Raw genomic sequence first — 55,584 nt, forward strand, 5'->3', positions numbered from 1 at the left:
CCCAGCTGATCGGGGCGTTGTCTTCCTCGGCCGCCAGATCAATCTTTTCCTCCTGCGGGGCGGTGAGCTCCTCGCCGCGGCTATCCGCCTTGAGCAACTCGATCAACTCGCGCGTCGCGGAGTTCGGCTCCCCCTGATCCGGAATGTGATCGACGCTCTCGCGTTCCATATTCACCTTACTCCTTTACGCTCACATTGTTTTGCCAAGCATATTTCAGTAATTGGCAGGAAACATGTGTAACGCTAACGCAGCGTCCGGGCTTTTACGAATCCCCGCCTCGCCCGAGCAGCGCTTCGTCGTACAAATCGCCCGTTTTCACCCCGTGGGCGCGGGCGACGTCTTTCACCGCGTCCTTGAGCCGTTCCCCCTCGTCGACGCGCGCCAGCACCAGCCCGACGAGGTCCTCCGGTGCCGCCTGCGGCTGAGTGCCCCCTTCGACGACGACGGTGATCTCCCCCCGCAGACCCTCTGCGGCCCACTCGGCGAGTTCGCCGAGCTTACCGCGCCGGACCTCTTCGTACTCTTTGGTCAGCTCGCGGCACACCGCGGCCCGCCTGTCGGCGCCGAGCACCTCCGCCGCATCGCGCAGCGTCGCGCCGATGCGGTGCGGGGATTCGAAAAAGCACACCGCGCGCGACTGCCCGACGAGCGATTCCAGCCACGCCCGGCGCGGCCCCGCCTTGCGCGGGGCGAACCCGTCGAAGATGAAATGGCCGACGTTTAGCCCCGACAGCGCCAACGCCGTCGTCACCGCCGAGGGGCCGGGCAGGCACGTCACCGGCACCCCGGCGTCGTGGGCCGCGGTGACGAGGGCGTGACCCGGGTCGGAGACGAGCGGCATCCCGGCGTCGGAGACGACGAGCACGAGCCCCCGGCGCGCCTCGGCCACGAGCTCGGACACGCGCTTGTCCTCGTTGTGGTCGAAGTTGGAGACCACCCGGCCGCCGAGCTCGACGCCGAGCGCGGCCGCCAGGTTGCGGGTGCGCCGCGTGTCCTCGGCCGCGACGACGTCGGCGCGGCCGAGTGCGTCGCGCAGCCGCGGCGAGGCGTCGCCGATGTTGCCCAGGGGCGTCGCCGCGAGCACGATGCCCGTGGCGGGCAGCGATATTTCAGATGGGCTCATACACCCAGCATGACACACGAGCCGCAACCCGGCCGGGTGCGCCCAGTAAGATCCGATGGGTGCCTACCCTTCGCCGCTACCCCAACGTCGCCACCGTCCCCTGGGCGCGACGCGACACGCAGTGCTTTCTCGGCATCATCGTCGCCGCCCTCTTCACTCGTTTCCTCGGTCTGACGCTGCCTACGGCGGGCGGCACCCCCATCTTCGACGAAAAGCACTACGTGCCCCAGGCCTGGGAAGTGGTGCGCAGTTGGGTCAACCCCGTGATCGGCGGCATCGAGGCCAACCCCGCGTACGGCCTCGTGGTCCACCCGCCGCTGGGCAAGCAGCTCCTGGCCCTCGGCGAGGCGGTGTTCGGGTACACGCCGCTGGGCTGGCGGTTCATGGTGGCGCTGAGCGGCACGGCTGTCGTCGCCTTCCTCTTCCTGCTCACCCGGCGCCTGACGCAGTCGACCACCCTGGCCACCGTTGCGGGCGCCATCGCGATTTTCGACGGAGTCCTCCTCGTCTCCTCGAAGTTCGGAATGCTGGACATCTTCCAGGTGCTCTTCATCGTCGCCGCCTCGTGGACGCTGGTCGGCGACATGCGCGAGGTCACCCTGCGCTACCGCGAGGCTGCGAACGCCCGCCGTCTCGGCGAGAGCCTGTACGGGCCCCGCCTCGGCTTTCGCTGGTGGCGCTTCGCCACCGGCGTGCTGCTCGGCCTCGCGTTGTCGGTGAAGTGGTCGGGCCTGTACTACATCGCCTTCTTCGGCCTGCTCAGCGCCTTCTGGGACCTCTGGCTGCGCCACCGTTTCGGGGTTCGCGCCCCGCTTCGCGGCACGCTGCTTCGCGACGTCCCCTCGGCCCTCGCCTCCCTCGTCCTGCTCCCCGCTGCCTTATACATCTGGTCGTGGCGGGCGTGGTTCGCCTCGGAGACCTCCGTCTACCGCCACGCGGCGGTCGACGGCACCATCGCTGGCAGCGAGTGGCCGTGGCTGACGAACCTCCCCGACGCCGTTGCCTCCTGGCTGTACTACCACTTCTCCGTGCTGGAGTTCCACGCCTCGCTCACCACCTCCTCCGGCCACTCTCACCCGTGGGACTCCAAGCCGTGGGCCTGGCTGGTGGCGGCGCGGCCCATCCTTTACTACTCCGCGACGGACCTGGAGTGCGGGCCGTTGACCCCCTGCCGCGAGATGATCTTCCTCTTCGGCACCCCCGCGATCTGGTGGCTGACCGTCCCCGCCCTGCTGTGGGCGGCGTGGACGTGGCTGACGCGCGGCGACACCCGGGTGATCGTCCCCCTCGTCGCCTTCGCGGCGGGCTTTCTGCCCTGGCTTGCCGCCTACGACCGGCAGATGTACTTCTTCTACGCCGCCGCCCTTGTGCCCTTCACCATCGTGCTCATCACGCTGGCGTTGGGGCGGATCGCGCAGTTGGGCCGACCCGTAGCCTGGCGCTGGTTGCGGCGCCTCGCTGGCTACCCCGTTACCACCGGGCAAGCCGCCGTCATCGTCTACGTCGCGGTCGTGGTGGGGATGTTCTTCTACTTCGCCCCCATCTTGTATGGCATCCGCATCCCGGAAAGCTACTACCAGTCGCTGATGTGGCTGCCCAGCTGGACCTAGCGTGACGCCCACCGCCGGCCCGGCGCGGCGGGCCTACGCCGGGTCGGCGCCCAGCAGGCGCCATGCGCGGCGCACATCCGCGCCCCGGTCCGTCGCCCACGTGGCCACGAGCACGAGGAAGGAAAACAGCTGGATCACCAGCGGGCCGGCGGTGCCCCGCGCGGAATCAAGCAGCAGGTCGCGCACCGTAAAGCCGAGAGTGAAGGTGAACATCGTGCCCACGATGAGGAGGATGCCGGGGATCTGTGTGGGCTTCCAGGCGGCGAACGCGAGCGCGAGGGCAACGCCGAAGCGGACGGCCGCGACGTCGGGGGCCGCCCCGGCGGCGACGAGGTTGACCGCCCAGACGCCCCACACAATAGCGGCCACGACGAGCGCGACGCGGCACAGCGACAACAGCAGAAAACGGCGGCGGGAGAAGCGCCGCCACTCGCTTTCCACACCGGCGAGGATCGCCTCGGACAGGTCCGGCGGCGGGGCCATGCCGCCGCCGACCTCGGCAAAGCGCAGGTTCTTCGACAGCGCGACGAGCCGGTCCCAGTAGGCCCGGCACTCCTCGCATTGCGCGAGGTGGGCGTCGACAATCGCGTCGTCGAGACCCGTGCCTTCCCCGTCGAGCCGCGCGGACAGCGCCGCTTGGACGTCCTCGTGGCTAAGCACGGGTCAGCGCCCTATCGAGGCTGGCCCGGCCGGCGCCGAAGACCACGACGAGAAACAGCGCCGCGACGAGCACCATGGGGTACTCGATGCCCCCGTCTTCAAGGAAAAAGCCCTGGCTGAGGTGCACGAAGTACCCCGCGGCGAGCACGAGGAGCGCCAGGACGCTGGCGACGATCGTGGTCAGCAACCCGATGATGAGGAAGGCTCCCCCGATCAGCTCGACGGTGCCCGAGATGTACGCGGACAGCGTCGGCTGCGGCATGCCAGCCTCGCCGAGCCCGCGCGCGGTCTGCGCCATACCGACGTCGAACCAGGCGCGGTAGCCGCGGGCGACGAAGACTGCTCCGACGACGATGCGCACGAGGAAAAGCGCGAAATCGCGGACCGCGGGCCTGTTCATGGGTGTAAGACTACCCATGGAACCTGTTGGCGGAAACATCGGTCTAAGAAGGTATGAGCGATTCACTCGGCGATTCACTCGGCCCCGTGGTGGGCGACGACGGCCGCGCGCGGCCCCCGTGGGCGGCACGCGACCCCCTTTTAATGCACTACTACGACACGGAGTGGGGCATGCCCGTGCGCGACGAGCGCGGCATGTTCGAGCGCGTCTGTTTGGAGGGTTTCCAGGTCGGGCTGTCCTGGCGGCTCGTGCTGCAACGGCGCGAGGCGCTGCGCCGCGCCTTTTTCGATTTCGACCCCGACCAGGTCGCCCGCATGGACAGCATCGAGCATTTGCTTGACGACGCCACACTGATCCGCAACCGCCGCAAACTCGCCGCGGCCATCACAAACGCGCAGGCCACGCTTGCTTTACGGGAGGAGGGCACCCACCTGGGCGAGCTCGTGTGGTCCTTCCAGCCGGAGCAGACGCCGGCGCCGCGGACGATGGAGGAGGTGCCTACCCAGTCCCCGGAATCCCGCGCCCTGGCCGCGGAGCTCAAGCGCCGCGGCTTCACCATGGTCGGCCCGGTAACCATGTACGCGCTCATGGAGTCCGTGGGAGTGATCGACACGAACCTGCTGGCCACGTGGCGCCGGGGCGCCTCCGGAATCTGGCATGCTGGGTGAGGCTCACGTATTCCCCAAGGAGGTCTGCTTAGCTATGCACACCGGAGCCGCCATCGTCCAGACGCTGGAACGCCTCGGGGTCACACGCGCCTACCACGTTCCCGGCGAGAGCTTCCTCGCCGTTCTTGACGGCCTGTACGATTCCGACATCGAGACCATCACCTGCCGCCACGAGGCAGGCGCGACGTACGCCGCCGAGGCCCACGGCAAGGCAACCGGCCGGGCTGGGGTCGCGCTGGTGACCCGCGGGCCGGGCGCCGCCAACGCGAAAATCGGCGTCTACACCGCCTGGCAGGACGAAACCCCCCTTGTCCTGTTCATTGGCCTGATCCCCACGTCGGACCGCTACCGCGACTCCTTCCAGGAGTTCGACCCGGTCGGGTGGTTCGGCGGGATCACCAAGGGTGTGTTCGTCGTGGATGACCCTCAGCGCGCGAGCCGGATCGTGGCCAACGCGTTCCATCTCGCCGAGTCGGGCCGCCGCGGACCGGTCGTGGTGGGGCTGCCCGAAGACCTCATCGAGATGCCCTTCGAGGGCCAGCTTGCCCACCCCATTGCCCCGGCGCGCGGGGCCGTCTCCCCGGCAGACATCGCCACCGTTGAGGAGGCGCTGCGCGACGCCTCACGCCCCCTCCTTGTCGCGGGCGCGCAAGGGTGGACGCAACGGGCCTGCGATGCGGTGCGCGACTTCGCCGAGACGAACCAGATTCCGGTGCTCGGGGAATTCCGCGCGTCCGACCGCATTCACTTCGATTCCCCCGCCAACGCCGGCTGGCTTGGCACCGCTCGAAGCGACCACTCGGCGCACCTGTTGGACACAGCGGACGTCGTCGTCTGCCTCGGGGCGAAGCTCAGCGACAAGCCGACAGATAACTTCACCTTGCGTCAAGACCCGGGTGCCCGCACCATCGTGGTCAGCGCCGACTCCGAGCTCAAGGGCCACGTGAGCAGCGTGACCCACCATGTGCTCGCGGACCCGGCTGTCTTTGCCACCACCCTCGGGGACATCGACCTGACGGGTGCCCCGGACACAACGGAGTGGTACACCACCGCGCGCGCCCACCACCAGGAGTTTTCCACCCCGGCCCCCTTCGACGACCTCGAGGACGGGGCCGTCGATGTCAACCGCGTCATGCAGGCCATCACCCAGCGGCTGCCGGACAACGCCCTGTGTACCTTCGGTGCCGGGAGCCACTGCGCGTGGCCGCAGCGTTACTTCCCTACCCGCGCCTACCCCTCGATGCTGGCGACGCGGCTCGGGGCTATGGGCTACAGCGTGCCCGCTGCGTTGGCGGCGAAGCTCGCGCTCCCCGAACGCACCGTCGTTGCCTTCACGGGCGACGGGGAGCTCCTCATGAACGGCCAGGAGCTCGTGACGGCCGTGCGCTACAACGCCCCCATGCTCGTCATCCTCCTCGACAACTCCCAGTACGGCACCATCCGCGAGCACCAAGAGGACATGTACCCGGGGCGCGTATCGGGCACACAGCTGGATAACCCCGATTTCTCGGCGTGGGCGCGCTCTCTCGGCGCGTGGGCGGAAACGCTCGACACCGCCGCCGAGGTGGACGCCGTTGTGGGGCGCGCGTTCGACGCTCTTGCCCACGGTCACGTGGCCCTGGTGCATGTGGTGGTGGACCAAGAACACGCGTCGCCGAATTAGTCGTCTCCGTTAATCGTCCCCGTTAATCGCCCCCGTTAATCGTCATCGACGTCGGCGAAGGCCTCCTCCACCGAGTCGTACTCCTCCTCGGTCGCCTCCCAGACTTCCTTGACGGCGCTCAGGTTCACTGCCGCGATGATGAGCCCGACGATGATGTCGAACCAGGCCGTGGGCCACACGAACGTGGCGAGGCCGGCGGCGATGATGAGGACGTTGGCGAGGGCGTCGTTACGCGCTGCGAGCCACGCACCTGTCGCGAGAGCCGTACCGGAGCCGCGCACCTTGAGCAAGATCAGGGCGCAGACGACGTTGACCACGAGGGCGCCGGCAGCGACGAGTGTGAGCCCCTCTGGGGCGACCGGCACAGGGTCGAGGACCTTGCGCACGACGGTGACCAGCGCCGCAATCGCGGGGATGAGGATGAGAAGCGCCAGCACGCGCCCCATGACGCGGCGCCGCGGCGCGCTCATTGCCACGGCGAAGAAGACGAGCAGGTTGATCGCGGTGTCCTCGAGGAAGTCCGCCGAGTCGGCGAACAACGCGGCGGAGCCGAGCGCCACAGCCGCGAAGAACTCGACGAAGAAGTAGCCCAGGTTGAGCAGGGCGACGATGAGGACGGCGCGGCGCAGTTTTTCGGTGGTCACGATACGAAGTTACTCCCCTAGCCCGAAACTTATCCCGTGTCCGGACAATGCTGCTGGCCTTTACTAAGATTTTCCCCAACAAATTGAGATAGGCGTCAAGCTTGTGGATGTTACTTGTATGACACCAACAGTTTTAGCACTATTCGCATCTCCACCCACCACCCGACGATTACGAAACCACACCTCCGGAAATCTCACCTCGACACCTTAAATATCGATCCTGCGCGTTAGGTTTCCTACAATTGAGCTAAAAGTGCGTCCAAGACGAGTCGACCTGGCGTGCGACTGCGGCCCGCTTAACCTCAATATCGAGAGAAAGCCCCTGCAACATGATCGCGGATCCGATCCGAAACGCCTGAGTGGTCATCCGACTTTTATCTGAAATCATTGCTAGCGCCCCGGTTTTAAGGGCCCTCCGTTTGGGTGATGGCTCGCCCGAGCCTGCTTCCCAGCTCAGATGGACTCGACGCTAACCCTACGACACATCCTTGCGGACAGGTTACACCGCACAATCTAAAGCGCCGCTGGGTGAACCCTACCTCAACCGTGGGGCGGTTCAACATATTTTTGGAGGCCTAGTAGCCGAAATGACACTATGCGCGCGCCCAGCCGATTCGGAGTCAAAGGCGATATTGTACGCGCTATGAAACACGATCGAGCATAGCAAGCCGTATTTTCGCTCTAGAAAGCGCGAAATTAGTGCAAATACACCCATATGTATTGCCCCGAGTACCGATCCAATCCGAAAATGGGTCAGGCCGAACCCAATACTGCCTAGGAGTATCGAAGCAGCGCCGCGATCTTCCCTCCAGATGAGTTCCTCTGAAGCTGCAACCGAAATGGTCAGGAAAATCTGGGATCTAGATAGCAGATAGAAACGATACTCCGGAATTCGGCGAGCTAGAGTGCAAACACTAAGGCCATGCCATAGAAAACCTGCGCACGAAGAAAGCAAGATGTGTCCAACTCCCACTTTAAAAGATGGAAACCTTTGCGAGTTCTGCGTGACTATTCGTAGCAATGACGCACCGGCAATAATTCCGGTAGGGAAGTCGTGGTACCACCCTTCAGAGAGTTGGAGCTTTCCTGGCCACTTTCGGCGAGCAAAGAGAACAAGCTCCGGTCCTTTAAAGGTCCAAGCTAAATGGGTGATTTTTGATGGCGATATCACTTCTCTGCCCCCAAAAGAACCACATAAAGTGCGGCATCGTCTACACCGTTGTGGTCGGCGAGAATGGAGTTCACCTCGCAATCGATAAATCCTCCAAAAACTCGGGATTGAACGTTGACACTCGTTGACACGGTGAGCAGGTTCTGCGCAACATGACCGCACTCCATTAGACAAAAGCGCAGAGCTCGCTGAGAGTATTTGAAGCGGCTTCGCCAGAAACTCGCACTTATGATAACGAATGCCGATGCTTCGTTCGCTACCTCCGGTATTAAGAGAGCCTCGCCCAGAGAGTCGAGATCAACGTCGCTTCGAATATGCGCAAGTCCCTTTCTGTAGGGATCGAAGTGGTGCAGCTCTCCTGGTTCAAAAGTCTCGACTTTTCGAGACAGGAGATACAGATCAAGCGGGTAAAGAGCCCCGCCGGATGGTACGTTCCTCCGCGTCTGATCGCCATGACCAAATGAGTAAGCCCCATAAGAGTGATCGAGTATTTGGTGGATCGAAGACAGGGAGAGCTCACCTCCTCCGAATTGGGGGCAGGAACGCCGCGCTCGGAGCAAATCGTCTAGCCCACCCGGTAGTGGATCAGGTTCGCCTAGGTCAATGAAGGGCCTCGAGGAGTACCGTCTCGAGGCTCGCCCACTCATCTTTTGTAGTTCTGGCGATTGCAGCAGAGGAGGAATACCGGGAGTTTCCCAGGCGAGGCCGTCCCGCGTTAGCTTCGAGGCCTCAAAGTAGTCCTCACTGGGGTCGAACAGCTCTGGTACGCCGGTATTATAAACAATTTCCCGAAGGTTAGCGCTGTGACTTGCGTCGGCTGCAGATGACATGATCTTTCTCCTTAGGGAAACGGATGGGGAAACGGATTAAAATCGGCAAAGTCTAGGTCATCCGACTGTAGTCCGAGTTCGCGAGCGCGCGTGCGGAGTCGTGTACTGCCAAGATAACGGCGATGGAATCCAACGTCCAACATTTGGAGCTGGGGGCTGAAGGCCTTGAAAACTGCGCCGCCTGCCTCGCGTACATCTGGACTTGTAAGGTCCTTCGCGAAAACCTCAATCTCTTGAGAATTCAGGGCTGATACGATGGCAGCAATCTCTTCATTCGGCGAGGTACTAGTAAAATCACTCCCCGAAGAAACACTAGTTCGCTTATCCGACGAGATAAGAAACTTCACGCGGTCGCGCGATTCCGCATTCGCATAAAAACGGATGTGATCATCAAAATCTCTAATCTCGGCTATCATGTCACAAGTATTGGGGTCGATTGCGTTGCCGTCTCGCTGCTCAGCCTTAACCCAATTCCTTGTTTGCAAACACTCAATCGCGGCGTCTTGTGCTGCCTTGAGTATTGTTGGACCAGCTGATGCTCCCAAGGCCACAGGTGCATGATCAGTGAATGGGTTAATTGCGACCGCTAATACTGCTGGAATGTTTGAGATGCTCGAGAGATCAATCAAATAGACGTCAATACCCGATGGTTTTACGTAACGAGCCATGAATTGAGATAGATCCGCGCTTGATTCAATATCGAGAAGAGGCATGCTGAGACCAGAGTGCCACGTAATCATGAATGCGTCACGCTCAACTAGCTCATAAAGACCACCAAGAATCGCCTCTGCCGGAGTCGAGTGAAATGCTAACCCGCTGCTTGTTGCGTATCCTACCGCTGACTGCCCATAATGAGGATCGGTCGGGTATAAGTAGAGCATCTGAGACGGCACCCACACTGTATTCCCGTTGGCGAGGTTTTGGGCAGCTGACCAGTTCAATTCCAGATCGTTTGTCAATGGGCGATATTCAAAATTTGGATCCTCGAACTGTCTAGCGTGGAAAGGCGTCCACTGATCTGGGTGCACTCCTGGCGTCGAGTCTTTCCGCAACTCCGAGTAGCTGGTGCGCCGGAGACTTTCCCAGGGAACCCACGCCCCACTATACCGTTCTACGCACTCACCAATAGCAGCGAGATAAGTCGCGGTCTCCGAGATCGCTCCCCCACCATTGAATTTGTTGTTGGTAGAACCGATGAGAAACTCTCCGTCTGCCGTTTCAGCCCCGATGGAATAGCAGTATGAATCGTCGATATCATGCACTTTGTCGAACACACGGCTCACAATGCCCACTCGGTCAGAAACCAGAAGGCGAGCCCGATTTATCCCGTCTTCCAAAGTAGACCATCGTTCCCCTGACGGCAGCTGAGAGTAATTAATATTCGATGATTTAGGTTTAGTACTCATGTTATTCCTCGTGAAACCAAATTTGTGGATACCCAGTTCCAGACGCAGGCGAGCACTTTCGGCAGCGTGGAACGCGAAGCACTCGGTGGTTGGAAAGCTCAAACCCTTCCAGTCCATAAGATATTTCTGCGAACCCGCCCACGGGCGCCTGTCCCTGCGCTCCGTCGAGCGCGATGTGACTGACAATCGCATCGGTCAGCATTGAGATCATCATCGAGGTCACCGCTGGCTGGCTACCAAAACGGTCCTGACGCGGTTTGACCGATTTTCCTACTCGCTCAATACCAGCCAATACCGGCTCGCGTTGCACACTTCCCGCTCGGAGCCGAAGACACTCAAAGCAAGCGGATTGATTCGGGTAGAACCACGGACCGATCCTGAATTTTCCTCCACGGGCTGGTGTAAGCGGCGTCCAAACGCGGATATCGGAACTGAGGGCAAGATCGTTTGCTTCGTACAATACTGGGTCATGCTCATCCGCGGCAACGATCACCATTAGATCAGCCGAGACGTTCTTCGGTACTTTATGAACAATCGTTGGTTCCGCGATTGGGTAATGACGCAATTCGGCAGCCAAGCGGCTCACTGAAGAAGAGTGGTGTGGATCCACGACAAGAATATTGGCGTTTTCCAATCGTTTCGCAATGTCTTCGCACGGGACAAGCCGCCCGCTCCGGTTTGCTAGTGAGACAACTACATCCGGCCAAACGTTTTCACCACACGGTATTAGGATCTCAGTTTGCGCAAGGATATCGAACGCAGATCGGAGGCGGTCGATGTCTCCAGGCGAGTAATCACCATTGGCTTCCGGAACACTCAGTTCCTCGGTAGTTGATAGGACCTCGGCTATAAATGGCCATAGTTTCCCGTCGGAAAGGCTGTAGGTGCTGGCCGCTGCTACGATCACTACCCTTTCACCATCATACGAAACTCGCAGATCCGGATTAACCTGATAGGTTTTATTCTCAGTCATCGGCCCTCACTTACAGTTTTTCTGACATATTTCTTGAATTCAGTCAAAGCTTCATAGGTACCGACTGCGGTAACCGAGTCTGAGACTACTAGTTGTTGAGCGCCAATAACTCGGCTGCTAAGCGTCGGGTTCATCCCAGCATCTATCATTGCATCGAACAAATCTGAAGGTTTGGCCGGTTCGAGGCCAACACGGTAACCAAGTTCGGAACTCAAGATCTCGATAACGCGATCTGTCGGTACCGCGCCAAATACGGTACTTGCAGGGATGTCAGCCCCTGAAGCCGCAGCTGCAACGGCGCCCCGTAATGATTCTGCCGCCTGCTCGCGGCTCACCAAACTCATTACTTTTGCTGGTTCGATGAGAACCAATGAATGATACTTAACAACCTGCTTGATATCTTCTTTCCAATCTTCAACCTGCCGTGGAAGATTAAGGATTCGAGTTTCACCAAACTCGCAGATCTTTGACTGAACAGCGTCAATCCAAGAAAGGTATTCGGTAGCGCTTCCAGAAAGGTCTTCGTTGATAATTTCCGGGCGTATGAGTAATCTTGTGGACGCAGATGCTGCAATTTCGATTTTCTCAACCAGTTCCTCACGATTCAGCGTGACAGCATCGATAACGACAAGGGGCTCAATGACCTCAATATCGGCCAAAGTTTGGGCGATATGGATTCGTGAGCCGAGATAAGTAACCTTCATCTTCAACTCTCCTGAAATTCTACAAGAAAAAGATTTCCAAAATTCGACGAGTTTTCTATAGCGGGTCCAATCGCTTCTCCGGTATCTGTAAACAATGAAATATCTGCCCCTGGGAGTGCTCTGTCACAGAGCATTTGAAGTTCCTCACGTGTCAGCGAAACGTTGTACTGGTCTACAAGGAACTGCTTTCGCTGGTCAGAACTCACGTATCTCAGTAGTGGACCGGTTCTTAACAGGTCAACAATGACGATTCGGCCACCAGGATTGAGTCGCTTGCGCAATTCAGCGCACCGTCGCATAGGGTCGTCCCATAAGGCAACACTCAACGAAGAAACAATGACATCAGCGCGCGGCACAGAAGGTGGAATGTTTTCTACGCTAGCCCGTACGAATCGAACCCTACTTGACGTCAAGGACTCAGCCATATGTATACCCGCCTTGTCTGGATCAACGCCGATGTAGCACCTGAAACTTTCCAACATCTCAGAAATCAATCCCTCACCACATCCCACGTCTAAAACTAGAGGAGGCGTATCTGTCACGAAATTATTAATCTGGGCAGCAGCGAAAGCAGAGTAGCGTGGCTCGACGGCCGCGTCATGCCGCCGAGCTACAGCAACAAGCGCGGGATCGAAGTACCATCGCCGTGCCCTGTTTATGACCTCCCCATCTCGCAATTCCTCCATCTTGGAGCCATTTAGGCATGTCATTACTCCTCCGTAGTCTCTCCGGATCCGGCTTCCTTTGAGTCTTTCGAAAAAGTTGAATTGACTGTCGCGAGACTCCCTTTCGTCGTTTTCTTTTTCTCTCGATATGGACCGATAAACCACCACAGAACCACTATGAATACAGCAACGACAACCCAATAGATTAACCAAAACGCATCTTGCAATCCGGTGACTAGAATTCCCGCACAAAGCAAGATAACGCTGATCAGCGAAGCCATACACACACGCTTCCAGGTTGACATTGCTTTCTCATAGCCGTCTGTTTCAGGATCAGATCCCTTCGAATCCGATTCTTCCGATTCTCCAAAACGACGAGCGAATCGCTTGTCTAGGGTTCGAATGATTGTCGGCCCAACTGCAATGGAATATCCGATATATAGAGCGGATAAACCGTGAGCGAAATTCGCCGACTCACCGGTACTTAGGTCGACGTAGGTAAGAACTAGTAGTACAAAATCAACGACGGGAGTGGCAATTAACAGCCCGGCCCCGATCCGGGGGGCCCTCAATGCATACCGAGTGAAAAGTCCACCGAGAAGTAGGATCCAGAACAAAACTTCGGCTACCACGATAGCTACAAGAATCAAGCGGCGATCTCCAAACTGTAAGTAGTTTTGAATTTGGGAAATAAGTTAGGCTGCGGGACGCCTGGCTTTGGGAAACCCAGACATCCCGCAGATAAGCCTTGGTTTAGCCACCGCAGCAGCAGCAGCACGGCAGGGTAGTGCAAGTGCAGCGAGCGGCGGTAGGCTCGAATGCTTGGACCTCGGACACAATCTTGGAGGAGCCAGTCGAAATTTCGGCCGGCAACGCGTTGATCAAACTGGACATTTATTTCATCTCCTTTTCAGGTTGACGATAGGACGGGCCCCAAAAGTATTTTTGGGATGGCTCCATCTATACCATCACCTGAAGCCTATGTCACTGCCCGAGAGGTGTTATTCGCTTTCAAGAGATAAAATGTCATTTTTCTGTAATATTCCGTTCACTTTAAGCAGAGGGAGATTACTACCATCCGAGGACGTTTGCGCTCGGTCCGTTTGGTTCCGATGAGCACGCTTCACATGAATCGACGCAGTATCGAATTCAAGAGGCTGGGCGGCCGTCTAGCGGGTGACGCCACGGTTTCCCAGGGGGGCTGACACAAAGCACGCCAGTTAACCGTCCTGCGGCGTTCGAAACTTCTGAACGTTCGAAACCTCTCAGGACATCAAGCCGTTGCACCTCTTTACCGAAGCTAACCAGCCCCAGACCAAGGGTAAAGTGTTTCCCCGCAACCCGCGCTGGTTCTCGGATGGGGTTCGGCCCCCAATCCCAGTGAAAAAGAACAGCACTATATCTCCTCGGGTGTCTTCAACGGGACAACCACAATAACGGCCATTGCACCATCTACGTCGCAACTCCTCAACTGCGTTACGGAGAGATGCCTCTCGGCATCTCCCGCCAGCGCGTCTACAAGATTTTGGCCGAGTTCAACATCGGCGGAGCTGAGGCGATCGCCCCGAAATCACGTGCGCCTCACACCCGTCCGCACGCCGTTCTTGCAGATCTGCGCAAACACATCATTGACATGCGCATACAACTCACCAAGGCTGGCTTCGACGCCGGCCCCGACTCCATCGCCTTCCACCTGGAGCGACAGGGCCTGCGAGTGCCGTCAACGTCGACGATCCGCCGGATCATCACCAACGCCGGGCTGGTAGCCCCGCAGCGGCGGAAAAAGCTCCGCAGCAGCTACATCCGCTTCGAAGCCGCCATGGTTAACGAGTGCTGGCAAGCCGACATCACCCACCTGTTCCTTAGCGACGGCACCAGGGTAGAAGTCCTCGACTTTCTCGACGACCACTCCCGCTACCTGCTGGGTGTCACCGCAAAAGCAGCCTTTACCGGGGTAGCAGTCGCCGCAGAACTACAACGCCTCGTTGAAACCTACAGCCCACCCGCATCCACGCTCACAGACAACGGCCTCGTTTTCACAGCCCGCATGGCCGGGCGCAAAGGCGGGCGAAACACCTTCGAAAAGGTCTTGACAGACCACCGCATCCAACAGAAAACGGCCGCCCAGGCCATCCATAAACCCAAGGTAAAATCGAACGATTCCACCAAACGCTCAAAAGATGGATCAAGGCCCGACCACCAGCCGAAACAATTGACCAGCTGCAGAAACAACTCAACGAATTCGCCGACTACTATAACACCCAGCGCCCGCACCGCTGCCTCGGACGCCACACACCGAAACGGCCTACACCCACGGCCCGAATGCCGAACCAAAAGCCACCCCCGCAGACGAATGGCGCACACGAAACGACATCGTCGCACCCAACGGCGAAGTCAGTATCCGCTACGCCGGCCGCCTGTATCACCTTGGAATCGGCCGAGCCTGCGTCGGCGGAAAAATCCTCATGGCCATCACCGACAACCACATCACCCAAAGAAACCGGCGAAATCATCACCGAGCACTACATCGACACACCCCGCGACACGCCGACACCAGACACACATTTTGTCGCTTAACCCGCGACCCACCCCTGCAATAAGAAACAAAACCGGCGCCCCGAAAAAATAAGCCGGTGTGTCCATCATGTCGCGACGGAGGACAAAAGTGGAGCTAAGGGGAATCGAACCCCTGACCTTCGCATTGCGAACGCGACGCTCTACCAACTGAGCTATAGCCCCTCGCGCTTAGCGCATAGATGACCTTACTCCTGCCCCGCCAGAAGACTAAACCGGCTGCTCAGCGCGGCTAGCTGGCGCGGGCGGCGGAGCTTTCGGTGGTGTGCTCGTACGGCTCGCCGGCGTAGGCGGGCAGGTCCGCGAAGTCGGGGCTTTCGTCGTCACGCTCCACCATCACCGCCCCCGGGGGTCGGCGAAAGGGCGAGGCGGAGGCCGGGCTGTCCGCCGTGGCCACGCCCATCCTGGCGCGCCGCAGCTGGCGGACGCGGCGCGCGTGCAACGCGCGCTCCTCGCGCACCACGCGGCGCAGAGCCACCATGAACCACAGGGTCAGGGCAATCGCCACGGCTGGGAGCAGCCAGACCCACCCGCCGGCGACGACGGCGCCCACGACGGCGATGACGTCGGCGACGATCAGGCCGGCCAGGGTGCGCTGGCGCCTCTGGAAACGGTCAGCCTTGGTGGCCTGCTCGCGCTCGGGGTCCCACCCGCCGCGGCCGCGTCGGGTGCGGGCGAACTCGATGTCCTCGTCCGTGAGATCGGCCTCCTGCGAGATCGCCACCAACTCCCCGGCGGGTTCCGTCGCCCCTTCTCCCGATTCGGGCCTGCCAACGCCGGTGTCGGCCGCAACGGCGGCGTAACCGTAGTCCTCGGGCGAGATGTACGATTCCTCCACCTCGTAGGGGCCGATCTCGTCGTCCTCCTCCTGCAGCAGCGAGTAGGCGGTCGATCCGGCCTCCTCGTCCTGCACCGGGGCCGCTTCGGGGGCCACGTCGCGCTCCTGCGCGGACTCCTCCGCCTCGGCGGCGTCGGCGACCACCTCGCCCTCGAGGGGCTCGTCACGACGGGTGAAGAACCCGCGCACCGACAGGCCCTTCTCCTTCTCCGGGTCGTTATCCTCGACCTCGACGACCTCGTAGTCCTCGGTGTCCTCGCTAAAGCGGTGCACGTCCGCCCGGGTGAGCTTCGGGCGGCGGCGGCCGGGCACGGGTGCGGTGCCCCCGGAGTGGAGCACTCGAGTCTCGTCGTAGCCATCGCCCGAGCGGCGGATCGGTGTGTTATTGCCCATCACCATCGGGGCGAGGACGATCACCCACACGACGATGATCAAGACGACGATCAGGCTGAGGCTGCCCATGGGCTGGCCACCTTTCTGCGGACATTTGGCGGACGGAGCTAAAGATCACTTCTACGCTATCGGCCGTGGCCGCATCCCCCGTGCAGGCACGCCGCAGGGAGCACCCGAAAAACGCCCCTCAGGCGGGTCGCGCTCTGCCCGAGGCGATGAGCCACCGGGCCGCGCTTTCCGGGTAGTCCTCCTTGTTCAGAGCAACGAAGTGGTGGTCGCGCCACTGGCCGTCGATATGCAAATTGCGCCGCAGGTAGCCCTCCTCGCGGTAGCCGTTCGCGGCGAGGACCCGGCCGGAGGCAGGGTTCGACGGCAGGTACGTCGCGGTCACACGATGCATGCCGACGCGCCCGAAGGCGTGGTCGGTGCCAAGCGCGCAGGCGGCGGTGGCGACGCCGTGGCCCATGTGCGCGGAGTGCACCCAGTACCCGATCCAGCACTCGCTGACGGACCCGTGCTGGATGTTGCCCAGCGTCACCTGGCCGGCGAACGCGCCGTCGACGTCGATGGCGAAGGGGACGACGGTGCCGTCGGCAGCCGCCGCGCGGAGGTTCGCCCAGGTGCGCCGCCACGCGGCGGGGCTGTGGGCCTCGTCCCATGTGCCGGGCACGGACGGCTCGACGGGCTTGAGCCAGGCTTCGTCGATGCGCCTTGTCTCGGACCACGCGCGCCCGTCGCGGCCCCGCAGAGGGCGTAAGCTCACCCGCGGCCCGGCGGGGAGCGCGAGCGCGGGCGTCGATTCAGGCCAGCCAGGGTGATACGGGCTGGCCGCCGTTAAGAAACGCAACATCGCCGGGTCAGGACCGCTGCTGGAGGAAGACGACGTCAACGACGTCGCCCGGGCGGATGTCGGTGACCTCCTCGGGGATCTCGATCATCGCGTTGGCGTCGGCGAAACCCGCGAGCAGGTGCGCCGGGCCCCCGCCCGGGCCGCCGAGGCCTTGGACGAGGTAGTCGCCCGTCTCCGCGTCGCGCATGAGGCGGGCGCGGATGAAACCGCGCCGGCCCGGGATGGACTGGATGGGCCCAAGCGATCGGGCGTGGACGGCGCGGCGCGCGGGGGTGCGCTTGCCCAGGGACTGCCGAATGGCAGGCCGGACGATGGTCTCGAAGATCACCAGCGCACTCACCGGATTCGACGGGAGCAAAAACACGGGGACACGATCCTCCCCAACCAGCCCGAAGCCCTGCACCGAGCCGGGATGCATGGCCACTCGGGTGACGTCAATTTCCCCGAGGCCGCCAAGAACTTCTTGGACGGCGTCCGCGCCGCTGCCTCCGACCGCCCCGGCGATAACCAACAGCTCACTGCGTGCAACTTGGTTCGCGATCGTCTCTTTCAACCGCCTCGGCTCGGCGTTGATGATGCCCACCCGCTGTACGTCCGCCCCGGCCTCTCTGGCGGCGGCGGCGAGAGCGTAGGAGGTCACATCGTAGACCTGGCCCAAGCCGGGGTCGCGACCGATCTCGACAAGCTCGAGGCCGTAGGCCATGACCGCCACTCGGGGCCGCGGGTAGACGAGGACCTTGTCGCGCCCCGTCGCAGCCAGCAGCCCGATCTGCGCCGGCCCGAGCACCGCTCCGGCGCTGACGGCCACGTCGCCGGGCTGGATATCGGCGCCCTCTCGGCGCACGAAGTCCCCCGTGCTCACGGAGCGCAGCGCACTGACGCGCTTGCAGCCCCGGTCGCTCCACTCGAGGGGCAGGACGGCGTCGGCCAGCGTGGGAAGGGGCGCGCCCGTGGCCACGCGCACGGCCTGCCTGGGCTGCAAACGCAGCGGCTTCTGCGAACCTGCAGCGACCTCACCGACGACGGGAAGGGACGCGTCGACTGGGCCGGGGTCCTCCCGTGAACCGAGAGCGACACCCCCGCCGACGTCGACGGCGCGCACCGCGTAGCCGTCGACTGCGGCCTGCGAAAAGCCCGGCAGCGAACGCGTCGCGGCGACCTCCTCCGCGCACATGAGCCCGAGGGCGTCGGCGATGGTCACGCGGATGGGGTCGGGCGCCGCGGCGGCATCGATCACCATCGCGAGCTGGTCGTCAACGCTGCGCATAGATGTCCACTGCCCCTTTCCGCGGCACATTCCACATCAGTCCGAATCAGTTGGGCTTAATCTACCCTTGGTCGCCCACCACGTGGGGGTTCTCCGCCTCGAACTCGTCGATGATCTTCTTGATCGCGGTATACAGCGCCGGCCCGTACTTCTCGTTGCGCAGTCCAAAGTCGACGTTGGCGGGGATGTAGCCGCCCGGGTTGCCAAGGTCGTGACGCTTGCCCTCGTGGACGACGACGTGGACGGGGTGGCCCTCGTCGATCATGAGCGCGATGGCGTCCGTCAGCTGCAGCTCGCCGCCCGCACCCGGGGTGATGCGGCGCAGGGCGTCGAAGATGGCGCGGTCGAGCAGGTAGCGCCCCGCCGCCACGAGCGTGGAGGGCGCGTCCTCGGGCGCCGGCTTTTCCACCATGCCGCGCACGCGCTTGACCTCGAAGCCGTCGAAGCCGGACGCCTCGTGCTCTGTCAGGTCTTCGACATCGAAGACGCCGTAATTAAATACCTCGTCGCGCCGCACGTTAAAGGCGCACAGCACGGAGCCGCCGAGTTCGGCGCGCACCTGCGCCATCTTCTCCATCACGCCGGTGGGCAGCACGAGATCGTCCGGCAGCATGACGGCCACTGCGTCCTCGCCCTCACCCAGCGCGCTTTCCGCGCACCCGACCGCGTGCCCAAGGCCGAGGGGCCGCTCCTGCTCCACGGCGACGGCCTCGATGAGGTTCGCGGCGCGGGAGACCTTCTCCACCTCGGCGGTCTTCCCGCGCGCCTGAAGCGTCTCGCGCAGCTGCTCAAAGGAGCCAAAGTGCCGCATAATCTCCTGCTTCTCGGGGGCAGTGACCACCACCAGCTGCTGCGCACCCAGCTGCGCCGCCTCGCTCGCGATCAGCTCGATGCCCGGGGTGTCCACCACCGGCAGCAGCTCCTTGGGCACTGTCTTCGTCGCAGGCAAAAAGCGGGTCCCCATCCCGGCAGCGGGCACAACGACCGTTTTGACGCCCTGCACCGGGCTCGGATTGGAATTCTGCATAATGCTCGACCTTACCCGCCCCCGCCTCCCCATCCGCTCTTTGACTCCTGTGCGACAATGGTGGTCATGAGCACAAAGCAGACCGTGCGTGAGCAGCGCATTGCTTATCGACGTTCCCTCCGCGCCTCCCCCGACACTAAAACGCAGCTGGACGCAGCCCTCGCCCGCAACGCCGCCGCCTTCCTGCGCGAGCGCGGCGCAACGGGCAACGTCGCGGCCTACTTCCCCCTCCCCTCCGAGCCGGGCGGCGAGGCCCTCCTGCCGGCGCTCGCCGAGGTCTGCCGCGCCGTCTTCCTCCCCATCTCGCTGCCGGACGGGGTGCTCGCCTGGGCCGTCTACGACGGCGCCACGTCGACCGAGGGCGCGCTGGGGATTTCCGAGCCGACCGGGGCCCGGTTCACATCGGCCGTCTTGCGCTCCTGCGATGTGGTGCTTGCGCCGGCTCTTGCCGTCGATACGCACGGCATGCGGCTGGGCAAGGGCGCGGGCTACTACGACCGAGCCCTCGACGGCCTCGCCGTGCCCGTCGCGGCGCTGGTCTACGACAACGATGTCCTCGACCATGTCCCCCACGACGCGCACGACGTCCCGGTCGCCGCGGCGATCACCCCGAGAGGCGTACTCAACTTTTCAGGGAACCCCGACGCCGCCCGCCCCGTCTAAGGGGGTATGAAGCTTGTCCACGAGCTGCGGACCCCCAGCCACCGCCGCAGCGTGCTCATCCGGCGCGTCCTCGCCCTCGCCTTGGTGGTGGCCGCGGTATTCAGCGCTGCCTCGACGCGTGCGCGTGAGCCGGAGGTCCTCGTCTTCGCTCGTGACGTTGCCGCGGGCACTGTCGTCAGCAGCGAAGACGTCGAGCTTCGCCGTCTGCCCGCCTCGGCCGTCCCCGCGACCGCGCTCGGCGCCGTAGCAGACGCCGAAGGCACAACACTGGCCGCCGGCGCGGCGGCGGGGGAAGTGGTGACGCACACGCGCCTCGTCGGCCCGGAGCTGAGCCGTAGCCTCGCCCCCGAGGGCGACTACACGATGGTCCCTGTCGTCCTCGCCGAGCCGGAGATCGTGCCGCTTTTGCACCACGGGGCGCACGTCAGGGTGATCACGCTGGCCCCGGAGACGGGGGCGGCGGTGACGGTGGCGTCGGGGGCGCGGGTCGTGCTCGCCAGCACGGAGGCTGCCGAACCCAGCGTGTTGCTTCTACTGCGCGCCGAGGAGGCTGCCGCCGTCGCGGCCTCGTCCCTCGCGGCACCGTTGACGGTCGTGCTGGAAGCCCCGCCGCCCTGACGCTTTCCTCGCGGCGGCCACATCGTTATCGTGGGCGTGGTCCGCAATCCACGACTGCACGCCGGCCTCGGCGTCATGAAAAGGAGAGACATGCTCACAGGCTTTCGGGACTTCATCCTGCGCGGCAACGTTGTCGATCTCGCCGTCGGTGTCGTCATCGGCTCCGCGTTCACCGCGATCGTCACCGCGTTTTCGGACTCGATCATTAACCCCCTGCTCAACGTCTTCGGCGGCGCCGAAGTCGGGGGCTTGAAGCTGACGATCCTGCCTGGCCGCGACGACACCGCCCTCGACTTCGGGATGCTGCTGACGGCGATCATCAACTTCCTGCTCATCGCCGCCGTCGTCTACTTCCTCATCGTCACCCCGATGAATAAGCTGGATCAGCTGCAAAAACGCCACCGCGGCGTCGAGGAGACGGCCCCGGCCCCGACCGATACGGAGCTGCTCACCGAGATCCGTGACCTCCTCGCGGCCCAGGCTCCGCAGGGTCAGAGCCCGCAGGGCACCAGCGGCGCCACGGACACCGACACCCCCGGCGCGCCTCGGTAGGGCGCCTCACGCCCTAGTCGCCCCCGTAATGCGGGGGCTTTTCCTGTGTGTAGAACTCTTCGTCGAGCTGCTCTGCGCCCGGCTCGTCTCCCTCCTCGGGGCGCGCCGTCGGCGTGTCCGCGTCCCGGTCGTAGTCCACGTCCGCTCGGCGCGTCGCCCTCCTGCGGGGGCGCCTCACTGGAGGCTGTACCGGTTGAGCTCCCCGACCAAGTGCGTGACCAGCGGAGCGCAGGTGGAAATCCCGTCGCGGATCGCCTGGCGCGAGGGGGCGAGGTTGACCACGACGGTGGAGCCTGACACGCCGCAGATCCCGCGCGAGGTGCACGCGTCCACGGCACCGCACGCCTGGCCCGACGAACGAATGGCCTGTCCCACGCCGGGCACGAGCTTGTCGATGACGCTGCGCGTCGCCTCCGGCGTCTTGTCCCGGGGGCCTACTCCGGTTCCGCCGAGGGTGAGCACGAGGTCGGCGCCCCCGACGACGCCCGTCTCGATGGCCTTGCGGATATCGGACTTCTTCGATTTCACTCGCACGACCCCGTCAACGGTGAAGCCGAACTCGCCGAGGAGCTCGCACACGAGGCGGTCCGTGTCGTCACCCTCGACCTCGAAGCGGTGGTCGGAGACCAGCACGACGAGCGCGCGGGGCAGGATGGGATCCTCCTCCAGCTCCGCCGCGAGAAGGACCGCCTCGTCCGGGTCACTCAACTCGTACTTGTCCAGCGCTTCCAACGCGTCCGTCATGGTGTTCTCCTTTGGTGTGCACGGGGGCGTGCGGGGCAAGCGACATATGTCTGTTCCGCTATGAACTTACTCCGAACTCAGCGTTACCTCTACCGTTTCAGTCGCCTCGCTTCCGGGGCGGCGAACCTCCAGCTCAACGGTCTCACCGAAGTCGCGGGAGCGCGTTGCAGCGATGAGTGCGTCGGCGGTATCGATGGGGCGCTCCCCCAGCCGCGTGATCACGTCGCCCGCCTCGAGGCCGGCCTCGTCCGCGGGGCTTCCCGGTTCGACGCCCGCCACGAACGCGCCGCCCCCGGTGTTGCGGATGTCCACCTGCACGCCGAGCATCGGCTGCGTGGCCTCCCCCGTCTCGATGAGCTGCTGCGCGACGCGCTTGGCAAAGTTCGAGGGGATTGCGAAGCCGAGGCCGATCGAGCCGGACTCGCCGCCCATGCCCGTCGACAGCGACGCGATGACGGAGTTCATTCCCACGAGGTTGCCGTTCATGTCTACCAGCGGGCCGCCGGAGTTGCCGGGGTTGATCGCGGCGTCGGTCTGGATGCCGTCCATCAGCGAGCTTTCGGTAAAGCCCTGCGCCGCGCGCACCGGCCGGTTGAGGGCGGAGACGATGCCGCTGGTCACGGTGGCCGACAGGCCGAGCGGGGAGCCGACGGCCACGACGTCCTGGCCGACCTTCAGGTCGTCGGAGTCGCCGAAGTTGATAACGGGAAGATTGGCGGCGTCGTCAATCTTGACCACGCCGATGTCGGTGTCCACGTCGGAGGCGACGAAGGTGGCGCTGTGGCGGGAGCCGTCGTTAAGCGTGGCGACGATCTCGGCGGCCCCGTCCTCGGCGGCCGAGATGACGTGGTGGTTGGTCAGCACGTAGCCGTCGGAGGAGATGATGGAACCGGAGCCCTCGGCCACGCCTGCTCGCCCGGCGACCTCGAGAGAGACGACGGCCGGCAAAACCGCGGCCGCGACCTCTTCGACCGAGCCCTCGGGGGCCTGCGTCTCGTTTGGCACGCTGTCGGCTTGAAGGGCGTTGTAGGCCTCGGCCTGCGAATTGTTCGTGGCAAAGACGCCGCCCGCGTACCCGGCGCCCGCGCCGACCAGCAACGCGGTCACGAGCGCGATGGCGACTACGCCGCCGGTTCCGGGCCCCGTGCGGCGGTTCTTTTCGGCGGGCGCAGAGGCGGGGGGCTGGTTCACGACCGGCTGCTCGGAGGTGATGTCGGTGTCAGCGGGCCGACGCTCCGGCTCGTATGGCTGCGGCGGCATGTCATTATTCATGAGTCGCTATTATTCCCGCCGCATCTGGTTGGCGTCTACCGGTCCCAACAGGGCGTCCGTAACGTTTCCTGTGCCTTCACTGTGCGGCGCGCACCCCGGCAGGCCGCCAGCCGGGCAGCACCACGCGCATACGCGCGCCCCCGTCTGCGGACTCCCCCGCTTCGATCGAGCCGCCGTGCCGCTCCACCACGTGCTTCACAATGGCGAGGCCGAGTCCCGACCCCGGCATCGCCCGACCTTCCGGAGAACGGTAAAAACGCTCGAAGACGACCTCGCGCTCGTCCTCCGGGATCCCCGGGCCCGAGTCATCCACCGTGAGCACGGCCTTTGTACGCCCCGCTTCGAGGCGCACGCGCACTGTGCTGCCCTCCGGGGACCACTTCGCTGCGTTATCGAGGAGGTTGACGGGCATGCGCGCCAGCTCTTGCCGGTCTCCTTGGGTCATCCACGGGTCAAGGTGGGCGTCGAAGGACACGTCGAGGCGGCGCCTGCGCACCCGCTCGAGCGCTCGCTGGACGACCTCGTCGATGCGCACGGGCTGCGCTTGCCGTGGCGCTTCATCCTCGCGGGCGAGGTCGATGAGGTCGCCAATGAGCGACGACATCTCCTCCAGCTGCGCTATGACGTCGCGCTCCAAGGCGTCCTTTTCCTGCGGCGGCAGGTGCTCCATTTGACCGGTCCGGCTGGCCATCATGAGCAGCTCGATGTTGGTACGCATCGAGGTCAGCGGCGTCTTCAGCTCGTGGCCGGCGTCGACGACGAGCCGCGCCTGGCGCCGCCGCGACTCCGCCAACGACTCCATCATTCCGTTAAAAGCCGAGTTCAGGCGCGCCAGTTCGTCGTCGCCTTCGACCCGAATCTCGGCCAAGTCTTCCGTCTTGCGCACGTGCTCGACCGCGCTTTCGAGGCGCCGGATCGGCCGCATACTCGCGCGGCCGACAAGTTCGCCGACCGCCCGGCTGAGCACCAGCGCGAGGCCGACGACGATGGCGAAAATGATGCCAAGATCGCGCAGGAGGCGCTTGTCGGGGTCGGGACTTTGCGCGAGGGCGATGGCCCTGCCACGGGAGCCGCGCTTGACCACCACACGCTCGCCTCCCACCTCGCGCACGGACGTTTCCACCCCGTACTCGTCCGGCTCGAAGTCTCCGCCGACGGGCACCGGGTCGCCGATATACGCGTCGGAGCCCGGGAAAATGTAGGAGGCCCGCACGTCCGGGTTGAAACGCTTAAAGGACGACAGGTTGCGCGCCATCTGCTCAGCGTCAGTAGTACTTTCCATGTCCGCCAGCAGAACGTTGGCTTTCGTCTCCAGCTCTCTATCCGTGCTCACGTTGATCGAGTGCTGCGCGATACCGTAGCTGGAAATGGTGGCGCCGCCGACGACGAGGACCGCGACCAAGAGCGTCATCAAGGCACGCAGTGCGGGGTCGGCGTTCGGCGCGAGGCCCCGGAAAAATGCAGGGCCCGATTGTGTCACGGGGCGGACTCCCGAAGGACGTACCCGACGCCGCGCACGGTGTGGATCAGCCGATCCTCCCCTCCCGCTTCCGTCTTGCGGCGCAGGTAGCCGATGTAGACCTCGAGCGCGTTACCCGAGGTGGGGAAATCGTAGCCCCAGACCTCCTCGAGGATGTCCTGGCGGGACAGCACCTGGCGGGGGTTTTCCAGGAAGTACTGCAGCAAGGAGAACTCAGTGCGCGTCAGCGAGATGGGCCGTTCCCCGCGGCGCACCTCGCGCGTGTCGGTGTGCAGCTCCAAGTCCTCGAACTGCAGGTTCTTGCTCGCGCGCCGGCCGCCAGAGACGGCATCAAGGTTGGCGCGGCGCAGCAGCGAGCGCATGCGGGCGAGAAGCTCCTCGAGGGCGAACGGTTTGGCAAGGTAGTCGTCGGCGCCCGCGTCAAGCCCCGCGACCCTGTCGGCGACTCCGTCGCGGGCCGTCAGCATAAGAATCGGCTTTTCGTAGCCCGTGGAGCGCAGGTTACGGCACACGCTCAGCCCGTCGAGCTTGGGCATCATCACGTCGAGAATGGTGAGATCGGGCTGCTCATGACGGATCGTCGCGAGCGCCTGCTCCCCGTCCTCCGCGAGCACGACGTCGTACCCATTAAAAATGAGTGAGCGGCGGAGGGACTCCCGCACCGCCTGCTCATCATCCACCACTAGAATTTTCATGTGTCCATTATGACGTATGCGTCTCGCATTCGGTCATTTGGGGCATAATTATCTGCGCATATAAAAACCGGGCAGCCCGACGGCTGCCCGGTTGCTGCGCAGGGCGCGAGAGTTTTAGAACTGCTCGACGTCGATAAGCCCTGCCTTGGCCGCCTTCACCAGACGGCGCGGGATGCGCACCTCCTGGCCGTCAATCTTGACGGTCTGCAGCTCAGGGTTGTTGGCCTTCCACTGCGAGCGGCGGGAGTGCGTGTTCGCACGGGACTTGCGGAACTTGGGGGTTGCCATGTCGTGTTCTCCTCCTTCGGCCTGATCGTGTTAGTTCGCGGACTTCTTCTTGCGGCGCGCCATGCCACCGAAGCGCTTGTTGAACTTCTCAACACGCCCAGCGGTGTCCATGAGACGCTGCGCACCGGTCCAGAACGGGTGGGACTCGGAGGTCACGTCGACGACGACGAGCGGGTACTCGTTGCCGTCCTCCCACGTATCCGTGCGCTCGGAGGTCATGGTGGAACGGGTCAGGAACTTGTGGCCGGTGTTACCGTCCTGAATGATCACCGGGTGGTAATCCGGGTGGATCTCATTCTTCATAGCGGATTCGTCTCCCTCAGGATTGAACTTCGGGTCGGTTCCGGCCGCTAGCCGGATCGTGCCCGAGTTGGGTGCGAAAATGGTCCTTCACCCGACTTTCGCCGGGCAACCTGCAACATCTTACAGCTCAGAGCCCTATACACCTAATTTCGCGCGACCGCTTTTCGACGCCACAGCAGCGCCGCCCCGAGCACAGCCTGGGCGGCCCCGCGGACGACCCACGCCCGGGCACGGAACGCGATGGGATAGGCCGCCGTGAGCAGCGCGATGGTGAGGTGCATGCCACCGTGGGTGCCCGCCGCCCACCAGAAGGACCCGAAGGTGTACACCTCCCCGGCAGCCAAAAGAGACATGCCGAAGGGAACGGCGAGGAAGGCTAGGTGGTCAAGCGCCGTGCGCTGGCCGCCCGAGGACCACAGGTGAGCGAGGGTGAACGCCGCCGTGGTCCACGCGACCGTCAGGAAGGGCCACGGGCGGGTGACGCCGAAAAGCCAGCCCCGGTAGACCAGTTCCTCGGGTATTGCCTGCAGCAGGTACGACCGTACGAGGACCCAGATCAGCAGGATTGCCACGGGGCCTGCGCTTGCCGCTTCCCCGACCCCCTGGGGCAGTGATTCCGCCGGCCCGCCGACTGCGCCGAGGAGCAGCCACGCCGCCGCGACAGGAACGGCCGCGATGGCGGTTCCTCCTGCGATCCCCCGGGGGTTTCGGAAAACTCATTGACCACTACTAACGCGGCCTCGTTTTAGCTTTAGTTCCACGGCCTTCGGTGTTTAGTTCCAAATCGATCCTAGCCGGCACCCGAAAGTAGTCCCCACGCAGCGGAAACCGTTTTGGACATCGGTATGAAAGATCCACGCATATGGATAGCCATGCGTTCCCTTTGCTGTATTCTCGACGGGTCGCATGCAACCCTCGTGCAAGGCAAGAAAGCTCACGCGTGAATAACTCCGCGCCAGTGTCGCTGCGGGAGCGTTGAGACAACCCCCCGACGTGAGTGTCCGTCCGCCACTCGGCGCGCCAGCAAACCCTGCTTCGGCTGCACGGAAATTCCATTACCCAAAGCATGAAACCCGGCGTGACCCCACTGACTAATCCGGCTTATCGCGCATAATCTGTTGGTATGTTCACCTCGCTGCACCGCGCGCTCGGTCTTCCTGCTGGCCCTATCACCGACGAGATGATCACCCAGGCTGTGGAAAATAACGTCCCGGAGTCAGAAGACCTGGACTTCAAACAGTCGCTGCCATTGAAAGAGTCGTTGGTGCAGTCGGACGTTAAGAAGGACTTGGCGGCTATGGCTAACTACGGCGGTGGCGTGATCATCTACGGAGTCACCGACTCGGACAGTCGTGCCGGAACACGCCTCGACACCGGTGCTGTAGATGACAACTACATCCAGGCCTATCAGCGCGTCGCGTATAACCACATCACGCCACCGCTGCACAATGTCGAAATCGTGCCCCTCGTCTCGGGCGACGGCACGCATGCCGTAGCGGTTATCGTCCCGGCAAGCCAGCAGGTTCCGCACATGCTGATTGGTAAAGACAAGAAATTCAACGTTCCGATCCGCCACGGGGCTGACACCGACTGGCTTTCCGAATCAGAAATCGCCCGCCTTTACCAGCAGCGCTTCAGCGCCGCTAAGCAGCGTCGCGAGCTGCTCACTGAGCTCTACGAGCGCACAAAGCAGCTCGCATCTCACTCGGGGTTTTGGGCGGTCGGCGTAGCGAGACCCGTGACGAGAACCGTGACAGCGCCCATGGAAAGCCAAGACGTGAGCCAGTTCGCAAAACGGTTGGTGAACCAGAAGGAGAATCTCTGGGACTACAGCAGGTCGGAAACACCCTTTGGTGCGTACTGCGCAAACGTGTATCCGCGCCGTGGGTTCCGTAGTTGGCGCTATCTGCTTCCCTCGAAAGAAGGCGGTCACCCGGAGTCGTACCTCGCTTTCCATGACGACGGGGCAGTCTCGGCGCTGGTGAACCTTCCCGCCCAGGAAGAGGGAAACTCGATACACGCATTCTTCGTCGAGGCATTCATTGCGGATCTCATGCTCGCCGCCCGTGGGATGAGCAGAAAGCATGGTAGTCCGGAACACGACCTCCGGGTTGGAATCGAGTGGGAGGGCAGTGAGCCGCTGCGTTTGCACCGGTCGCACGAACTAGGAGCGTTCGATCCGCTTCCCGTCACGAAATTCGTTCCGGTGGAGGCGACGGTGGACCTTTCGAGCGATGGCACGTTTTTCGACAACGCCGAGGCAATTGCAGAGGACTGCCTCAACCAGGCGGGTATTCGTGGTTCGAAGATAATTCCGAGGGGGCGAAACACCGGTGCGCTCAGCGACTGAGCGGCCGATTATGTCAATTCAGACCGTGCGCCACACGCTGGTAACGACGAACGCAAGAACCTGCGCGGTGACCGGCTCGGAGCCGTTTTGGCAGCACTGGTTGGCCGGTCTCGCGTGGCAGAGGTATTTGACTTGGCAGCAGGTGCAGCAGGATTGGCCGGATATGGACAGCGGGTCACTACAACAGTTAGTCAAATAGAGGGTCTTGTCCGTGATTGATCACGTTGTGGACTTTCGTGATGGAGTAGGCCGACTTCGCTTCGCCGTTGGGCTGTACGGTTCGAATTTCGCGTCGCCGCACAAGCAGCCTCGTCTGGGCATTGACAAGGATTCCCTCCTTCTTCACTTGCGCCAGAAAGTCCTCGTCAAGCACTTTCGCGTTGAATTTCTGATCACCGGACTTAAACGTCCACATGCGACGGGAGTCTCCGAGTTGGACTGTCTCAACGAGCACCTCCAAGTCGAGTGTTTCGTCTTTTTCACGGGTGTCTGAGGTGACCGAAAAGTAGCCACGATCATTCTCGTCGACCTGTTCGACAACTACACCAGACGGATCTTGGATCTGCATGAGGTCGTACTCGAGGTCTTCTAACGGCTTGGTGGCATGGCTGGTCGCGGTGAGGAATTGAGCGTTTCCGGAAATGTTGTAGATAACCGTCGGCACCTGTGTCTCATCACCGTCGGCAGTCTTAATTGTCGTTGTGTCGCCGTCGCGTTTGGTCTTATGCTCGCGGCCACCGATCCACTTCACTAACCCGACCGCGCCACCGAGAATCGCTACAAATCCACTGGCATTGACGAAGGCCGTCGCGTCCGGGGTGTTGAATAGCCCCACAAATTGCCCGTAAAGGTGCTCCAAAGGGGGAAGTACGGCCTCGAGGTCGATCACAAAAGACCCGGCTTCGAGGGCATTGACCTTGACCTGAAGTGTGTGCGTATCTTCCGGGTGCATCACCCTGTAGGCGACACGCCCCATCTCGCTGAGCCCCATGAGGGCCTCCGCAAGGTGAGCGGCATCCATCTCGTGGTATTCAGGGTTTGTACCCTGATACTTGATCCGGAAACTCGCGTCTGACATGCGTGAGAGCTTAGACGAATAAGCCCGGCCGCGCCGCGTTTAACCCTCCAAAGTGAGGAGAGAAAGACGGCCTCAGGATTCGATAAAATTCACCGCATGTCGTCTCTCCGAACCGACCCTCGAAGAGCTCCTCGCAGCGTAACCTGTTCTGTGAGAAGAACTCCGCGACAAGCCAAGCAGTGGGCGGACGCTTCCGTCGACCCGTTTCAGAGCACCTCGGGGTTACTCATGGTGGTCCATGCGGAAAAACACTACCAGTAGGAGATGTATCACCGACGCGAGGCGAGTGCCAGTCGGTGTTCGGCCAGCTCAACAAGGGTGTGTCGCGTAGAAGCAAACTGAGGAACTCATGCGGAGTCGTCTTGGCGACTCGACTGTCAATCTCATGCGTGGCTGGGAACGTAATCTGCTCATCGTGGCCGCATAATGTAGTGCGTGATTTCGACCGATGTCGCGGAATGCTATTGACCTGCGAGAACATCCGATCTTAGCCCGAAATAGGGCCTACTCGCGCGCTATGCGAAAACAAATTCGTATCGGCATCAAACCTTGGTTTTACCACTGGCACTCTTGACTTCCAGCGGGCGAGGATGTCATGCGAGCGGCTTCTGCATTGCAACAATATCAATTCTTTCGAGCGCCCAGTCGCCTCTGCCACACTGGCACGAAACCCGCCCCGGCACTCGGCTTGCTTTCCGAGACGGTTCGATACGCTTATTCCAGCAACAGAGAGGACCCCATGTCACGACTCACGCCCTCGCCTTATCGACGCTAGTTTCGCCTTAAACTCAGCCGATCCAGCATCAATCATACGATGCTGCATTTGCTTGTTGCGGTCGTTTTGGAGGGCTATCCGGCTTCGTTTGTCCTCCCTGTACGCAGAGAAAGAACCATGATGTAGGAGTGAGCTCGGGTAACACTTTGTGTTGCGGTCAAGGTCATTCGTCCAAATCACGCTGTTCGACACGATGTTTTGCTGGCCGGTGAAAAGCGTGTTGGCTAGGTCAACGGACCACTCAAACTGCACCTCATTCGCAAAATGGTACTTTCCGAGCCGCGACAGCAACGCACAGGTCCAATCCGCAAGTTGGATTGTCCCGTAGAGATAGCTATCTGCTTGTATAGGGACTTCAATGATCTGCCGCGTTTCGGGGTGCCCAGAGTAGATTGTACGGCCAGCGGTTGACACTGCACGCTCTCGGTTATCAGTCTCAGTGGCGTCCATGATGACGAGCATTTCTTCCTGCTGGTCATTTGCGAGTCTTCCAAGCCTCTTAAGCGATTGGATCAGACAATGTTCCTCACGCTCCTGTGACTTTTCCCTGGTGACACTGACGGGACCTATTGGCTTTTCTTGCCCAAAGAAGAACACTTTGCCGTTCAGCTGAAAAAGCCGCCGATAAATCCTTCCAAGCGCAGGGGCTATCTCAGACCCAAACTTGTCCATATTCTTGGTTGTGAGGAGGGCGGAACCCTTCTTTTCCCACCTACGGGGGTGACACCCAGATTGCTCAATCTCCCAAGCGAGCAATTTTTCCTTGATGTGCTCGAAGTAGCCGCCTAACTCACGAACCTTGTCAGACTCGATAACGTAGCCGCCATAGCCAAAAAGAGGATGCGTGTTGTACTTCTTGTGGTCTTTGTCCACGTAGGGACCCTGGTGACCAAACTCGTCAAGATAGGCAATTAACATGATCGTTTTAATGGGCGCGGCGGCAACCGAGGAGGTTGCCGCCGGAATTAGCGCGGTACGTGTGTCTCAACGCCGCCACTGAGATGTAGTGTACCGGATTTACTCCCAATAACAAGCCGTTCGCCATTGGCAACTTCAAGTCTTCCGCGTTCCGCCTTTAAAGTCGAAGCGTCTCACGCCCCGGGATTCGACTTCCGCTTCAAGTCCTCCCACGACTCGGAGGAACGAATGTCTGACTCGTAGGCAATGACGTAGCCCCACTTCTGGCCGACGAAGTCCTCCTCGCCGAGCAGTTCCCGGACGAGCACCCGGGCCGCGGCTCGTTTCGCTTGTACCGTTTCGTCGTCTCGGCCCTTGTCGGCCTTGCCTTCGATAATCCACATCGTGCCGTCGGAGTCCTGGGCGACGAAGTCGGGGTAGTAAGTGTCTCGGGTGGTGTACATGATCGACGCGCCGTCGGCTGAGTAGAGGCGCTTCCACCACACAATGTCCGAGGTGTAGTTCAGCAAAAGGGCGAGCAAGTATTCTCCGCCCCACGAGTCGAAACTCGCAGCGGGAAACAGTCCGCGGTTCCAGCCGTCGTAGAACTCGCGGGGCTTGAACTTCGCCTGCTGGTCTTTGGAGAGTTGCTGGAGCACTTCTTTGCCAAACGGCAAGGTTACGACCTGGTCAATTGGCAGTTTGACCGGAACGATAGTCGTTTCGGTTTGCAGGCTGCTGGCGTGTTCCTTAGCCTTTTCATTGACTAAAGCGACGAGCTCGTCTACCGCGGACTGCTTTGCCTTCTCCGTCCATTGGTCGATACCGGCGGTCGCCATGAATGTCGGAAGGACGTATTGGGCTAGTGTGATCGCGTTCTTTTTGTCCTGGGTGACAACCCCGAGACCGAATACGCGTCGGGTGAGTTCGCCGACGACGGCGTCTTCTGCCACGGGAGCCGATTCGACTTCCGCGTCGGTGGTGCGTTTCGTGTCGAGCTTGGACTTTCGCACCACGATTTCTTCACGGGTGAGCGCTTCCTTGGAGTCTGCGACACGGCGCGCCGCCCGGATAATGTCCTCCTCGTCAATGTGGGTGAGAAGGAACGGCGTGGTTGATTTCGCCATGACCGTGGATGGAAATAGGAAGGTCTTTCCGGCGAACTCCGCGTTAACCCTGATTTCCGTCGCCGGGATGTAGCCGGCCCGCTGCATGGTCTCGTTATCACCGACTCGTCGGAACGAGACACCTCCGGTGTGGCCACCAGTGACCTGGGCAGTTTCGCCGGCCTTGGTGCCGATGTCGCTCGGGCCTTCCGTCGCTTCGCCTGCCGAAGTGTCAGGCCACGCGATCGAGCCAGAGCCCGAACTCGTTTCAGCCCCGGATGAAAGACCGTTCGGGTTTGGCTGCACCTGCCCTTCGCCCTGACGGAAGCTTTCTTCGACGTCCATGCCCGAGATAGCGCCCTGAGCGGCGTCTCCGAGACCAAAGGACCGAAGCACGTCCTCGTCCTTGAGGAGGGACTTGAACGACTTGTGGCTCAAGATGTCCAACTGGTCGAGTTCGGCAATACCGGTGCGTGCTCCAAAGGGCAGGCGCAGACCACGGCCCATGGTCTGCTGGGTGAGAATGTCCGATGACATGGCGCGCAGCGCACACATCACCGCGACTCGCTTGGTGTCCCAGCCTTCTTTGAGACGGTCAACTGAAACAATGGCGCGCACCGTGGAGGCTGGGCTGTCGAGTTCATCGAGGCGGCGCAAGGTGACCGCGTCGTTGTGCTTGTTGTCGAACTGGAGCACCGCTTCTGGGTCACCGAAATAGCCTGGCCCCTGGAGGATCTTGGTGACGTCTCCTGCGTGCGCGACGCTTTCGCACACGACAAACAAAAGCGGCTTTGTCCGCTTTTTCTCGCCTGCTTCTCCAGGGAAATTCGCCTGGCCGTACGCCTCGTAGGCCGCCTCTTTGTTTCGCAACAGTGAGACCGCGTCAAGCAGCTGTCGTTCCTCGGGGGAGTCCTTCGGGTAGCCGTTCTCGCGGTAGACCAGCATTGGCGACTTCACGTAGCCATCCTCGATGGCGCTGTACAGCGGGTAGTGAAAGATGACGTGGTCCGTATCGGATGCCGAAGCGGTCAGCCCAATCGTGGCGGCGGGGCGGAGATCTTTCAGCGCCTGGTTAAACGCCTTGGCTGACGTGCCGAACAAGTGAGACTCGTCAGCGATCACCACCAGGTCATCGAGGTTGACCAGGTAATCGTAGAGTGATCCGGACTCCTCCTGGTGGTCGCGAATTTTGCGGCGCATGCCGTCATCGGATTCTGCGCTTGCATTTGCGCGTTTCGGCTCGATAAGTTGCGACACGTTAAAGACGTAGACCATCGGGCCGTCTGCGGCATTGCGGAAAAGCTCAGACTGGCCGGCACGCCACGCGCCGTAGTTGCCAGGCGAAACCACCTGAGGAGCAGAGGAGAAGCCGTCGACGTAGCGACGCGAGCCCTGGGTGAAGTTTTGGACGGTCTTGTTCTCCAGCACCGTCGAGGGCGGGACGACCACCATGACGTTCTTCACCCCGAAGCGCGAGAGGTACTCAATCAACGCGGCCATGAGGTACGTCTTGCCCGCGCCGGTGGCCATGTGCATGACCATGGGCTCTAGCGGCTCAAAGTCGTCAGTGAGGTGGTAGATGAGCTTGCGCAGCGCGCGCTTGTTTGGGTCCCGCAGTTGGAACTCGGTCGCAATGCTCCCGATAAGTCCTTGGTCAAGTGCAATTGGAAGTGTCATGTCTACTTGCCCTCCTGCGTAGCCGAGTAGGTGAAGATGTCGTTCGGAATGTGGACAATCTGGCATGGTCTGTCCGTTGTCCTTGCGAACTGCCTGACTCCCGGTTCGAGCTCCGTTGCGGCGAACGTGACGCCTTCGCCCTCATTGAGGTGGGCGAGAAGCTCTTCGGCCTTGTCTTTATCGAGTCGGCCTTCGACCACTTTGAGGAACATTGAGCCTCGCTTGCCGTCGAAATGGCGGTTGTCCGGGGTGAGCGAGAAATTCAGGTTCGCAGCCACGGAGTTCACGAGCGTCGCACCGGTTGCCGCTTCGGTAAGCGTGACGAGACACAATTCGGGGACATAGTCGAAACACTGTGGAGCCAGGTGAGCGACAGCAAAACCCCCACCGCCACGCCAGTTGACCACGCCTTTCTGGTTCTTGGTCTTCGTTGCAGCTTTGAGTGCCTTGACTACCGCTTCGGTTTTCAATTCGGGGTTCGCTGCGAGGACCTTGTTGAGAGCACTGTTGAACTTCTGTGCGTCTTCCGGCGAGAGCCCCTCGGGCAGACCTTCCTCGGTCGCGTCGATACGCTCAGGCCTTTGAATGCTGATTCCGCCCTGGTCTCCGTCATTGACAACCTTCTCGAGGCGCGGGCGGGTGAAGCGGTTGAACGTGTCTTCTATGAGTTCGCAGGTGACCCAGCGACGTCCCATCTTCTGGGCGACGGCAGCGGTGGTTCCCGAACCGGCAAACACGTCGAGGACGACGTCTCCGGGGTTCGTGGCGATGTGGATGACGCGCTCTAGGAGGCGCTCGGGTTTGGGGGTGGCGAAGGCTGCGTTTTCCGGGAAAAGGCTGTTCATCTCAGCCTTGGAGGTTCGGTTGTGCCCAACGTCCTCATGCAGCCAGAGTGTCTGCGGAGCCCGGGTCTGTGAAATCTCGTCTAGGTATCGCTTCAACTTGAGGCCTCCTCTACCACCGTCGGTGAAGTAAAGACGAGGGAGCGGGGACGAGCCGTAGAGGCTTTCGCCCTCAGATATTTTGAGAAGTGGTCCGTCTACGACAAGGTCGGGAACATCCGACCGAAGTTGGTCAATGGGTATTCCTGTTGCCCGGCTCCGCTCGTCCAAGTCAGGACTCCATTCATCTCGATACTGGGTTGTCTCATTAAGCCATTCATGGAAGTCAGCACGATTCTTCCCCCACTGGCGGTTCTTCGCCGGGTAGATCATCTCGCCCGTAACCGGGTTCTGCACGCCGTATACTGCGGAAACTTGGCGACCACTCTTATCGACCGAGTGTGGCGCTGCTGGGTTATCAGAGATCCACACGCGGCTGTCTCCGTCCGGGCTTGTGTACAAAGCGTCACGGGACGCGAGACGGGGGAGCTTGTTGGACTGCCACCCCGAGGTCTTCGAATACACGATGATGACATCTTGGTCCACCGAAAACCCGGAAGCGTCATTTCTCGGCGAATAAGCTTTCTGCCACACAACCTCCGCCACAAAGTTCCCGCTGCCAAACATCTCGTCCATGAGCACCCGCATTCGGTGGTTTTCCACATCATCGAGGTGGACCCAGATCGACCCGTCATCGCTAAGAAGTTTGCGCAGGTGAACCAGACGGTCACGCATCATGGTGAGCCAGACGGAGTGCTCGAGGTTGTCCTCGTAATTGGCGAAGGTCTGCGCAGTATTGAACGGCGGGTCAATGTAGATGCACTTCACCTTGCCGAGGTACTTTTCGCGTAGTTCGGGCACGCGGGTAAGAGCTTCCAGTACGTCTCCCGACTCGCCGAGAATGAGCAAGTTGTCATCCGTAGGTACCAAGTCAGCGCGTTCCGAGTACTGAGTGCCATCCTCTTTTGGTGACTGAGCGCCGGTCACGACCTCGTTAACGACGAGAGTGCGCGTTTCGCAGTACCGCGGGTCTTTCGGATCAACCCACTCGTATGCGTAGCGTCCCTCTTCACTGGGAATGAGCGCCTTGTCCTTGTTGAACCAGGTCATTTCAAGTAGTTGCTTCGCTCCGGCCACCGTTTCGCTGCCTCGTTTCGTCTATCGGGGCTGTCAAATAATTCGCACTTTATGGTAGCCGGGGCAGCGACAGACACCGAAGAAAATGCGCCCCGAAGCGAACATGTTTTTGAGAGACCGGGTAAGGTAGGCGCGTCAGCGCTCGTAACGGTGTACCGGATTATTCCGTTTTGCCGATTCAAGACGACGTGTCGTCTCACTACGGTGTGCTGAATTACCCCCACTATTTTCTGCTGGTGTTTGCGTCTTCCCGCGACACGGGGGAGATATGCAAAACGAACTACGTATCTCGTCGGGTGGACTTCACCCCCAGCCTAAAAAACCGCGCCGAAACAGCCTACAACAACTTGACAAAACACATTTTACACCGCGAACAATCCCCTCAGCATCTTCGTGCTATGGTGCGCGATCGTTGCCTTGCTCCTCAGCGTGGGCGCGCGGGGCGCCTACCTCTACGCTGGTGTCATCGTCGCGTCCTGTCTCGGCCTCCAGCTCAGCGCAGGCCAGGGCGCGGTGAGGGTGGTCTCCGAAACAGTGGCCGGGGCGCTGGCCGCCGTCGCTGGCCCCACCCTAGCGGGAGCGGTCCGTCAGCAGCGGGACGAGGAGCAAGCCCTGAGGGACACCAATCGTCGGCTCCACGCCGCTTTAACCGACTCGCGCGAGCCCGCCCTCACACAAGAGCGCGCACGCGTCGCCGCCACGCTTCACGACGGCCTGGGCCACCGCCTCACCACAATCGGGATGAGCCTCGACTACGCGACGCGCATGGTCGGCACAAGCCCCGAAAATGCGGTTTCCGAGCTGAGGCGCGCCCGGGCGGATGTCTCCGCCGCGCTGGAGGAGATGAGGGCGACCGTGCGGGCGATGAAGCCGGTCACGCTCGTAGCGCGCGACATCCTGGCGACACTGCGCCAGCTCGCCGATTCGTTCCGCTCCACCGCACTCAACGTCGAGTTCGAATCGAGCGGCCCTCATACCGGGTTTTTCTCCGAAGAGCAGGCCGTTCTCATGCTCCGCTTCACGCAGGAGGCCCTCACGAACGTGGTTCGCCATTCTCGCGCTGACTGGGTACTCATCCGTGTCAGCGGCGACGGCGTGGTGGGGGCGGACAACGGCACGGGCAACGTGGCCGCCGAGGACTTCGGCTTGACTTCCCTCCGGGAGCGAGCCGCGTCCCTGGGCGCGACCATCAGTGTGGAACCCCACGGAGGCCTCGACGGTGGGTTCCGCATCGCCCTCCACCTCGGGGAGGCGCGATGAGCACAAAAGCGATCGTCGTCGACGACCACGAGATGCTCCCGCGGGGGTTGCGCCTGATCCTCGGAAGCGTCAACGACGGTGCGGTGGAGGTCGTGGCCACCACCACCGACGGCTCTCGCGCCCTCGACCTAGCGCAGGAGCACGGTGCTGACGTCGTGGTGACAGACGCTGCGATGCCCGGCACGGACGGGGTGGGCGTCGTCACGGCGTGCAGCCCTTCCCTCCCCGTCCTGGTGCTCACGACGTTTGACGACGCCGCACTGGTCAAGGAACTCATCGGGGCGGGTGCCTCCGGTTACATTCTGAAGGATGTCTCACCGGAGGAGTTGACCTCTGCGATCACGGCTGTCGCGGAGGGCGGGTCGCCGAACTCGTGGCCCGGGGCTGAACAACAGAGAGACCGCGGACGCGCTGTTCCTCGCGGAGGGAACCGTGAAGAACCACGTCTCCTCGCTGCTGCGCAAGCTTCACGCGAGGGACCGCACCGTCCTTGCGTTGCACGTCTCCAAGGTCCTGGACCTATAGAGTTTCCCTGTGCCCATCCCCCGCGCAGCCCGCGTCGTCTCGATCCCCTCCGGAGCACTGCTCCTCTTCGCCGTGCTCGCCGCCACGGACCACGAGGCCGCGCGGGGCGTGGCGGGCCGTCTCGCGCCGGTGCTCGGCTTCGCCGCCGGCATGTCGGTGGCCGTGAACTTGGCCGCCGAGGCGGGGGTCTTCGACACTCTGGCCGGCTGGGTAGAGGGGGCGCGGCACGCCTTCCCCGCTTTCCTCGCCCTGTGCGTGGCGGTGACGGTTTTCCTCTCCCTCGACACGACTGCCATCATGCTCACGCCGCTGGCCATCGCGCTGGCGAGGCGGGCCGGCGCCAGCGTCACCGCGTTGTCGCTGGCGGTAGTGTGGATCGCCAACCTCGCCTCCCTGCCCCTGCCGGTGTCGAACCTGACCAACCTCCTGGCGCTCGACGCGTTCGGCGGCACCTACGGCTTCCTGTCCCGCTCCTGGGCCCCGGCGCTCGTCGGCATCACGGTCGCGGTCGCCGCCTCCTACGCGGCCCGCGCGATCCACCCGGCCGACCCCGTCGCCGCCCCGCCCCGGGACGCCGCAGCGCCCCGCGTGCCGCTGCTCATCCTCGCGGTCGCGGTGGCAGCGCTGCTCACCCCGATCCCGTTCTGGGTGACCAGCACGGTCGCCGCGGCGGCCATGGCGGCTGCGGTGGGCGTCGTCAAGCGCCCCGGCCTCATCCCCTGGAATCCGCTGGCCCTCGTCGTTGCCGTGGCATGCGCGACGGAGCTCCTTCCCCCATTCGAGCTCGGCTGGCCCCTCCCCCTCGCCGGCGCGGTGCTGGCGAACGCCCTCAACAACCTCCCCGCCTACCTGTTGCTCGAGCCGGCGGACGCGACGCAGAGGATGCAGCTGCTGGTCGGGGTCAATTTCGGGCCGTTGGTGACCCCGTGGGCGTCGCTGGCTACCCTGCTGTGGCACGATCAGCTCAAGCGGGCCGGAGCCGACCTCCCGTGGCGGGTCTTCGTCGTCTACGGAGCCATCCTCGCGCCCGTCGCCGTTGGGCTCGGCGCGCTCGTGGTATCACCCGCGGGCAATTAGGTGAAATCGGCCCGACCCTGTATTGTTGACTCTCGCTGTTGTCGAAGTACACGTTTACGCCTGCGTCAACCGATTGCTACCGGCACCCTCGGCGGACCTCACACCTCGAGCGCGGTGCCTTTCCTCACCGGCAATCAGTGCGTGGGCGGCAGAAGAGAAAGAAGCTACCCCATGTCGGCACATTGCCAGGTCACGGGACGGAAGCCGCAGTTCGGCAAGACCGTCTCGCACTCGCACCGCCGCCACTCGCGCCGTTGGAACCCCAACGTGCAGAAGAAGCGGTTCTACCTGCCCTCTGAGGGCCGTACCATCACCCTGACGGTTTCCACCAAGGGGCTCAAGATCATCGACCGCGACGGCATCGAGTCTGTCGTCGCCGCTATCCGCGCACGAGGTGAGAAGGTCTAATGGCACGTAACGATATCCGCCCGATCATCAAGCTCAAGAGCACCGAGGGCACCGGCTACACCTACGTCACCCGCAAGAACAAGCGCAACAACCCGGACCGTATCTCTCTGAAGAAGTACGATCCGATCGTTCGCAAGCACGTCGAATTCCGCGAGGAGCGATAATTTATGGCTAAGAAGTCTAAGATCGCCAAGAACGAAAAGCGCAAGGAGATCGTCGCTCGCTACGCGGAGCGCCGCGCTGAGCTCAAGGCGATTATCCGCAACCCCGAGACCTCCGACGAGGACCGTCTCGACGCACAGTTCGAGCTGAACCGTCAGCCGCGCGACGCCTCCCCGGTCCGCGTCCGCAACCGTGACTCCCACGACGGTCGCCCCCGCGGCTACCTTCGTAAGTTCGGCCTGTCCCGTGTCCGTATGCGCGAGATGGCTCACCGCGGTGAGCTTCCGGGCGTCCGCAAGTCTTCGTGGTAAGGAGGAGCCTGAAACTATGAAGCGCAACAACAACCGCAGGGCGCGCATGGAGCAGTCCCGCCGCCCGAAGAAGAACCCGCTCAAGGCCAAGGGCATCGAGCAGGTTGACTACAAGGATATTGAGACCCTGCGTCTTTTCATCTCTGACCGTCACAAGATCCGTTCCCGCCGCGTGACCGGCCTGACGCCGCAGCAGCAGCGCCAGGTCTCCACCGCGGTCAAGAACGCCCGCGAAATTGCTCTTCTGCCGTTCACCAGCCGCTAAGACCCGGTTGACGTCAACAGCGTAGAGTCTTTCGACACACCCGCCCCGCATCGTTCGAGGCGGGTGTTTTCGTGCTCGGGCAACGTGCTCGTGTACCTTTTGGTGAACAGGTTGACATTGAGGAAGGCAGGCTTCACGATGGCCGGAACGGTCGGTCGGCCGAGGAAAAACAGCCCCCGCCGCAAGGGCAAAACGGCGCGGGAGGAAATCCTCGACGCCTCTTCGGAGCTCTTTACCACCCAAGGCTTCGCCACAACGTCCACGCACCAGATCGCCGAGGCCGTCGGCATCCGCCAAGCCTCGCTCTACTACCATTTCCCCTCCAAGGCGGACATCTTCCTCACCCTGCTCATGGGCACGGTGCAACCCTCACTCGACCTCGCCTCGGATTTGGCGAAGTCGGACGAGTCCCCCGCCCTGAAGCTGTGGGCGCTCGTCGCCGCGGAAACCCGCATCCTGTTGTCCTCGAACTGGAACATCGGAAGGCTTTACCAGCTGCCCATCGCGGTCTCCGCGGACTTCCGCGCCTATCACGAGGCGCGCGCCGAGCTCGAGGGGATTTTCCGCGGGCTCGCCGCCTCCATCGTCGGCGACGACGACCCGCGCATCGAGCTTCCCTTCCACATGACGTTGTCGGCTGTCGAAATGCGCGACAACACGGGCAAGGCACCTTTTCCGCTTGTCGACGACGCACTGCCCGCCCCGTCGGTTATGATCGCCGACGCGGTGCTCGACGTCCTCCACGCCGAGCTGCCCGACAACCGGGGCATGCGCACACTCGACCTCGTCTCTCAGGTCCAGGAGGCCGGCTCCTAGCCGCGCACTTAGCCGCAGCTGACGACGGGCAGCGCCCCGCGCACCGCGTCCAGCTCCTCCGCGATGATGTCCGCCATCGCCTGCGCGTCGTCGTAGGAACCCGACTCGGGCGCCACCACCAGCGCAACGGCAATCTGCCCGCCGTCCGGGTGCGGGATGAGGCCGAGCTGGCGCACAAGATAGTTGCCGTCCTCGTCGTCGCCCCACCCGCCCTTAAACTCGGCGCCGTCGAAGCGCCCCAGGCCGTAGGACTGCTCCTCGGCCACCTCCCCCATGAGCTCGAGGACGGGCTGTGCTCCCTCCATGCACGGCAGGTGGGCCGCGAGGGCGGCCTGCTGGCTCACAGTGAACGCCATGTCCCCGAGCGGCTCCGCGACGGTACGCTGCATGCCCACATCGGCGTCATGGAGGACGCGATCCACCGCGCCCTCGCTCAGGTTCGCCCACAGGCTCCACGCGGCGTCGTTGTCCGAGATGGTCAAAGCGGGCGGGGCGAGCTCCTCCGCCAACTCCGGGTTTTCCTCGAAGGCTGCGATGGAAATGGGGACCTTGATCGTCGACCACGCCGACTGCGGGGTGTTGTCGCCCCAGACGAGCACGCTTCCCGGCCCCGAGACGGCCACGCCCGCCACGCCGCCGTACTCCTGTTCCAGGCGGTCGACGAGTTCGTGGAGGGCGCTGACGACCTCTTGGTCCCACACCGTTTCGGCGGCGATAGCGGTTGTGGCGACGGGGGTTTCGTCCGGCTCAAGCTCGGGCGCTGCGCTGCAGCCCGTCAGCAGGAGGACGGCAGCGAGGCAGGCGGTTCGGCGCATCGTTCTGTGGCGATTCTAGTGACTAAAGTGGCGGGTTCCAGTGAGGTACATAGTCACGCCTGCGGCCTGTGCGGCGGCGATAACTTCCTCGTCGCGGATGGAGCCACCGGGCTGGACCACGGCGCTCACGCCGGCGTCGGCAAGCACCTCGAAGCCGTCCGCAAAGGGGAAGAAGGCGTCCGAGGCTGCGACCGCGCCGTTGGTGCGGTTGCGCCCCTCGTCGAGGGTGTTGGCACGCTCGACGGCGAGCTTCGCGGAGTCAACGCGGTTGACCTGTCCCATGCCGATGCCCACGGAGGCGTTGTCCGCCGCGATCAAGATGGCGTTGGACTTCACGCAGCGTACTGTGCGCCAGGCGAATTCAAGCTCGGCGAGCTGCTCCTCGCTCGCGGGCTCGCCGGCGACGAGCCGCCAGCTGGCCGGGTCGTCTCCTTCGGCCTGGTAGGTGTCGCGCTCCTGCACGAGAAAGCCGCCGGAGATCTGACGGATCTCCTCCTCTGAGCGGCCCGGCTCGACCTGGAGGATGCGCAGGTTCTTCTTCTGCTGAAGCAGCTCCAGCGCCTCCGCGGCGTAGGACGGGGCGATGATGACCTCGGTGAAGATCGGTGTGATCTGCTCCGCCATCTCGAGAGTGACCTCGCGGTTCGCGGCGACAACGCCGCCGTAAGCGGAGACCGGGTCGCACGCGTGGGCCTTTCGGTGCGCCTCGGCGATGGAGTCGTCGGAGACCGCGACGCCGCAGGGGTTCGCGTGCTTGATGATGGCAACGCAGGCCCGCTCGTGGTCCCACGCGGCCCGCCAGGCTGCGTCGGCATCCTGGTAGTTGTTGTAGCTCATCTCCTTGCCGCCGTGCTGGATGGCGTCGGCAAGCCCCCAGCCCTCGTTGACGATGCGCGCGGCTTGGTGCGGGTTCTCGCCGTAGCGCAGCTGGCCCGCGTCCTCGCCATCGAGCTGTTCGTCCATCCAATCGGCGACGGCGGCGTCGTAGTCCGCGGTGTGGGAGAAGGCCTCCGCGGCCAGGACGCGGCGCTCCTGCGCGGTAAAGCCGCCGGCGGCGACGGCCTCGGCGAGGTCGCCGTACTGCTCCGGCGAGGTCACGATGGCCACCGAGGGGTGGTTCTTCGCCGCCGCGCGGACCATCGACGGGCCCCCGATGTCGATCTGCTCAACGCACTCGTCGAAGCTGGCCCCGGACGCCACCGTCTCCTCGAAGGGGTACAGGTTGACCACCACGAGCTGGAAGGGCTCAACGCCGAGCTCGCGCAGCTGCGCGGCGTGATCCTCCTTGCGCAGGTCGGCGAGGATCCCGGCGTGGACGCTGGGGTGCAGTGTCTTCACCCGCCCCTCGAGCACCTCGGGGAAGCCGGTGACGTCGGCCACCTCCGTCACGGCGACGCCAGCCTCGGCGATGCGCTTGGCCGTGGAGCCGGTGGAGACGATGTCCACCCCCGCCTCGCTGAGGGCGCGGGCGAGCTCGTCCAGCCCGGTCTTGTCGTAGACGCTGACCAGTGCGCGCTTGATGGCGATGCGGTTTTCCGTCATGGGAACGTGACCTTTCCGTCGTTCGTGGTCGCGCGGCGCAGAACCTCAACGATCAGCGCCCGCTCCTGTTCTTTGATTCGTTCGTGGAGCCGCTCTTCGGTATCGCCGTCGAGCACCTCCACAGCTTTCTGGGCGATGATCTCGCCTGTGTCCACACCCTCGTCGATGTAGTGGACGGTGGTTCCGGTGACTTTCACCCCGTACGCCAGGGCGTCACGCACCGCGTGTGCTCCCGGGAAGGCCGGCAGCAGCGCGGGGTGGGTGTTGATGAGCCGCCCCTCGAAACGCTCGAGGAATTCCGGCCCGAGGATACGCATGAACCCCGCCGAGACGACGACGTCGGGAGCCGCGGCCGCGACGACGTCGCGAAGCTGTGCGTTCCACTGTCCCCTGTCCCCGCCGACGGCGACGACCTGCGTGGGCACCCCTGCCTTCTCCGCGCGCGCCACAGCGGGGCAGTCCTTGTCTGCCACGACGAGCGCGACGGCGTAGGACTGCCCCTGATTGTCGAGGATCGCTTGCAGAAGTGTCCCGGAACCCGAAACGAGGACGACAGCTTGGACGGCAGCGCGTTCAGTCACGCACCTGAGTGTAGACCTGCGTCACCCCTGCGTCTGAGGAGGCACCCACTTCGTGCTCCCGCCCCCAGCGGGGTTCACCTGCTCTTCACCGTCCTCTTCCTTTTCGTCCGCGTCCGGTTCCCCTCCCGGTTCCTCTTCTTCCTGTTCCTCTTGCTGTTCCTCCTGTTCCTCCTGCTGTTTCTCGTGTTGTTTCTCAGGGCCAGCCTCGCTGGGCTCGTCAGACTCGTCGGGCTCGTTCGGCTGCTTTGGCTCCTCAGCCTCGGCAGGTTCCTCAGCCTCGGCAGGCCCCGCGGGCGTATCGGGCGTATCGGGCTTATCGACGCCCCGCTCACGCACCCGGAGCACGCCCCACGCGATCAGCCCCGGCACTGCGACCCAGACGAAGGCGAGCAGCGGAAAGGTACCCGGGTTGGCCCCGACGTACCCGTACGCCCCGGCCGCGCCTCCGGACAGCAACGTGAGCACAAGGACGAAGGCCGCGAGCCAGGTGGAGGTGGACAGCACCTCGAGAAGCGACGCGCGAGCCCGCAGCGCCCACGCGACAACAACGGCCGCGGGGATGAGCATGAGCGCAGGCGCCCACGCGGCGGCACTGCCGGGCACGGCCCCGAACAGCGGAAGCGGCGGGAAGGCGACGTTGTCCACGGCAAACAGCGACACCCCCGCCTCGCCGTAGCCGAAGCTGCCACCCATCAGAACGCCGAGCTGCGCCGTCGCCGCGTTGGGCAGATACAGCAGGCTCAGCCCCCAGAGGGCAACGGCACCAGCGGTGGACAGGACGGGAAACTCCGCGAGGAGCTCGCCGACGCGCTCGTAACCGGCGGCGAGGAACGCGAGGTAGGTCACCGTCGCCGCGGCGAGCAGGGCACCCAAAAGGCGCGAGGCCGCCTCCGCGGAGGAGACCACGAACTGCGGCACCGTGTAGCGGCGCGCGAGCGCCCGCCAGAGCACTCCGCCCATGCCCACGGCGAACGCGATGCCGTGGACGGCGAGCGGGACCAGCAGGGCAGGCACGACGGGCGGCAGGTCGACCGGGTAGACGGTGGCGGCATCCCCGACCATGAACAGCGCGATAGCGCTCAGCGTCAGCGACGTCAGGGCCGTCACCCCGACGAGCACACCGAGGTCCGCGACGCTGACGCGCTCGCGGGTCGCCGCGCGCACCCGGGAGGCAAGCAGCGCAACCACCGCGATCACGGGGGCGAGGGGGAGGACGCCGATCGTGATGCCGTCGTAACGCAGCGGCGCCGCGTGGACGGCGAGCCATGTCGCTCCGATCGAGCCCGGCAGGTAGGCCATCGGCGCACCGACCCCCGCGATCACGCCGAGGCACACGGCCACGACAACGAGCACGACCACGAGCTGCGGAACGGCGATGAAGGGCAGGTAGTGGCGCAGGCGTTGCCCGAGAGTCGACGGGGGCGGCGTCGGCGCGGGTCTGCGCGTGCCTGCGGGAACGCTGGCGCGGATCGGTTTTCTCCTCGTGCGCGCGTTCCTCTTACTGGATGCTCGGGGGCTGGAGTTGGTGTTCATCGTCTCCAAGAGTGCCACTCCGCGCCTGCCACAGACCCCCAAGACACCCCCTGTAACGCTTCGCGGTTCTCTGGCGACAAAATAAATCTGCATACTGGCTTGCCTAACCGAAACCGATTCGTTACAGTAACCGTTCGTAGATAACAGGAAGGTTACAATCCCCGCGGCGGAATAACCTTACGGACGATCTAAAAAGAGGCATTGATGATCAACTCGACTTCGCAGGCTCGCAAGGGCGGAAAGCACCGCAAGCAGTCCCCGAACAAGGGGCGCGTTGCCCTCGTCGCTGTCACGACGGGCGCCGTTTCCACCGCTGGCGTCTCTGGTGCCGCCGCAGGCGCCCTGAGCAGCGACAACAAAGTCGAATCCAATGTTGACTTCGAGCTGGCCTCGGACTCCAGCAACGCCAGCTCTGACGCCCCCGCAGCCGCGCCACAGATCCTGACCATCTCGGAGTACAAGCCCGTCGAAAACCTCGTCGAGCAGTTGGACAAGGCTGTGCAGCACTCCGACATCGTGGCCAAGCTAGACGCCGCTGCCCGCCTGCCGCTGAGCATCAAGCCTGCCGACGGCACCTTCACGTCCGGCTTCGGCGTGCGCTGGGGCGCCATGCACAACGGCATCGACATCGCCAACGCCATCGGCACCCCGATCCGCGCCGTCGCCTCCGGCACCGTAATCGACGCTGGCCCGGCCCAGGGCTTCGGCAACTGGATCCGCATCCGCCACGAGGACGGCGCCGTGTCCGTCTACGGCCACATGTCCACCCTCGGTGTGACCGTAGGCCAGCAGGTCGAAGCCGGCCAGGAGATCGCCGGCATGGGCAACGAGGGATTCTCCACCGGTTCCCACCTGCACTTCGAGATCCACCCCGACGGCACCACGCCGATCGACCCGGTTCCGTGGCTCGCCGAGCGCGGCATCACCCTCTAAAGCCTTTTTCGTCCTCGCACCGGGGGCGCGCGTCTTTCCTGGCGCGCGCCCCCTTTTTTTGTGCTCTACTCCCCGCCCGGCTGGGCCTCTCCAGCCGCACGCGCGGGCGAACGGGGGTGGACGCCACCCCCACACGAGATAACAATTTTAACATTTTTCACTCACGCAACAGCGGCGCTGAGCTGGGTTTTTGCTCCTACTCGGCGCCGCGCCGCATGAAAAACGCTGGCAGAGCCGTTGCCCCACGCCCCAGTGGGCGATAGATTCTATCGCGATAGACGGCTCATTTGACGTGAAAAGGTATTTCGAACGTATGAAGCGAATCTTCCTCTCTGCTGCAACGGCCATCGCCGTCGCCAGCACCGCTATTGCCCCAGCGAACGCACTGACCATCAATGTCGGCGGGGAGCCGGTGACGAGCGAGCAGGACCTCCTGCAGGCGGTGTCCTCTGCCGTCGCCGCGATCACCGTCACCGGCGCCACGCTGAAGGCCGGCGACTACGAGGTCGTGTACGACCCCCGCATCATCGGTGAGCAGCTCGGCATCACCCTGCCGGAAGACCCGGGCAACCCCGTCAGGCAGCAGCGCGGCGCCACCGCGGACGGGCGCACCGTCGTTCTGCCGGCGTCCGGACGCATCAGCTCCGGTTTCGGCCCCCGCTGGGGAGCGATGCACCTCGGCGTCGACATCGCCAACGACTTCGGCACCCCGATCTACGCGGTCATGGACGGCACCGTCATCAACGCTGGCCCGGCGCGCGGCTTCGGCAATTGGGTCGTCGTCGAGCACGACCACGGCGAGGTCTCTGTCTACGGGCACATGGCCGAGTACAGTGTCTCCGTCGGCCAGCGCGTCGCCGCGGGCGAGCAGATCGCCACCATCGGCAGCGAGGGCCAATCGACGGGCCCCCACCTGCACTTCGAGATCAAGCCGGACGGCGTGAACCAGGTCGATCCGCAGGTGTGGCTGCTCGAGCAGGGCATCGACACGTACTCACGCTAAAGCTTTTCCATCGGCACCCCGCCGATGAGCATGAGCCGCACGGTCCCCGACGAACCGAAATCGACGGTCACGGTCTCGCGCACCCCCGACCCTTCCACGGTCTGGACGGTGCCGAGGCCGTATTTTGCGTGGTTCACCCGGTCGCCCGGGGCGAGCTGGAGGTTTTTGTTCACCTTCCTGCCTGCCGCGGCGCCCCGGGGACGCCGGGGTGCCCGCGGCGCCTGGGACGCAGAAGCCCCCCAGGCGTCCGCTGCGCCCTCCTCCTCGTCCGGGCCGCCCCGACGCCACTCCACAAGTTCGTCCGGCACCTCCGTGAGGAAACGGCTGGCCGGGTTGGTCACCGGGTTGCCCCACGAAGAGCGCAGCCGGGCCCGGGTGAGGTAAAGCCGCTTCTTGGCGCGGGTGATGCCCACGTAGGCTAGGCGTCGTTCCTCGGCGAGTTCCGCCGGGTCCCCGAGCGCCCTGAGGTGCGGGAACTGGCCGTCTTCCCACCCCGTGACAAAGACGCACGGGAACTCCAGACCCTTCGCTGTGTGCAGGGTCATGAGCGTCACCACCCCCTGCTCGTCGTCGGGGACCTGGTCGGCGTCGGCCACAAGCGAGACCTTCTCCAAGAACGCCTCGAGGCTGCCGGGCATGGGCTCCCCCTCGGCGAGGGCGTCGTCGATCTCCTGCTGGCTCATGTACGCCATTTGCAGCGCCGCCTCGGAGGAGAATTCGCGCGCGACCGAGACTAGCTCGTTGAGGTTGTCCAGCCGCGAGCCATCCTGCGGGTCGTTGGAGGCCTCCAGCTCCGCGCGGTAGCCCGTCTCGTCGAGGATGCGCGACACCAGCTCGCCGAGGTCGGGTTCGCCGGTGACCTCGTTGCGCATCTCGCCCTGCTCGGCGCGCAAGCCGTCCATGAGGTCGACGAACCGGTCAATCGCATTGCGCGCCCTCGTGGCCAGCATGGGCACCTCTTCGCGCAGGGCCGCGCCGAAACTGATGCCCCTGTTGTCCGCGTGCAGCGCGACCATCGCCTGGGCTTTGTCGCCGATGGCGCGTTTGGGGACGTTGACGATGCGCCGCAGCGAGACGGTGTCGTCCGGGTTGGACAAGACCTTCAGGTAGGCGATGATGTCACGGATCTCGCGCCGTTCGTAGAAGCGCGTGCCGCCCACCACCTTGTAGGGAATGCCGGAGCGGATGAAGATGTCTTCGAGCGCGCGCGAGGCGTTGTTGGTGCGGTACATGACCGCGATGTCCGAGTAGGGCACCCCGCTGTCGGCGAGCGCGTCGATTTCGGTGGCGATGAAGCGCGCCTCGTCGTGCTCGTTGTCCGCGACGTAGCCGACGATCTTCTCCCCCTCCCCGTGGTCCGTCCACAGCTTCTTGGGACGCCGACCCTGGTTCTGGGCGATGACGGCGTTCGCGGCGCTGAGGATCGTCTGCGTGGAGCGGTAGTTCTGCTCGAGCATGACGGTGGTGGCGTCCGGGTAGTCGCGCTCGAACTCCTCGATGTTGCGGATCGTCGCGCCGCGGAAAGCGTAGATCGATTGGTCCGAGTCGCCCACGACCGCCAGCTCGGGCGCGTCCGCGCCGGTGCCCACGAGGGTGTGGATGAGCGCGTACTGGGCGTGGTTGGTGTCCTGGTATTCGTCGACAAGCACGTGGCGGAAGCGCCGCCGGTAGTACTCGGTGACCTGGGGGTGCTCGGTGAAGATGCGCACGACCTCCCCGATGAGGTCGTCGAAGTCGAGGGCGTTGGACTGGCGCAGGCGCCGGTGGTACTCGGCGTAGACGCTGGCGACGGTCTCCTCAAAGGGGTTGTGGGTGCGCGCCGCGTCCGCGGCGGCCTGGCCCGGGCCAATCAGCTCATTCTTGAGAGCAGAAATGGCGTTGGACAGCGTGCGCGCCGAGAACTTCTTCAGGTCGAGGTTGGCGTCCTTGGCAATCATGCCGAGCAGGCGGCGGGAATCGTCGCTGTCGTAGATGGTGAAGTTGCTGTTGAGCCCCGGCACGAGCTGCGCCTGTTGGCGCAGGATGCGCACGCACACCGAGTGAAAGGTGGCCACCCACATCCGTTGCGCCTCCGGCCCCACCAGCTGGCTCACGCGCTCGCGCATCTCGGCCGCTGCCTTGTTGGTGAAGGTGATGGCAAGGATCTGCCACGGGGCCACGCCCCGGTCCTGCAACAGGTGAGCGATGCGCCGGGTGAGCACCGCTGTCTTGCCGGAGCCAGCCCCGGCGACGATGAGGAGGGGCCCGCCTGAGTGCGTCACGGCGGCCTTTTGCTGCGGGTTCAGGCCCAAAACAAGATCTGAGTTCATGATGAACACCACCCTACAATCCCCTCCCGACACGCCCAGCTGCGCGATCGCGGTGGCATAATCTGCCAGCATGAGCGAATTCGACATCCGCATGCCCTCGGGCACCGACGACCCGCTGTCGGACGCGGAGATTCAGCAGTACCGCAAGGAGATCGATCGCCTTGACCGCGTCATCCTCGACGCGGTCAAGAGGCGTTCCCAGGTGTCGCAGGCGATCGGCAGGACCCGCATGGGTTCAGGCGGGACCAAGCTGGTCTACACCCGCGAAGTGGCCATCATCAACCAGTTCCGCGACGAACTCGGCGAGGACGGTCCGGCACTGGCGTCCATCCTCCTGCGCCTCGGCCGCGGCAAGCTGGGATAGGGCAACGCTGAGGAAGCGGCGAGCTACTTCTCCAGCGAGTCGAGCACGACCTCGAACTCGAGCAACTCCGCGTGGGAGGCAACGGGGCGACGCTCCTGCCCCGCGTGGGACGCCTTGCCCTGGCCCTGCCACCACGCGTTATAGGAGTCCTCGTCCGCCCAGCGGGTGACCACAAAGTAGCGCTCCTCGCCCTTGACCGGGCGCAGGAGCTGGAACCCCTCGAAGCCGGGCTGTTCGTCGATGGCGTGTTTGCGTGCGGCGAAGCGGTTTTCCAGCTCCTCGCCGCCGCCTGCGGGAACGGTGATCGCGTTGATCTTGACAATGCTCATGCCGCTCACAGTACGCGTCTCACAGGACGCGGTACGGACGCACGCACGCGCTTTTCACTAGCGTGGAAGAAGCAGGCACTTATTTGTCGAGGAGGAGCCCTATGCCCACCATCACGTCCACCACGGCCTGGCAGGAGCTCGAGAAGCTGTACCAGCGCACGCGGGACACAACGCTGCGTGACCTGTTCGCCGCTGACCCCGCCCGCGCCGAGAAGCTCACCTTCGATGCCGCGGGCCTGCACGTTGACCTGTCGAAGAACCTTATCGACGACGACATCCTCACCGCACTCCTCGCCCTCGCGGAGCAGGCGGGCCTGCGCGGGCGCATCGACGAGATGTTCGCCGGTGAGAAGATCAACACCACCGAGGGCCGCTCCGTTCTGCACACCGCGCTGCGCCTGCCCGCCGACGCGGAGCTGACCCTCGACCGGCAGGATGTGCCCACCGACGTCCACGAGGTGCTGCGCCGGATGCGCAACTTCACCATCGCGCTGCGCTCCGGCGAGTGGCGCGGGTACACGGGCCGCGCCATCACAAAGGTGGTCAACATCGGCATCGGCGGCTCCGACCTCGGCCCGGCCATGGCCACGAAGGCTCTGCGCCCCTACGCCACCGCTGGCATCACGGCGGAGTTCGTCTCCAACGTCGACCCGGCCGACATGGACGCCGTGCTGGACAGGATCGACCCCGAAGAGACCGTGTTCATCGTCGCCTCCAAGACGTTTACCACCCAGGAGACCTTGTCCAACGCGCACGCGGCGAAAAGGTGGCTGCTGGAGAAGTGTGGCGGGGACGAGCGGGCCGTCGAAAAGCACTTTGTTGCCGTTTCGACGAACGCCGAGAAGGTCGCGGAGTTCGGCATCGACCCGGCGAACATGTTCCCCTTCTGGGACTGGGTCGGCGGACGCTATTCGGTCGACTCCGCGATCGGGCTGTCGCTGATGGCGGTCATCGGCCCGGCGGACTTCACGCGCTTCCTCGACGGCTTCCACGACGTCGACGAGCACTTCCGCACCACCGAATTCTCGTCCAACATCCCCGTGCTCATGGGGCTGCTCAACATCTGGTACCGCAACTTCCACGGCGCGCAGACCCACGCGGTGCTGCCCTACTCCGAGGACCTTGCGCGCTTCCCCGCCTACCTGCAGCAGCTCACCATGGAGTCCAACGGCAAGGGCGTGACGCGCGCCGGCGAGGCCGTCACCTACGACACGGGCGAGGTCTTCTGGGGCGAGCCCGGCACGAACGGCCAGCACGCCTTCTTCCAGCTCATCCACCAGGGCACCACGCTGATCCCGGCCGATTTCATCGGCTTCGCCCGCCCCCACGCGGACCTGCCCACCGCCGACGGGACCGGCTCCATGCACGACCTGCTCATGGGCAACTTCTTCGCGCAGACGAAAGTGCTCGCCTTCGGCAAGACCCGGGAGGAAATCGTGGGCGAGGGCGTCGACGAGGCGCTGGCCCCGCACAAGGTGATGCCCGGCAACCGGCCCACCACGACGATCCTCGCCCGCGAGCTCAGCCCCCGCGCGCTCGGCGCGCTCATCGCCCTCTACGAGCACATCGTGTTCACCGAGGCCGCCGTCTGGGACATCAACGCCTTCGACCAGTGGGGCGTCGAGCTAGGCAAGCAGCAGGCCAACGAGCTCGCCGCGGCCGTGACCGGCGCGGAGGAGCCGGACACGGGCGACGCGTCAACTGACACCCTCATCACCTGGTACAGAAAGCAAAAGTAGCATGGGCGACTCCATCTCGACGGACACGTACACGCCTCGGCAGCGTTCCGTCTACCGCAAACGGCTCGAGGACGAGCTCGAGGTCTTCGACCGCCACCTGCAGCGCGCCGAGTTCATCAACAAGGGCACGATCGGGCTGGAGCTCGAGCTCAACCTCGTCGACGACGAGATGCGCCCCGCCCCGCGCAACCAGGAGGTGCTCGAGCGCCTCGACGAGGACTACCAGTCCGAGATCGGCTCCTACAACGTTGAGCTCAACCTCCCGCCGCTCAACCCGGCCGGCGACGGCTTGGCCCAACTGGAGGACAACCTGTCTGCCCGGCTCCGCGCCGTGAAGCAGGCGGCAGAGGACGTGGGGGTGCACATGGCCATGATTGGTACGCTGCCCACGCTCACCCCGGAGTTCCTCGAGGACCCGGCGTGGATGACCAACGAGTTCCGCTACAAGGGCCTCAGCAACGCCGTCATGGAGTCGCGCGGCGAGCTCGTGCGCATCGGGCTCGACCGGGTGGAGACCTTCGAGCACGACTTCGAGGACATCGCCACCGAGTCGGCGTGCACATCGATGCAGCTGCACCTTCAGGTCGCTCCGGACCGCTTCGCCGCCGCGTGGAACGCCTCCCAGGCCATCGCTGGGGTGCAAGCCGCACTCAGTGCGAACTCACCGCTGTTTGTGGGGCGGCGGCTGTGGCACGAGTCGCGTATCCCGGTGTTCCGCCAGTCCATCGACACCCGCACCAAGGAACTCATCAACCAGGGTGTGCGGCCGCGCGTGTGGTTCGGCGAGCGCTGGATTACCTCGGTGTTCGACTTGTTCGAGGAAAACGTGCGCTACTTTTCGCCGCTCATCCCCGAGGGGCGCGTCGAGGCAGGCAGTCCCATCATGACGGGGGACAGCCCCGGGCTGCACTACCTCAACCTGCACAACGGCACGGTGTGGCGCTGGAACCGCCCCATCTACGACCCGAACGGCGAGCTGTCGCACATCCGGGTGGAAAACCGGCTGCTGCCCGCCGGCCCGACGGTGAAAGACATCATCGCCGACGCCGCGTTCTACTACGGGATGGTCAAGTACCTGGGCACCCAGAACAGGCCGGTGTGGTCGCGGCTGAGCTTCGAGCAGGCCGGGGAGAACTTCGAGGCCGGGGCGCGCGACGGCCTCGGCGCCCGGATGTCCTGGCCCACCCTCGGCTCCATCGGTGTCGCCGAGCTGGTAGTCGAGCACCTGGCGCCTCAGGCCCGCGAGGGCCTGGCCTCGCTGAACATCAACCAGGACAGCATCGACGAGTACATCGGCATCATCGAGAGCCGCGCCCGCCGCCACCAAAACGGCGCGAGCTGGCAGCTCGCGGCGCTCACCGAGGCCGGCCCCGGCACGAAGCCCGGGGCCCCCGAGAGGGCGGAGGCGCTCGTGCGCGTTCTCAGGCAATACCTACGCAATCAGGAGGGCGGCGCACCGGTGCATACTTGGTCACTCGAGGTGGAATAGGGCACAATGAGGGGCTGATTTTTCATTCCCCTGTTTTTGATTCCCCTGCGGAAGGCTCTACGACATGCAAGCGGTCATCGACTGGATCGTCAACCTGATGGAGTTGCTCGGCGCGCCCGGCGTCGGCATCGCGATCCTGCTGGAAAACCTGTTTCCGCCGATCCCCTCTGAGGTCGTTCTGCCCCTGGCTGGTTTTACCGTGGCCCAGGGTTCGCTGAACTTCCTCAACGTGTTCATCTGGTCGGTCCTCGGCTCGGTCATCGGCGCCTACCTCCTCTACGGACTCGGCGCGTGGCTCGGCGCGGACCGGCTGCGCGCCATCGCGGAGTGGATGTGGCTGGTGAAGGGCTCGGACGTCGATAACGCCCTGGAGTGGTTCGACAAGTACGGCAAGGTGTCCGTCTTCTTCGGCCGCCTCATCCCGGGCGTGCGCTCCCTCATCTCCATCCCCGCGGGCCTGGACCGGATGAGCCTGCTCACCTTCGGCCTGTGGACAACGCTGGGTTCGGCGATCTGGAACGCGATCCTCATCACGCTCGGCTTTTACCTCGGCGAGAATTGGAGCGTCGTCGAGGACTACATCAACACGTACTCCAACGTCGTCTACGTCATCCTGGCGCTCATCATCGTCGCCTTCCTCGCCTACTTCATCCGCCGCGCGATGAAAGAGAAGCAGGGCAAGGAGCAGGCTGACACGTCGGGCACCACCAGATAACCCGCTCGAGGTCGCCCGCCCCGCCGAGGGTCCCCTTCGCAATGAGCGTCGCGCACCTGCGGCAGGGCTTGTTGTTGCGGCCGAACACGTAGCTCGTCTCCCCGGCCCGTTCGATCCCCGTGGTCACGCGGACCGGGGAGTTCCTATTCGCCCACATCAGCCTCCGCGCGATGCGCACATGCTTGTCGACGTCCACCCGGCGCACCTTGTCCGCCGGATGCGCTCCGGCGAGAAAGCAGATCTCCGCGCGGTACTCGTTGCCGATCCCGGCGGCGTTTTTCTGGTCCAGCAGCGCGCGCCCGATCTCCAGGTCGGGGTGGGAGCGGATCCGGCGCACAACCTCTTCGTGGTCGAAGTCCGCGGCGAGCATGTCCGGGCCGAGGTAGCCCATGCGCTGGGGGTATTCGCGCGCGGGGAAGACCTCGACGAGCCCGAGTTCGTGCCCGACGAGCTCGATGTCCCCCGCCGCGTCGGCGAGCCGCAGCACCACCCGCGCCGTGTGGCCGGGCTTGCGCCACCGTGTGCCGGCACGGTGGATCGCCCAGGTGCCCTCCATCTTCAGGTGGGTGTGCAGGACCTCGCGGCCGAACTGCATGAATAGGTGCTTGCCGTAGGGCCACACGCGCTGGCAGGTCAGGCCTGTGAAATCGACGGTGGCACAGCGCGGCACGCGCAGGCTCGTGCGGGTGACCGTGCGCCCGGCCATAAACTGCAGCCGCCGGGAGAGCTGGTAGACGGAATCGCCTTCGGGCATGCGTCTCTTTATACGCCCCGCCCGGCTCAGTCGTCGAAACTGAGCTCCTCCATCGCCTCGGCCACGCTGCGCCCGCGCCGCTTGGGCGGGGCGGGCGCGGTGCCGCCGATCTTCGCACCCTTCGGGGTCACTGCGGCGCCGTAGTCGCGCAGCACAAACGCCGCCTCGCCGTTGAGCTTTTCCACGGTGAGCGGCCTCATCCGCCCGGCCGCGACGGCCTCCGCGAGGGCGGAGACGACGAGGCCGAGCGGGTCGCCGGTGTCGGGCGGGAAGTGGTCGAAGAACGTGGTCATGGTCTTGCCGCCGCGGGTGATGTGGGCGGCGAGGAGGCCGTCGATAAGCACCACGAGGGCGCCCGCGCTGCGGGAGGGCCCCTGCGCAGGCCAGGGAAGCGCCGCGCCGTATGGGTTGGCTGGGTCCGTGGCGGCGAGGACGTAGACGTGCGGCTCGCGCGTGCCGGAGGGCCAGCCGACCACGTCGTCCGAGTCCTGGTGGCCGCGCAGCCGGTCGATGGTGGCGGGGGTGGAAAACTGCGCGGCGCCGAGGCCCTCGATAAGGTAGCCGCGCATCGCCTTGCCGGACTCCTCGAAGCCGGAGAGCACCTTGTACGCCAGGGCGAAGCCGCCAAGCACGTCCTCGGCGACGACGCTGCCGCGGGTGACCACTCCGTA

At 63.7% G+C, this 55,584-nt stretch carries 57 protein-coding genes, 1 tRNA gene and 2 pseudogenes (2 of these 60 cut by a window edge); 23 read left to right on the forward strand and 37 right to left on the reverse strand.

Going from position 1 to position 55,584, the window contains the following annotated elements:
* Positions 1–169, reverse strand: the start of a protein-coding gene (locus tag BLT81_RS06705) for a BCCT family transporter (protein WP_019194196.1). 1,598 nt of this gene lie to the left of the window's left edge; only the first 169 of its 1,767 coding nucleotides appear in the window; the start codon lies at positions 167–169; its stop codon lies off the left edge, out of view.
* 94 nt (positions 170–263) lie between these two features.
* Complete coding sequence (rsmI, locus tag BLT81_RS06710) at positions 264–1,124, reverse strand: 16S rRNA (cytidine(1402)-2'-O)-methyltransferase (protein ID WP_019194197.1); 861 nt, start codon at positions 1,122–1,124, stop codon at positions 264–266.
* Here rsmI and BLT81_RS06715 point away from each other — a divergent pair.
* Complete coding sequence (locus tag BLT81_RS06715; protein WP_081582921.1) at positions 1,115–2,734, forward strand: dolichyl-phosphate-mannose--protein mannosyltransferase; 1,620 nt, start codon at positions 1,115–1,117, stop codon at positions 2,732–2,734. The two genes, rsmI and BLT81_RS06715, sit on opposite strands and share 10 nt — an antisense overlap.
* A gap of 33 nt (positions 2,735–2,767) precedes the next feature.
* On the opposite strand, the gene BLT81_RS06720 is transcribed toward BLT81_RS06715, so the two are convergent.
* A complete protein-coding gene (locus BLT81_RS06720; protein WP_019194199.1) occupies positions 2,768–3,394 on the reverse strand; it encodes a zf-HC2 domain-containing protein in 627 nt (208 codons plus the stop codon).
* Positions 3,387–3,794 carry a DoxX family protein gene (locus BLT81_RS06725; protein WP_019194200.1) on the reverse strand — a complete coding sequence of 136 codons (408 nt, stop codon included), beginning with the start codon at positions 3,792–3,794 and terminating at the stop codon, positions 3,387–3,389. Before BLT81_RS06725 ends, BLT81_RS06720 begins: the two co-directional genes overlap by 8 nt.
* Positions 3,795–3,847: 53 nt before the next feature.
* Here BLT81_RS06725 and BLT81_RS06730 point away from each other — a divergent pair, with 53 nt between their 5' ends.
* Complete coding sequence (locus BLT81_RS06730; protein ID WP_019194201.1) at positions 3,848–4,462, forward strand: DNA-3-methyladenine glycosylase I; 615 nt, start codon at positions 3,848–3,850, stop codon at positions 4,460–4,462.
* Positions 4,463–4,496: 34 nt separating this feature from the next.
* Positions 4,497–6,125 (forward strand): thiamine pyrophosphate-dependent enzyme, encoded by a 1,629-nt coding sequence (locus BLT81_RS06735; RefSeq protein ID WP_019194202.1) that lies wholly within the window; start codon positions 4,497–4,499, stop codon positions 6,123–6,125.
* Between the two features lie 35 nt (positions 6,126–6,160).
* Here the strand turns inward: BLT81_RS06735 and BLT81_RS06740 are convergent, their stop codons facing one another.
* The 8 genes from BLT81_RS06740 to BLT81_RS13350 form a co-directional block, all read right to left on the reverse strand.
* Positions 6,161–6,769 carry a cation efflux transmembrane domain-containing protein gene (locus tag BLT81_RS06740; RefSeq protein WP_019194203.1) on the reverse strand — a complete coding sequence of 203 codons (609 nt, stop codon included), beginning with the start codon at positions 6,767–6,769 and terminating at the stop codon, positions 6,161–6,163.
* A gap of 1,167 nt (positions 6,770–7,936) precedes the next feature.
* The gene (locus tag BLT81_RS06750) at positions 7,937–8,770 is read right to left on the reverse strand and encodes a SagB/ThcOx family dehydrogenase (RefSeq protein WP_051011461.1); all 834 of its coding nucleotides are present in this window, start codon (positions 8,768–8,770) and stop codon (positions 7,937–7,939) included.
* An 11-nt stretch (positions 8,771–8,781) separates the two neighbouring features.
* The gene (locus BLT81_RS06755; protein ID WP_040421371.1) at positions 8,782–10,176 is read right to left on the reverse strand and encodes a YcaO-like family protein; all 1,395 of its coding nucleotides are present in this window, start codon (positions 10,174–10,176) and stop codon (positions 8,782–8,784) included.
* Position 10,177: 1 nt separating this feature from the next.
* Entirely contained in the window at positions 10,178–11,149 is a 972-nt protein-coding gene (locus BLT81_RS06760) for a TOMM precursor leader peptide-binding protein (RefSeq protein WP_051011462.1), read from the reverse strand.
* Complete coding sequence (locus BLT81_RS12645; protein ID WP_156784088.1) at positions 11,146–11,859, reverse strand: hypothetical protein; 714 nt, start codon at positions 11,857–11,859, stop codon at positions 11,146–11,148. Before BLT81_RS12645 ends, BLT81_RS06760 begins: the two co-directional genes overlap by 4 nt.
* Positions 11,856–12,563 carry a class I SAM-dependent methyltransferase gene (locus BLT81_RS06765; protein ID WP_051011463.1) on the reverse strand — a complete coding sequence of 236 codons (708 nt, stop codon included), beginning with the start codon at positions 12,561–12,563 and terminating at the stop codon, positions 11,856–11,858. The genes BLT81_RS12645 and BLT81_RS06765 overlap by 4 nt, the downstream gene beginning before the upstream one ends.
* Positions 12,563–13,168 (reverse strand): hypothetical protein, encoded by a 606-nt coding sequence (locus BLT81_RS06770; protein ID WP_231286605.1) that lies wholly within the window; start codon positions 13,166–13,168, stop codon positions 12,563–12,565. The genes BLT81_RS06765 and BLT81_RS06770 overlap by 1 nt, the downstream gene beginning before the upstream one ends.
* Before the next feature lie 103 nt (positions 13,169–13,271).
* Positions 13,272–13,412, reverse strand: coding sequence for a plantazolicin family TOMM peptide (locus BLT81_RS13350; protein ID WP_081582913.1), 141 nt, complete (start codon positions 13,410–13,412; stop codon positions 13,272–13,274).
* A gap of 604 nt (positions 13,413–14,016) precedes the next feature.
* On the opposite strand from BLT81_RS13350, the pseudogene BLT81_RS06780 reads away from it, so the two are divergent.
* Positions 14,017–15,095, forward strand: a pseudogene (locus BLT81_RS06780) (integrase core domain-containing protein); the annotation flags it as partial.
* Between the two features lie 89 nt (positions 15,096–15,184).
* Here the strand turns inward: BLT81_RS06780 and BLT81_RS06785 are convergent.
* The 5 genes from BLT81_RS06785 to BLT81_RS06805 all read right to left on the reverse strand — a co-directional run bounded on the left by BLT81_RS06785 (position 15,185) and on the right by BLT81_RS06805 (position 19,467).
* Positions 15,185–15,257, reverse strand: a tRNA-Ala gene (locus BLT81_RS06785).
* 67 nt (positions 15,258–15,324) lie between these two features.
* Positions 15,325–16,392, reverse strand: coding sequence for a divisome protein SepX/GlpR (gene sepX, locus BLT81_RS06790; RefSeq protein ID WP_019194205.1), 1,068 nt, complete (start codon positions 16,390–16,392; stop codon positions 15,325–15,327).
* 118 nt (positions 16,393–16,510) lie between these two features.
* A complete protein-coding gene (locus BLT81_RS06795) occupies positions 16,511–17,173 on the reverse strand; it encodes a GNAT family N-acetyltransferase (RefSeq protein WP_040421300.1) in 663 nt (220 codons plus the stop codon).
* Between the two features lie 7 nt (positions 17,174–17,180).
* Entirely contained in the window at positions 17,181–18,440 is a 1,260-nt protein-coding gene (glp, locus tag BLT81_RS06800) for a molybdotransferase-like divisome protein Glp (protein ID WP_019194207.1), read from the reverse strand.
* Positions 18,441–18,501: 61 nt separating this feature from the next.
* Positions 18,502–19,467: a UTP--glucose-1-phosphate uridylyltransferase gene (locus tag BLT81_RS06805; RefSeq protein WP_019194208.1), complete on the reverse strand. Its 966-nt coding sequence runs from the start codon at positions 19,465–19,467 to the stop codon at positions 18,502–18,504.
* A 66-nt stretch (positions 19,468–19,533) separates the two neighbouring features.
* On the opposite strand from BLT81_RS06805, the gene BLT81_RS06810 reads away from it, so the two are divergent.
* From BLT81_RS06810 to mscL, 3 genes are all read left to right on the forward strand, one after another.
* Positions 19,534–20,130 carry a 5-formyltetrahydrofolate cyclo-ligase gene (locus BLT81_RS06810; protein WP_019194209.1) on the forward strand — a complete coding sequence of 199 codons (597 nt, stop codon included), beginning with the start codon at positions 19,534–19,536 and terminating at the stop codon, positions 20,128–20,130.
* Positions 20,131–20,136: 6 nt separating this feature from the next.
* On the forward strand, positions 20,137–20,748 hold the full coding sequence (locus BLT81_RS06815; protein WP_019194210.1) for an SAF domain-containing protein: 612 nt from the start codon (positions 20,137–20,139) through the stop codon (positions 20,746–20,748).
* Positions 20,749–20,838: 90 nt separating this feature from the next.
* Complete coding sequence (gene mscL, locus BLT81_RS06820) at positions 20,839–21,300, forward strand: large-conductance mechanosensitive channel protein MscL (protein ID WP_019194211.1); 462 nt, start codon at positions 20,839–20,841, stop codon at positions 21,298–21,300.
* A 13-nt stretch (positions 21,301–21,313) separates the two neighbouring features.
* On the opposite strand, the gene BLT81_RS12950 is transcribed toward mscL, so the two are convergent.
* The 8 genes from BLT81_RS12950 to BLT81_RS06855 form a co-directional block, all read right to left on the reverse strand.
* Positions 21,314–21,478 (reverse strand): hypothetical protein, encoded by a 165-nt coding sequence (locus tag BLT81_RS12950; RefSeq protein ID WP_172812380.1) that lies wholly within the window; start codon positions 21,476–21,478, stop codon positions 21,314–21,316.
* Positions 21,475–22,044, reverse strand: coding sequence for a MogA/MoaB family molybdenum cofactor biosynthesis protein (locus tag BLT81_RS06825; protein ID WP_019194213.1), 570 nt, complete (start codon positions 22,042–22,044; stop codon positions 21,475–21,477). The genes BLT81_RS12950 and BLT81_RS06825 overlap by 4 nt, the downstream gene beginning before the upstream one ends.
* 66 nt (positions 22,045–22,110) lie before the next feature.
* On the reverse strand, positions 22,111–23,316 hold the full coding sequence (locus BLT81_RS06830; protein WP_231286606.1) for a S1C family serine protease: 1,206 nt from the start codon (positions 23,314–23,316) through the stop codon (positions 22,111–22,113).
* Between the two features lie 76 nt (positions 23,317–23,392).
* On the reverse strand, positions 23,393–24,727 hold the full coding sequence (locus tag BLT81_RS06835; protein WP_019194215.1) for a sensor histidine kinase: 1,335 nt from the start codon (positions 24,725–24,727) through the stop codon (positions 23,393–23,395).
* A gap of 65 nt (positions 24,728–24,792) precedes the next feature.
* On the reverse strand, positions 24,793–25,491 hold the full coding sequence (locus BLT81_RS06840; RefSeq protein ID WP_040421301.1) for a response regulator transcription factor: 699 nt from the start codon (positions 25,489–25,491) through the stop codon (positions 24,793–24,795).
* A 114-nt stretch (positions 25,492–25,605) separates the two neighbouring features.
* Positions 25,606–25,779, reverse strand: a complete 174-nt coding sequence (gene rpmF, locus BLT81_RS06845; RefSeq protein WP_019194217.1) for a 50S ribosomal protein L32 — start codon at positions 25,777–25,779, stop codon at positions 25,606–25,608.
* 30 nt (positions 25,780–25,809) lie between these two features.
* Positions 25,810–26,082 (reverse strand): type B 50S ribosomal protein L31, encoded by a 273-nt coding sequence (locus BLT81_RS06850; RefSeq protein ID WP_019194218.1) that lies wholly within the window; start codon positions 26,080–26,082, stop codon positions 25,810–25,812.
* A gap of 143 nt (positions 26,083–26,225) precedes the next feature.
* Complete coding sequence (locus BLT81_RS06855; RefSeq protein ID WP_019194219.1) at positions 26,226–26,654, reverse strand: CPBP family intramembrane glutamic endopeptidase; 429 nt, start codon at positions 26,652–26,654, stop codon at positions 26,226–26,228.
* Positions 26,655–27,205: 551 nt separating this feature from the next.
* Here BLT81_RS06855 and BLT81_RS06860 point away from each other — a divergent pair.
* Positions 27,206–28,432 (forward strand): AlbA family DNA-binding domain-containing protein, encoded by a 1,227-nt coding sequence (locus BLT81_RS06860; RefSeq protein ID WP_019194220.1) that lies wholly within the window; start codon positions 27,206–27,208, stop codon positions 28,430–28,432.
* 187 nt (positions 28,433–28,619) lie between these two features.
* On the opposite strand, the gene BLT81_RS06865 is transcribed toward BLT81_RS06860, so the two are convergent.
* From BLT81_RS06865 to BLT81_RS06880, 4 genes are all read right to left on the reverse strand, one after another.
* Complete coding sequence (locus BLT81_RS06865) at positions 28,620–29,510, reverse strand: LAPAL motif-containing putative phage structural protein (RefSeq protein ID WP_019194221.1); 891 nt, start codon at positions 29,508–29,510, stop codon at positions 28,620–28,622.
* A 742-nt stretch (positions 29,511–30,252) separates the two neighbouring features.
* Positions 30,253–31,158 (reverse strand): DUF3800 domain-containing protein, encoded by a 906-nt coding sequence (locus BLT81_RS06870; protein WP_231908931.1) that lies wholly within the window; start codon positions 31,156–31,158, stop codon positions 30,253–30,255.
* Positions 31,159–31,376: 218 nt separating this feature from the next.
* Positions 31,377–33,965 carry a DEAD/DEAH box helicase gene (locus tag BLT81_RS06875; protein ID WP_019194223.1) on the reverse strand — a complete coding sequence of 863 codons (2,589 nt, stop codon included), beginning with the start codon at positions 33,963–33,965 and terminating at the stop codon, positions 31,377–31,379.
* A gap of 2 nt (positions 33,966–33,967) precedes the next feature.
* A complete protein-coding gene (locus BLT81_RS06880; protein WP_040421302.1) occupies positions 33,968–35,956 on the reverse strand; it encodes a site-specific DNA-methyltransferase in 1,989 nt (662 codons plus the stop codon).
* 444 nt (positions 35,957–36,400) lie between these two features.
* On the opposite strand from BLT81_RS06880, the gene BLT81_RS06885 reads away from it, so the two are divergent.
* From BLT81_RS06885 to BLT81_RS06920, 9 genes and pseudogenes are all read left to right on the forward strand, one after another.
* Positions 36,401–37,243, forward strand: coding sequence for a sensor histidine kinase (locus tag BLT81_RS06885; protein WP_019194225.1), 843 nt, complete (start codon positions 36,401–36,403; stop codon positions 37,241–37,243).
* 32 nt (positions 37,244–37,275) lie between these two features.
* A pseudogene (locus tag BLT81_RS13270) lies at positions 37,276–37,524 on the forward strand (response regulator); the annotation flags it as partial.
* A 151-nt stretch (positions 37,525–37,675) separates the two neighbouring features.
* Complete coding sequence (locus BLT81_RS13275) at positions 37,676–37,768, forward strand: hypothetical protein (RefSeq protein ID WP_331712304.1); 93 nt, start codon at positions 37,676–37,678, stop codon at positions 37,766–37,768.
* Positions 37,769–37,777: 9 nt separating this feature from the next.
* Positions 37,778–38,845: an SLC13 family permease gene (locus BLT81_RS06895; RefSeq protein WP_019194226.1), complete on the forward strand. Its 1,068-nt coding sequence runs from the start codon at positions 37,778–37,780 to the stop codon at positions 38,843–38,845.
* A gap of 171 nt (positions 38,846–39,016) precedes the next feature.
* Positions 39,017–39,253 (forward strand): 50S ribosomal protein L28, encoded by a 237-nt coding sequence (gene rpmB, locus BLT81_RS06900; protein WP_019194227.1) that lies wholly within the window; start codon positions 39,017–39,019, stop codon positions 39,251–39,253.
* Positions 39,253–39,417, forward strand: coding sequence for a 50S ribosomal protein L33 (gene rpmG / locus BLT81_RS06905; protein WP_019194228.1), 165 nt, complete (start codon positions 39,253–39,255; stop codon positions 39,415–39,417). The genes rpmB and rpmG overlap by 1 nt, the downstream gene beginning before the upstream one ends.
* Before the next feature lie 3 nt (positions 39,418–39,420).
* The gene (rpsN, locus tag BLT81_RS06910) at positions 39,421–39,726 is read left to right on the forward strand and encodes a 30S ribosomal protein S14 (RefSeq protein WP_019194229.1); all 306 of its coding nucleotides are present in this window, start codon (positions 39,421–39,423) and stop codon (positions 39,724–39,726) included.
* A gap of 16 nt (positions 39,727–39,742) precedes the next feature.
* Entirely contained in the window at positions 39,743–39,991 is a 249-nt protein-coding gene (gene rpsR / locus BLT81_RS06915) for a 30S ribosomal protein S18 (RefSeq protein ID WP_019194230.1), read from the forward strand.
* A gap of 138 nt (positions 39,992–40,129) precedes the next feature.
* Positions 40,130–40,807 carry a TetR/AcrR family transcriptional regulator gene (locus BLT81_RS06920; protein ID WP_019194231.1) on the forward strand — a complete coding sequence of 226 codons (678 nt, stop codon included), beginning with the start codon at positions 40,130–40,132 and terminating at the stop codon, positions 40,805–40,807.
* A gap of 8 nt (positions 40,808–40,815) precedes the next feature.
* On the opposite strand, the gene BLT81_RS06925 is transcribed toward BLT81_RS06920, so the two are convergent.
* Genes BLT81_RS06925 through BLT81_RS06940 form a run of 4 tightly spaced genes read right to left on the reverse strand, consistent with a single transcriptional unit; the run spans position 40,816 to position 45,278 of the window.
* Positions 40,816–41,622, reverse strand: a complete 807-nt coding sequence (locus BLT81_RS06925) for a serine hydrolase (protein ID WP_019194232.1) — start codon at positions 41,620–41,622, stop codon at positions 40,816–40,818.
* A gap of 15 nt (positions 41,623–41,637) precedes the next feature.
* Positions 41,638–43,164, reverse strand: coding sequence for a bifunctional phosphoribosylaminoimidazolecarboxamide formyltransferase/IMP cyclohydrolase (purH, locus tag BLT81_RS06930; RefSeq protein WP_019194233.1), 1,527 nt, complete (start codon positions 43,162–43,164; stop codon positions 41,638–41,640).
* Entirely contained in the window at positions 43,161–43,745 is a 585-nt protein-coding gene (gene purN, locus BLT81_RS06935) for a phosphoribosylglycinamide formyltransferase (protein ID WP_019194234.1), read from the reverse strand. The genes purH and purN overlap by 4 nt, the downstream gene beginning before the upstream one ends.
* A 21-nt stretch (positions 43,746–43,766) precedes the next feature.
* On the reverse strand, positions 43,767–45,278 hold the full coding sequence (locus BLT81_RS06940) for a cell division protein PerM (protein WP_155860835.1): 1,512 nt from the start codon (positions 45,276–45,278) through the stop codon (positions 43,767–43,769).
* Positions 45,279–45,482: 204 nt separating this feature from the next.
* Here BLT81_RS06940 and BLT81_RS06945 point away from each other — a divergent pair, with 204 nt between their 5' ends.
* Entirely contained in the window at positions 45,483–46,211 is a 729-nt protein-coding gene (locus tag BLT81_RS06945) for a M23 family metallopeptidase (RefSeq protein ID WP_019194236.1), read from the forward strand.
* 313 nt (positions 46,212–46,524) lie between these two features.
* A complete protein-coding gene (locus tag BLT81_RS06950; RefSeq protein ID WP_019194237.1) occupies positions 46,525–47,214 on the forward strand; it encodes a M23 family metallopeptidase in 690 nt (229 codons plus the stop codon).
* Here the strand turns inward: BLT81_RS06950 and pcrA are convergent.
* Positions 47,211–49,523 carry a DNA helicase PcrA gene (gene pcrA / locus BLT81_RS06955; protein ID WP_040421388.1) on the reverse strand — a complete coding sequence of 771 codons (2,313 nt, stop codon included), beginning with the start codon at positions 49,521–49,523 and terminating at the stop codon, positions 47,211–47,213. The genes BLT81_RS06950 and pcrA overlap by 4 nt on opposite strands.
* Before the next feature lie 70 nt (positions 49,524–49,593).
* On the opposite strand from pcrA, the gene BLT81_RS06960 reads away from it, so the two are divergent.
* Complete coding sequence (locus tag BLT81_RS06960) at positions 49,594–49,887, forward strand: chorismate mutase (RefSeq protein WP_019194239.1); 294 nt, start codon at positions 49,594–49,596, stop codon at positions 49,885–49,887.
* Between the two features lie 23 nt (positions 49,888–49,910).
* On the opposite strand, the gene BLT81_RS06965 is transcribed toward BLT81_RS06960, so the two are convergent.
* A complete protein-coding gene (locus tag BLT81_RS06965; RefSeq protein ID WP_040421390.1) occupies positions 49,911–50,216 on the reverse strand; it encodes an antibiotic biosynthesis monooxygenase family protein in 306 nt (101 codons plus the stop codon).
* Between the two features lie 101 nt (positions 50,217–50,317).
* Between BLT81_RS06965 and pgi the strand changes: the two genes are divergently transcribed.
* The 3 genes from pgi to BLT81_RS06980 all read left to right on the forward strand — a co-directional run bounded on the left by pgi (position 50,318) and on the right by BLT81_RS06980 (position 54,159).
* Positions 50,318–51,955, forward strand: coding sequence for a glucose-6-phosphate isomerase (gene pgi / locus BLT81_RS06970; RefSeq protein WP_019194241.1), 1,638 nt, complete (start codon positions 50,318–50,320; stop codon positions 51,953–51,955).
* A gap of 1 nt (position 51,956) precedes the next feature.
* Complete coding sequence (locus BLT81_RS06975; protein ID WP_019194242.1) at positions 51,957–53,444, forward strand: glutamate-cysteine ligase family protein; 1,488 nt, start codon at positions 51,957–51,959, stop codon at positions 53,442–53,444.
* Positions 53,445–53,508: 64 nt separating this feature from the next.
* Entirely contained in the window at positions 53,509–54,159 is a 651-nt protein-coding gene (locus tag BLT81_RS06980) for a DedA family protein (protein ID WP_019194243.1), read from the forward strand.
* On the opposite strand, the gene BLT81_RS06985 is transcribed toward BLT81_RS06980, so the two are convergent.
* Positions 54,092–54,913, reverse strand: a complete 822-nt coding sequence (locus BLT81_RS06985) for a DNA-formamidopyrimidine glycosylase family protein (protein ID WP_019194244.1) — start codon at positions 54,911–54,913, stop codon at positions 54,092–54,094. The two genes, BLT81_RS06980 and BLT81_RS06985, sit on opposite strands and share 68 nt — an antisense overlap.
* 26 nt (positions 54,914–54,939) lie before the next feature.
* Positions 54,940–55,584, reverse strand: the final stretch of a protein-coding gene (locus BLT81_RS06990; RefSeq protein ID WP_019194245.1) for an ATP-dependent helicase. Its footprint extends 3,996 nt past the window's final position; the window shows 645 of its 4,641 coding nt (coding positions 3,997–4,641); its start codon lies beyond the right edge, outside the window — the gene reads right to left on this strand; the stop codon is at positions 54,940–54,942.

It is taken from the genome of Corynebacterium timonense (assembly GCF_900105305.1).
Lineage (GTDB): Bacteria > Actinomycetota > Actinomycetes > Mycobacteriales > Mycobacteriaceae > Corynebacterium > Corynebacterium timonense.

What these genes read in the sequence shown, in the direction of transcription:
- rpmB (WP_019194227.1), top strand. Translation starts at nt 39,017, where the DNA reads ATGTCGGCACATTGCCAGGTCACGGGACGGAAGCCGCAGTTCGGCAAG.
- BLT81_RS06830 (WP_231286606.1), bottom strand. Translation starts at nt 23,316, where the DNA reads ATGAATAATGACATGCCGCCGCAGCCATACGAGCCGGAGCGTCGGCCC.
- BLT81_RS06860 (WP_019194220.1), top strand. Translation starts at nt 27,206, where the DNA reads ATGTTCACCTCGCTGCACCGCGCGCTCGGTCTTCCTGCTGGCCCTATC.
- BLT81_RS06805 (WP_019194208.1), bottom strand. Translation starts at nt 19,467, where the DNA reads ATGCAGAATTCCAATCCGAGCCCGGTGCAGGGCGTCAAAACGGTCGTT.
- BLT81_RS06835 (WP_019194215.1), bottom strand. Translation starts at nt 24,727, where the DNA reads ATGACGCTCTTGGTCGCGGTCCTCGTCGTCGGCGGCGCCACCATTTCC.
- BLT81_RS06850 (WP_019194218.1), bottom strand. Translation starts at nt 26,082, where the DNA reads ATGAAGAATGAGATCCACCCGGATTACCACCCGGTGATCATTCAGGAC.
- BLT81_RS06810 (WP_019194209.1), top strand. Translation starts at nt 19,534, where the DNA reads ATGAGCACAAAGCAGACCGTGCGTGAGCAGCGCATTGCTTATCGACGT.
- BLT81_RS06760 (WP_051011462.1), bottom strand. Translation starts at nt 11,149, where the DNA reads ATGACTGAGAATAAAACCTATCAGGTTAATCCGGATCTGCGAGTTTCG.
- rpsR (WP_019194230.1), top strand. Translation starts at nt 39,743, where the DNA reads ATGAAGCGCAACAACAACCGCAGGGCGCGCATGGAGCAGTCCCGCCGC.
- pgi (WP_019194241.1), top strand. Translation starts at nt 50,318, where the DNA reads ATGCCCACCATCACGTCCACCACGGCCTGGCAGGAGCTCGAGAAGCTG.
- mscL (WP_019194211.1), top strand. Translation starts at nt 20,839, where the DNA reads ATGCTCACAGGCTTTCGGGACTTCATCCTGCGCGGCAACGTTGTCGAT.
- pcrA (WP_040421388.1), bottom strand. Translation starts at nt 49,523, where the DNA reads ATGAACTCAGATCTTGTTTTGGGCCTGAACCCGCAGCAAAAGGCCGCC.
- BLT81_RS13350 (WP_081582913.1), bottom strand. Translation starts at nt 13,412, where the DNA reads ATGTCCAGTTTGATCAACGCGTTGCCGGCCGAAATTTCGACTGGCTCC.
- BLT81_RS06765 (WP_051011463.1), bottom strand. Translation starts at nt 12,563, where the DNA reads ATGACATGCCTAAATGGCTCCAAGATGGAGGAATTGCGAGATGGGGAG.
- BLT81_RS06960 (WP_019194239.1), top strand. Translation starts at nt 49,594, where the DNA reads ATGAGCGAATTCGACATCCGCATGCCCTCGGGCACCGACGACCCGCTG.
- BLT81_RS06875 (WP_019194223.1), bottom strand. Translation starts at nt 33,965, where the DNA reads ATGACACTTCCAATTGCACTTGACCAAGGACTTATCGGGAGCATTGCG.
- BLT81_RS06950 (WP_019194237.1), top strand. Translation starts at nt 46,525, where the DNA reads ATGAAGCGAATCTTCCTCTCTGCTGCAACGGCCATCGCCGTCGCCAGC.
- BLT81_RS06980 (WP_019194243.1), top strand. Translation starts at nt 53,509, where the DNA reads ATGCAAGCGGTCATCGACTGGATCGTCAACCTGATGGAGTTGCTCGGC.
- BLT81_RS06925 (WP_019194232.1), bottom strand. Translation starts at nt 41,622, where the DNA reads ATGCGCCGAACCGCCTGCCTCGCTGCCGTCCTCCTGCTGACGGGCTGC.
- BLT81_RS06755 (WP_040421371.1), bottom strand. Translation starts at nt 10,176, where the DNA reads ATGAGTACTAAACCTAAATCATCGAATATTAATTACTCTCAGCTGCCG.
- BLT81_RS06750 (WP_051011461.1), bottom strand. Translation starts at nt 8,770, where the DNA reads ATGTCATCTGCAGCCGACGCAAGTCACAGCGCTAACCTTCGGGAAATT.
- rpmF (WP_019194217.1), bottom strand. Translation starts at nt 25,779, where the DNA reads ATGGCAACCCCCAAGTTCCGCAAGTCCCGTGCGAACACGCACTCCCGC.
- sepX (WP_019194205.1), bottom strand. Translation starts at nt 16,392, where the DNA reads ATGGGCAGCCTCAGCCTGATCGTCGTCTTGATCATCGTCGTGTGGGTG.
- BLT81_RS06985 (WP_019194244.1), bottom strand. Translation starts at nt 54,913, where the DNA reads ATGCCCGAAGGCGATTCCGTCTACCAGCTCTCCCGGCGGCTGCAGTTT.
- BLT81_RS06840 (WP_040421301.1), bottom strand. Translation starts at nt 25,491, where the DNA reads ATGAAAATTCTAGTGGTGGATGATGAGCAGGCGGTGCGGGAGTCCCTC.
- BLT81_RS06825 (WP_019194213.1), bottom strand. Translation starts at nt 22,044, where the DNA reads ATGACGGACGCGTTGGAAGCGCTGGACAAGTACGAGTTGAGTGACCCG.
- BLT81_RS06815 (WP_019194210.1), top strand. Translation starts at nt 20,137, where the DNA reads ATGAAGCTTGTCCACGAGCTGCGGACCCCCAGCCACCGCCGCAGCGTG.
- rpsN (WP_019194229.1), top strand. Translation starts at nt 39,421, where the DNA reads ATGGCTAAGAAGTCTAAGATCGCCAAGAACGAAAAGCGCAAGGAGATC.
- BLT81_RS06965 (WP_040421390.1), bottom strand. Translation starts at nt 50,216, where the DNA reads ATGAGCATTGTCAAGATCAACGCGATCACCGTTCCCGCAGGCGGCGGC.
- BLT81_RS06795 (WP_040421300.1), bottom strand. Translation starts at nt 17,173, where the DNA reads ATGTTGCGTTTCTTAACGGCGGCCAGCCCGTATCACCCTGGCTGGCCT.
- glp (WP_019194207.1), bottom strand. Translation starts at nt 18,440, where the DNA reads ATGCGCAGCGTTGACGACCAGCTCGCGATGGTGATCGATGCCGCCGCG.
- BLT81_RS06715 (WP_081582921.1), top strand. Translation starts at nt 1,115, where the DNA reads ATGGGCTCATACACCCAGCATGACACACGAGCCGCAACCCGGCCGGGT.
- BLT81_RS06920 (WP_019194231.1), top strand. Translation starts at nt 40,130, where the DNA reads ATGGCCGGAACGGTCGGTCGGCCGAGGAAAAACAGCCCCCGCCGCAAG.
- BLT81_RS06975 (WP_019194242.1), top strand. Translation starts at nt 51,957, where the DNA reads ATGGGCGACTCCATCTCGACGGACACGTACACGCCTCGGCAGCGTTCC.
- rpmG (WP_019194228.1), top strand. Translation starts at nt 39,253, where the DNA reads ATGGCACGTAACGATATCCGCCCGATCATCAAGCTCAAGAGCACCGAG.
- BLT81_RS06940 (WP_155860835.1), bottom strand. Translation starts at nt 45,278, where the DNA reads ATGAACACCAACTCCAGCCCCCGAGCATCCAGTAAGAGGAACGCGCGC.
- BLT81_RS06880 (WP_040421302.1), bottom strand. Translation starts at nt 35,956, where the DNA reads ATGACCTGGTTCAACAAGGACAAGGCGCTCATTCCCAGTGAAGAGGGA.
- purH (WP_019194233.1), bottom strand. Translation starts at nt 43,164, where the DNA reads ATGACGGAAAACCGCATCGCCATCAAGCGCGCACTGGTCAGCGTCTAC.
- BLT81_RS06945 (WP_019194236.1), top strand. Translation starts at nt 45,483, where the DNA reads ATGATCAACTCGACTTCGCAGGCTCGCAAGGGCGGAAAGCACCGCAAG.
- BLT81_RS06725 (WP_019194200.1), bottom strand. Translation starts at nt 3,794, where the DNA reads ATGAACAGGCCCGCGGTCCGCGATTTCGCGCTTTTCCTCGTGCGCATC.
- BLT81_RS06865 (WP_019194221.1), bottom strand. Translation starts at nt 29,510, where the DNA reads ATGTCAGACGCGAGTTTCCGGATCAAGTATCAGGGTACAAACCCTGAA.
- BLT81_RS06735 (WP_019194202.1), top strand. Translation starts at nt 4,497, where the DNA reads ATGCACACCGGAGCCGCCATCGTCCAGACGCTGGAACGCCTCGGGGTC.
- rsmI (WP_019194197.1), bottom strand. Translation starts at nt 1,124, where the DNA reads ATGAGCCCATCTGAAATATCGCTGCCCGCCACGGGCATCGTGCTCGCG.
- BLT81_RS06730 (WP_019194201.1), top strand. Translation starts at nt 3,848, where the DNA reads ATGAGCGATTCACTCGGCGATTCACTCGGCCCCGTGGTGGGCGACGAC.